This window comes from Mesorhizobium sp. ORM8.1, assembly GCF_053005525.2.
This window is the reverse complement of sequence record NZ_CM132600.1, coordinates 2580057-2637727: the sequence shown is the minus strand read 5'-3', so window position 1 is coordinate 2637727 and position 57671 is coordinate 2580057. Positions and strand designations below refer to the sequence as shown.

The following is a 57671-nucleotide window of genomic DNA, read 5'->3' as shown; positions in this document are numbered from 1 at the left end:
GCCGGAAAGAGCGCTCGAGGATGCAGCTAAGATGCTCGTGAGCGGTCTGAGAGAGCTTGCACCAGGGTGTAAGGTCTACAAACAGGAGATCACCACCGCTAAAGGCTCGGTCGCCAGTTACGCCAGGCGGGTCGGTTGAGGAACATGCCGTCCCCGTCATCGCGTGGCGGAAGCCGGATGGAATTCGATCGAAGCGGTCGCGAGACACTCGTGGCTCTCCGCCGAGGGCGGACTTGGACGTCGATGCTTTTTCGCCTGCCTTATCTGTGTGACGACCACAGCAGTTGTTGTACCCATCGACCATGGGGCGCGCTCGATCGTTGACATGACCTTCAGCTGCCGAGGCTGAGCTGGCCTGCATGCGCGGGCTGATAGGCAGGCCGGCAGCACGGAAGCCTATCAGAGATGACGATCGAGAGGCACATGCTCACCCGTCGGGGGAGCTCTCCGCCTCCTTTGAAGGCTAACTTCCCGAGCGGATCGGTACGCAGCCATATCTGCGGGTCGCGAGCTTGCCGCCGACACCGCCAGCGGCTCGGCGGCACATGCTGTGTCAATTAATTTCGCCAACCCTGGAGGACGGCGCCAGCTCGGCGTCACGCAGGTCCTGCTGGGCTACGCAAGCTCGACACACGGCCCTCTACGATTGTTGGGCCACTAAGATAGTTGGCCCGATGATCTGGGCTCGCCAGGTCACTTCACCAACTGGACGACTTCAATTGTAATTAACTGGCTGTTTCCTGAGGGCCAGCTTACCGGTATCCCGACCTGCAGCGCACACACGGAGTTCCCCCGATGTACACCCCTCCCGTCTTCCGCGATGATGATATGGATTTCCTGCGGGCGAGCGTCCGCGCATCCCCTCTGGCGAACTTCGTCACCGCGACGGCCGAAGGACTCTTCGCCTCGCCGCTGCCCCTCTTGCTTGATGAAAGCGAGGGCGAGCACGGCGTGATCTACGGCCACCTCGCCAAGGCCAATCCACAGTGCCGTGTTCCCCCGCTGGGCGACGGTCTGGCCATCTTCATGGGGCCGGAGGCTTACGTGACCCCGGCGTGGTATGCGACCAAACAGGAAACCGGGAAGGTTGTGCCTACCTGGAATTACGTCACCGTCCACGCCTACGGCCCGGTCGAGTTCTTCGAGGACACCGGGAGGCTGCTGGAGGTAGTGAATCGCCTGACCGACCACCACGAGGGTGGGCGCGTCTCGCCTTGGGCGGTGTCGGATGCCCCGTCGGATTTCGTCCAGGCCCAACTCCGCGGAATTGTGGGTCTGCGCATGTCGATCACGAGGATCGAGGGCAAGCGCAAGATGAGCCAGAATCGGAACGCGGCCGACCGTGCCGGAGTGGCTGCGGGCCTCGCAGCGAGCGAGCGGGCATCTGACCGTGAGGTCGCCTCCTTCATCCCTTAGCAACATAAACTGCGTTGGTATCGACCACCATGACAAATTTGACGCAACTCGCCCTACGCCTTGCCGCGGCTTTTGTGCCGGCCATAACGCCTGGTGCTCGGCGACTCTATGTTGTCGCACGCAGTCCTGCCGGCGGTCGCCCCGATTGCGTTCAATACGCTCGCCGACGTGTTGGCCTTGTGCCCAGCGGCATTAAAGGCCGCACAGCAGCGCGTCCTGGATCGAAACAGAGCCTGAGGGAGAGGTTGGGGAGGCGCTATGATTGCGCTGGGCGTCCACCTCGCTACGACGAAGCAGCCGGCCACGTCAGTTTGGCTCGGGAGCGATTCAGCATCCTTGCGGCCTGCTACTCAATCTGCGGAAGCGGCTGGGTAGGCTGGACCCATCTTCGGTCATTTGGCTTAGCAGATGAATGTCTCAAGACGCGCGGTAGTACTCGTTGCGTGAAAGTCGGCTCACAATGAGAGACAATCCTATGAAGAAAGAGCGGGTGACTTCGACCGGCTCGCCTCCCTATGCCGAGCATTTGGGCATTGAAAATCAACAACCGGCCAGTGAGCCGCGAATGGCGGCCGCCTTGATGAAAGAAAGCCACTCCGTGCGCCTGGCGCCGCTTCGGTTTGCACTCGACCATATGGCGACACCTGGGCTTGACGTCATGACGTTCCTCGCACTCGCCCGCGATCTCGGTCTGACCGACGTGCAAGTCCGGAATAATCCGTGCAGTAAGGCTGTTGTGCGCGGCAAGCCGTCGGCGGATATCCGGGCTGCCGCTGCCGAAGCGGGCGTCACGATTATCTCAGTCAACGCCTTGCAGCGATTCGACGAATGGACTCCCGCCCGCAAAGCCGAGGCCAGCAAGCTCGCCGATTATGCGGCCGCCTGCGGCGCCCAGGCACTCATGCTGGTGCCGGTGAACGACGGTTCGCGGTCCGCCAATGCCGAGCGCGAAGGTAATCTCCGCGTCGCCTTAAAGGCGCTAAAGCCAATACTTCAGTCGCGAGGTCTTGTTGGGCTTATCGAGCCGCTTGGGTTTCAGACCTCCTCACTTCGGTCGAAGAAAGAAGCGGCTAGCGCCATTGCCTCGGTTGATGGCCAGTCCGCCTTCCGGCTTGTGCACGATACATTCCACCACACGCTTGCCGGCGAGACGTCCTTCTTCTGCGACCTGACCGGTCTCGTACACATTTCGAGCATAAACGATCCAACCTTCTGGATTCACCCGGATCGCATCCTGGGCGGCTCGGACAATTGCAGCCAAATCCGGACGCTACTCGACGGCGGCTATTCGGGCCCCTTCTCCCTTGAGCTCGTGGAGGAGGTCCATGCGTTAAATGACTTTGCAGGCGCATTGGCCGCCAGCATCGATCTCATCCGACGCGGGCTTCTCAGGCGAGTGCCAGTCTAATTCGCGCAGGCGATTGAGCGGAGAAGTCATTTGCGATCGCTGTATCTCGCTCATGCAGGCGCTTGCCGCATCACCATTGTTAAGACTGGCCATTCGACCGCCTTGGGCGGCCGCGGCAGTTCGATGGGCGGCAAGGCGAAGATTGGATCTGATGCTGAGGGCGGCGGGCTATCGGTTTTCGGACGAAGAGCAACTGATGGCGGACAAAGGGCGAGTGGCCCAAGCCAACCGCAGCGTTATTCAAGCTCCAGCTTCCTCTTCAGTTCCGCGTTCTCCTTGCGCAGCCGTTCCGCGAGCAGGCTCTTCAGTCGCTTGTTTTCTTCCTCAAGCGCGACGAGGTCCTTCAAATCATCACCAACCGATGCAGGCGGCGCAGCTTTCTTCCATTGATAGTAGGTCTGTTCCGAGATCCCGGCCTGCTTTACGGCGCTCTTATGGGTGGCGCCGCCACCGATAGATTTCTGTATAAGGGCGAGCATCTGGGCGCGCTCCTTTTCAGAGTAGATCTTGCGTCCGGTCCGCACGGTCGCTGCTGGTGCTTCCTGCGCCTGCGACGCCGCATTGGGCGCATTCTTCCGAGCAGGCGGCCTGGGCTCAGCCTTAGCTCTCGGCGACCGTTGGGCTTTCTTCTTCTGAGGCGTCTCCACTTTGGCTGCCGGTTGCGTTGCAGTTGTTCCTGGTTCTGCTTCCAGGGAATTTACCATGAGATGCTCCGCTCGCGGTTTGTGCATGTGTTCAGCATTAAGCGATACTACACTTGAGTCAACAGGGCGACCATTTGGCGACTCCATCTCCTCGAGTTCCCTTTTTGTCTCGGCCATTGCTGCGGTGAGGTCGACATCGCTCCAGATCGAACGACTCTGTTTTTGAGAACTGCGCTTCTGTCTGATCTCCACCGTGAATGCTCGGGGCTGCCGCCTCATAGGTCGTTCCTTGTTGAAGACGAGTTATGCAGGAAGTCGCGGCAGACGACGGAATGAAGGTCTGGCCGCCTCTTCTGTAGCCGAGCTATATGCATCCGACCGCTCGAGCAAGCCCTGCTGGCGACGCACATCCCGGAACAGACCTACGAGCACCTAAAGCAAGCAGGCTATTTCATCTTGAGACCGAGGAGGTGGTGCTTCCCCGCAGCATGCAAAAGCTATCTTGCGTGTTTTCGACGGCGCAGCGACGGCTGGCATCCGGACTGAAAGGAGCTGCTCAAGAGCGCCGATCTCCAATCTGCGCTGGCAGTGCAGGACGGCTTACATCCGAAGGCCGGCTGATCAACACATGAACCGACTTGGGTCGGCGGCGAAGAGCGGACAGCTGCGCAGAATGGTGCGCGCTCGTCGCCGCAGCCACCGCTGGGGCCAATCCTTCTTGCACGAGTACCGCGGCGGCCATCTGGTCGGAACGTCCCGGTGCTGACCGAGGGAATTTTGCGGAGCCACTCAGTGGAATGGTACGCAATCGGGAAAGCCAATATAGGCTTGCCCTGGGGAGGTCGTTTTCGTGGCCCGCGGAGTGCATGAATTCCCGGAGCCTTTACCCGGCCGTTTCACCTCTTGTGAGCGAGTTTGCTACGCTCACGATATGTCCGGAGAAGTTGTTTCCCCTTTCACGAATATGTTGAAGCCGATCTTCACTTGTGTCGGCCTTTCTCCTGAAGGCCGGCCGGCCCGCTTTTCGCGTTCGATCGATGGCGCGTTCTCAAGGCCGAGGGCTTTGATGTCGACGGTCAGGTTTGAAAATGCTGAAGGACGCACGCCTGGTTGCCTTTCCGGCAACCAGGCGATCACGGGGCGCTTCACGAGCCATCAGCAAGCATCGCTGTCAAACGGCACTCAAACTGACCCCCAACCGGCCTTGGAGTCGCCTCACCCATTGGTGAGCAGTCCGACTCTGGACAACGCACCGCTCCTGTTCAGGCCAACGCATGAAGCCAAAAGAGTGATTTTGGTGGGCCTGTTATGCCTGCTCCAGCAAACGATCGGGGCCTTGACGGACGCGAGCAGCTTGTGAGGGGTGCAGCCGAATGCAGCGCTGCTCCCACAACTGACGAAGCTCCTTTGTAAGAGCTTGACGCTTAGCTTCATCTCGCGTGATTGGATTAAGGAGATCCCCCAGCACGGCTTCGCCCTCGATCTGAATGAGCAGAGCGTACACTTCACTTGAAATGCGCACACCGTCGCGAGGGGAGTGGACTGCGCGGATCTCGCAGACCGTCTCCTGGCGATCTGGCGTTGTATAAGCACGTACTTGATGCAGACTAAACTGAGGAGGCAACGAAACCGCGAGCGCAGTCCAATCCTCCAGCGCGGTAGCCCGTTTCTTGACGAGGAACGGCCCGACCACAAGTCCGTCCAATTCTGTCGTTAGGAAGGTGGCAATCGAGTCTGCAACTGAATCGACGATCGGCTCGGCGTTGTTGTTGAAAGATGTGTTCAGCAAAATTGGGATGCCCGTCCGCTTCTTGAAAGCATTAATGAGGTCCCAGTAGGCCGGATTGGCTTTGCGCGATACGGTTTGCAGCCGCGCGGTACCGTCGACGTGCGTGATGGCGCCGAGCAAGCCACGCATAGAGTCGCGCACACGAACGACGAAATTCATGAAAGGGAATTCGCATTCAGTGTCCGGCAGGTCGAAAAATTCGGCCGCATCCTCCTCCAGCACCGATGGCGCGAAGGGCCGATAACCTTCGCGCTTCTTAACCATTGCGTTGATCCGCTCCTTGTTTGCGGCAGGTCGTGGATCTGCAAGAATGCTGCGGTTGCCAAGCGCACGTGGACCGAACTCCGAACGGCCCTGCACCCAGCCGATCACCGCGCCATTGGCCATCAAGTCGGCTGCACTGCTGGCCACATCATCGGTGCGTTCGACCTCGATGTGCCCGGCCCATGCAATAAGTTCCTGCTCGACGGCCTGATCGCTTCCGAGATCAGGCCCCCAATAGACCTCCCGCAACCGCTTGCGCGGCGCAGGGTGCCCCAGCTCAGCAGATGCCATGAGTGCGGCGCCCAATGCACACCCAGCGTCATGCGCTGCGGGTTGAACAAAAATATCTTCGAAAAGCCCTGAATACAGCAGTTTGCCATTCATCGAGCAGTTGTGGGCTACGCCTCCAGCCAGGCACAGCCGCTTCATCCCGGTCGCCTCACGATGATGGCGGAGAATGTGGAACACGATCCGCTCCAGCGCTTCCTGCAATGAGGCACTCACATCACGATGTTGCTGTGTGAATGGCATTCCCTTTCGCCTGACACTGATGTTGCGGAGCAGCGTCGGGCCGATGCGGTCCAGATGGACGCGGTAGCCACCGTTGGGCAAGAGTTCATAGAACTGCTCGAAGAGCTCGCGATAGGGAACTGCATCGCCGTATGGGGAAAGCCCCATTACCTTATATTCATCGAACATGCCGTAGCCCAGATGCCGAATAGTCTCTATATAGAACAGGCCAAGAGAGTTATTCTCTGGGAAACTTTCGAGCTGCCGGATTTCTGTGCCAGACCCGACCGCCAAGAGGCCCGACAAGAAATCACCAGAGCCATCAATCGCGAAAATCAGGCTTTGTTCGAAGCCCGACATTGCAAAAGCACTTACCGCGTGCGCCTGATGATGACTTACGAATGAGATACGCGAAGCCTCCAGTTCGGTGCCGAACTCCTGCGCGAACAGTTTCTGTACCACCAATTTAGCGTCCAAAGGGATGGAGGCGTCCGGCTGGGAAATAAGCATCTTCTCCAGGGCGGCGTTACAATAGGCTTCAGTAGTGTAAAACGCTACACGATCGATGTCTTTGAGCTGAACTCCAGCGGCTGAAAGACAGTATTGAATCGCGCCACTGGCGAGCTTGTTGGAGTGCTTGATCCGGTTGAGGCGCTCCTCTTCAACGGCCGCTATTACCTCTCCGTCTCGGACGAGCACCGCAGCACCATCGTGCAAAAATGTATTCGCAAACTGGAATCGGTTTTCATGGACTTTGTCCAATCCGCCACTCACTCCTAGACACAACATTTCGATCTCCATGTTATTATGACAAAAAGGACCAACTGGCCCGGCTCAAGCCCGTTCGACTTAGAACGGGCTCCATTATCTTTCTCGCCTGCGACCCCAATCAGACATCGTCAAACTCTGGCAGGGGTGTCGTCTGTGCCAGAATCCGGCCCAACGTTTCGAAATTGCCAGCATGGCCCCACTGACCAGAAAAGGCCGCGTGGTCCCGACGCGGTATGCCCAAGGAAGGAAAGCTCCGCTAAGGCCGCCATTCCTGTTGAGAACTGCGGCAGGCGCCACCGGGTGGTTCGTAATTTCAACCTTCAATGGAAGGTATCGAGTGGCCCCGCAGCAAGCTTGCCTTCGGCGGAGCGGGCCAATCACAGACCACCCACGTCAAAGAACCGGGCGTATGGTCCGTGCGCGAAGTGGAGCTGCAACTCATCAAAATTCTGCACTGTCTGGTCCAGCGCTCGCGTTTCCTGGCGCTTAAGGACGGCGCGATCAGATAGCCCAACGGCCGGTGCGCCCAAAAAATGCCAAACCTTTCCCAAGCAAGCAGCGGGTTCGTGAAGGAGGCTCTCGTATTCGACTACAAGCAGCTGGCTCGTCGTGAAGGAGTGCTCGATGCGAGCGTGGAAATTGTCCGCGGCTTTGAAGTAAGCCTCGCAATCAGCGATTGACAATCTTACGCGCGGCGGCCGAGCGGCGTCCGAACTGAATTTCAGCCATTGGCCGCTTTGCCTTGCCTGTGCAAAGGACCGAAGCGATTCCAATATGTTTCGAGTTACGAGTATGACCTTGAGTGCTGGCCAACGAGTCAGTTCAGCAAAAAAACCTGGACGTTCGTGAAATTGGGGCTCGTTGATCTTGCAGCCAATATGCGTCACGTTCTTGTAGTCTGGCGTCGGATAACGCAAATAAGCTTGTTCGAGGAGCTCACGATCCGAGCGTAGCAGGCGATCCTTCCCGGGCCAATTGGTGTCGTACTCATTGAGCAACTCACCGTTGCTCAGCACGGTCGGATGCTCGTTTAGCAATTCCTCCAAATAATGTGTGCCAGTCCTTGGCATGGCAAGGATAACAAAGGGCTGAGGCATCGGCGTGTGGTGTTTCATTGCTATGTGGTTCCAGCTAGTAGTGGTCGCGAGGCTTAGGGCGGACCAGGGCATCAGAAGTTCGGCTGCTATGTCTTGAACGCGGACTCAATTCGGCTACAGCTTTGATGGTGGCCAATTCAAGATGCATCGCGGCCCTCCTTCTCGTGCCGTCGTAAGCAGCGTCAACGCATCAGGCGTCGGCGAAAGAGCGCAGCAGAGAGGAAGAACGGCAAAACCGTGTACATACAAAGTGCGCCGACATGCAGCCCGACGTTGTCTGCCACGTGGCCAAGCATTACCGGGCGAATCAGGTCGATAGAGTTCGCCAGCGGGGAGAAGGCCGCCACGCGCTGAAAGGCGCCTGGCAACTGGCCGACTGGAAAGACCGCGCCAGACAGGAACAGCATGGGTGTGATGACGAGCGTCTGATAGAATATAAAATAGTGATAGCTGGGTGTGAGCGCGATGACGACCATTGCCAGGCTGGCAAAGGCGAAGCCGGTGAGAGCGACCACCGGCAGCACATAGGGCAGGGACGTCCAATCGGCATAGCCCAGCGTAACAGCAACAATGGTAATTGCGGTACCGGCCAGAAAGGCCTTGGTGGCTGCCCATGCCAATTCACCAAGAACGATGTCGCCCAGGGTGAGTTGTGTATGAAGAATTGCTTCCCAGGTGCCCAGGTCGCGCATGCGACTGAAAACCGCGTATATTGTTTCGAAGGTCGATGCGGTCATCGCGCCTGTCGCGACCATCCCGGCTGCCAAGAAGGCAATGTACGAAGCGCCTTCAACCCGACCTATCATCAGTCCAAGCCCCGTACCGAGCCCGAAAAGGTAAATCATAGGATCGGCAAGAGTGCCGAGAAGCGAGACAAATGCGACCTTCTTCCACGCCAGATAGTTCCGGCGCCACACCGCAATCCAGTTCCACGCGTTCGCGGGCAGTGCCGCCGCAAGACCTTCACGCATTTTTCACTTCTCCATCTCGCGTCCGGTTAGCCGCAAGAAGACATCCTCCAGACTTGGTGGGCGCTCCAGAATCCGCAGACCCGCGCGCCCGCGAAGCTGGAGATGCACCTGCTCTGGATCGGGCGCATAGCAAAAGAGCGTCTCGCCGCTTACCTCAATGCGCTGAACGTACGGCTGGATCAGTGAAGTCAGCTCCTGCGGATTGCCGCCAAAGATCTCGATCACATTGCATCCGATATGCTCGTCTATCAGAGCATGAGGGCTGCCCTCGGCAATCTTGCGTCCCCGCTCCAGTACACACAGCCGATCGCATAGCCGCTCAGCCTCTTCCATGAAGTGGGTAGTCAAAATGATCGTCTTTCCGCTCGCCAGCAGAAAACGGAGCCGCTCCCAGATCAGGTGGCGGGCGTGCGGGTCGAGGCCAGTAGTCGGCTCGTCCATTATAAGGAGTTGGGGGTCGTTGATAAGCGCGCGTGCCAAAGTTAGACGCCGCCTCATGCCGCCTGACAGCTGGCCGACACGCGCCTCCGCCTTGCTCTCAAGGCGGGCAAACTCGAGGAGAGATGGAACGACACCTTGAATCTGCCGTGTGCTCATGCCGAAGTAGCGCCCGAACACCACCAGGTTCTCGCGGACCGTGAATTCCAGGTCCAGGTTATCGAACTGGGGAACGACGCCTATGCCCTTGCGGGCTAGGCGACTTCGAGCCGGAACCGGCAATCCGAGCACTGTGATCTTACCGGAGTCAGGCCGGGTCATGCCGAGCAGCATGCGTGCAATCGTGCTCTTACCTGCACCGTTCGGCCCCAGCAGGCCGAAGCACTCTCCCGTACCCACGGCGAATGACAACCCGTTCACTACGAGCTTGCTGCCAAATGACTTGGTTACGTCGGCAAGGTCGATTGCTACATTGGACATTCGTCTATCTCAGGCTGAAACAGGCCAATCGGCGGCCAGCAGCTTACTTTCGAGGTTCTGGTCCAGAGAGCAGCCATATCTGTGCTGGTCCTTTGGGAATGACAGCGGAAGGCGTGTCGCTCCGCCAAAGACCGCATTCGGCTGGTTCCCGTTCTGAAGTTGATGCATGCCTAAGCCCACGACTTATTGGCGACGCAAATTATTCGGTCAGTCGGAGCTGTGAAGAACGCCAGGCTTAGCCAACTGTGCGGAATCTCGCGTACGATCCGTCGTACGCTTCGAGCCGGCAATTCCCGGACTGCCTGTACCATTTGCCCGGGTGATCGAGTTTGCGGTGATGATCGGCTTCTGGCTCCCGTGGGGCTGGGTAGCGTTTTTGCGCGACAGCCAGTCACTGTTGCTTAAGGTGCACAACGCATAAGCTTTCAAGGGAAGTAGGAGAAAGATGTTGATGAACGTGTGCAGAGAAAAGCCGAAAAACCGAAATTGACGTGCACGAAAAGCTATCACGGTGCATCGAATGGTCGTCATGCCAGCAATGATAATCGCCGTTGGCCAAGGCACTGTGTCTGTCGATACGAGCCCTGCGAGCCCGGCAAGTACAGCGACGGCGAGCAACAATGGGCCGAGATTCTGTCCAATTACGTCCAAGGTGAGATAGCGATCGAGGCTCGGCAACAGGCGCAGTGCCAGCAACGTGTCGCGGAAAGTGCTTCGTGCCCAGCGTAGTTGCTGGCGCAGATAGGGCCCCAGCTTTTCCGGAACGACGGTCGCCGCGATGGCGTCCGGAACGTACTCGGTTCGAAAGCCTGCTTTCAGCATCAGGATGGTAAGATGGCGGTCCTCGCCGAAGTCGCTAGGTTTGCCTCTAAACAGCTGAGTCTCGTATTGATCTAGCAGCGACATCAGAGATGAGCGGCGGTACATTGCGCATGGGCCGCAACAGCACATGACCGCACCAAAGCGGGCCTGCGCAGCTCGCTCCTCGTTGCAAGCGAGCCAGTACTCCATGTCAATCAACCGGGTCAGCCAAGTGTCGCTCCGGTTGGATGCCGTCAGCTGGCCCATGGCGGCGCCGATCGCTGGATCCCGCATCTTTGCGGTAAGTTTCGCAATCACATGGGGCTCAAGTGTCGTGTCAGAGTCGACGCTGAGCACGAAATCTCCAGACGAGCCACGGATCGCGGCAATCTGCGCCTTGCGCTTGCCGACATTGTGGGGGAGCTGAATAAACGTGAATCTGGGGTCGTCTACGTAGGCGTGATGCACCGGTATGAGGGCGTTGCGATTTCCAGAACCGTCATCAACCACATAGACGTGCAGCTTTCCCGCGTATTCCTGGTTCGCAACAGAAGCCAGACAGGCGGAAAGTGTACCCGGTTCCTCATTGTAGCAGGGAATAATGACATCCACGCTCGGCCAAAGGTCGGAGGCGATCAAGTCATCCGAGATTGACGCAATGTGCCCCGGCTGCGCGTAAACCGCTTGCATGCCTTTATAAACGGTCGAGAGCAGCGCGTAACACGAAACGGCGACGGTGCTGGCTGTGGTAAGCGGGTCCATAAGATCTCGTTTGTTCAATGGTGTTGAGGAAGGGGTCGGACTGTGAATCCGCGGTCGAGCAGCGCCGGAATTAGGCGGGAGAGTGCGATAACCGTCTGCTCGCGTGGGTCGCTTTGAGAGCGCTCGCACCCGTCGTGCAGGAGCACAATCGCCCCCGGGCGGACACCCGCGAGAACTGCGTCGACAATCAAGTCGGCGCCGGGGCGAGACCAGTCTCGCGGATCTACTGACCAATGCAGGGGTGCCAATCCACTGCTCGCCGAGGCTATGAGAACTTCCTCGGTCCAGCTCCCATACGGCGCGCGAAAGTAACGCACCGTAGCTTCGGGGCACGCCATGCTGATGGCCCTGTTCGCCTCACCTATTTCACGTTCAACTTCGCCGGGTTCGCATCTGGACAGGTCCGGATGAGTCATCGTGTGATTGGCCACTTCATGCCCATCTGCAATCATTCGCCGGACAAGCTCCGGCCGGTCTACAGCCGCGTCACCGATCAGGAAGAACGTCGCCGGTGTCCGGTTTTGCGCCAACACGTCCAGGACCGCCGGTGTCCAAACGGGATCGGGACCGTCGTCAAACGTGAGATAGACGCTGCGCTCTTGGGTGCCGTCTGCGCAGTCACTGGCCACTTCACATATGCAGTCCAGATGTTTCATAGCTCCGGACCGTTCCGCTCGATGAAGGTGCCGCACGGCCACTCGTCGATCGACCGCCCAATCGGCGAGACAAATACGAGATCGTCCTCCAACAGTGTGGGCGGCAGGTCGGGGTGCATGTCTGCCAGGGTCGAGCGGATGCGAACGTCCGGCACAATCTTCCCAAGCCCCACCTTGCAGAGCCTCTGGATGTGATTTCGCATTTCGTGCCGAACGGTGCCGAAAGCGAATGGAACGCCCATCTGCTGCAGCGCCGGATACAGACGGCGCATCGACAAGCTGATGCCGAGGCCCTCAAGATCCCGACGCACCCCGTACAATCCGAGTTCGGCCACCAGCACGTCGATCTCGCCAACTTTGATGAAACGGCGCAGTAGACCGAGATGTGCCGCTACACCGTGCGTGTCCCTACCAATTGCGCGGAACTCTGGCCTCGCGCCGGCCCAACTGCGGCCGCCTTCGAATCGCATTGCGGGGAAGGTGCCAGTCCCTCCATAGGTTTTGTGCAAGAAGTCTGAGAGCTCGACATGCTCATGCAGTTGCAACTCGTTTTCCCAACACAACCTCCACTGCACTTCAGAGCGCATGCAAAGACCTCTGTCCGTTCCTGTTTTCCTGAGGTAAGCGCCTAATGACGGGGAGCTTGTCGCGTCGAGCCGGCGCGATATGGCTTTCGCAGGTCACCGGTGAGCTTTAGCCGCACTGGACCTGCGAGCCGGTTGACACCGGAACGCGTACGCCAGAAATGCTGTCCGGCACCCACGCAAGCATCAAGTTCCTTTAGGGCTTGCTTACATCTCTTGTGAGGTCCCTATGCGACGTTCGGCAAAACTGGTAAAATCGTTTGTTTCGATGAAAGGTATCCACTCTATGGATAGCCGCAGGCATGCGTTTCAAGGGGCTTGATCTCAACCTTCTCGTTGTGCTGGACGCATTGCTGGCCGAGCGCAATCTCTCGGCGGCGGCACGCCGCATAAATCTGAGTCAGCCGGCCATGAGTGCGGCTGTCGCCCGGCTGCGCGATTTTTTTGGTGATGAACTGTTCAGCATGAACGGTCGAGAACGCGTTCTGACGTCACGTGCGATTGCACTTGCCCCTGCAGTCCGCGACGCTCTCCTGCGTATCCAGTCCTCGATTATTTCTTCGGATCCGTTTGACCCGGCTCGATCCGATCGACGCTTCAGGATCATTATTTCCGATTTCGCCACGCTCGTTTTTTTTGAGAAAGTCGTGGAGCGTGTTGCCCGGGAAGCCCCCTCCGTCACGTTCGAATTGCTGCCGTTCGATGACGACCCAGATGAGCTCCTCCGGCGCGGCGACATCGACTTCGCAATTCTTCCGGATATGTTCATGTCGGGCGCGTATCCAAGCGTAGCGCTTTTCGATGAGAAGCTGGTATGCGTGGGCTGTGCCGCCAATAAGCAGCTGCCACGGCAGCTTACATTTGAGAGATACCTGTCGATGAGGCACGTCTGCGTCAGGTTCGGACGTTGGCGCAAGCCCTCCATGGAGGAACTGTTCTTGCTCGAGCACGGCCTAAAAAGACGTGTCGAAGTCGAGGTGCAGGGCTTCAGCATGGTGCCGCCAATGGTGTCCGGCACAGCTCGTATTTCGTCCGTGCCCCTCCGGCTGGTTAAGCACTTCGAAAAAACATTCCCTCTTAAGGTCGTCGAACTTCCATTGCCCCTTCCCGTTTTCACCGAAGCCGTCCAATGGCTGGCCAACCACAACAGCGATCCGGCCAGCATCTGGATGCGGGAGATAATGGTGCAGGAAGCATCCCGGCTTGCGACTCCTGCGAATCCACGAGAGGCCCCCAGCGCTCCTGGCCTTGTGCCGGCCGTTATCGCCCACTCTCATGTTGCCTGAGGCGACAGATTGTCAGCTGATTGGCAGGTGATGCGCTTGCAGACTGTGAGACTCCCATGGCGAGAAGCGGAGCTAAAAGTGCATGTCTCTGGGTCGGATACCGCGTCCGGATTCGCAGCTTGGCTGGCCTTGGTCTGGGCTTGCTGAGGCCCATGGTTTGTTTATGCCGCGGTTGCGGTCGATGGGCGCTTCGAGCTCTGGTTGAGTTTATCAGCTCGCATGCGCTTGGGTGCAGAAGAAGTTCTAGATGAGATGACGCTTCCAGATCGCGGCGGCAAGGCCCCGCCTCGGATCGTGCTGGATCACGATCCTAACGCCGCACTCGTTCAGATCGGCAAGGATGGAGTTGCTGTTGAACCCCGTGTCGGCGATCGGATGGCGCAAGGCTACGCCCGACGGGCGGGCGAAATCCACCGTATCGAAGCGAGGCCTGCGGCTGGCTTAGAGTTCCCCTTTGCGCTGCGGCGGCACTTCACGACAAGCGCCGCGGAGGTTTGATCCGCATTGCAGCAGCAGTTGCCCTCGCAAGCCGTGGCGGTGAGACCTGTCGCCGGCGACGAGGTTAGGCTCGGATCACCCGTGCTCAGATCATCGCCGTGCCGCCATTGACGTGGATGGTCTGGCCCGTGACGTAGGCGGCTTCATTGGAGGCGAGATAGGCGACCGCGGATGCGACTTCAACGCTGGTGCCCATGCGGCGTGTCGGGATCGCCGCCATGATCGCCTCTTTCTGCTTGTCGTTGAGCTTGTCGGTCATCGCCGATTCGATGAAACCGGGGGCGACGCAGTTGACGGTGATGTTGCGGGTGGCGATCTCCTGCGCCAGCGACTTGGAGAAACCGATCATGCCGGCCTTGGAGGCGCAGTAGTTGGTCTGGCCGGGATTGCCGGTCACTCCGACCACCGAGGTGATGTTGATGATGCGGCCATGGCGCCGACGCATCATCAGATGGTTCGCGGGTGAGCCGGAAAACGGCGGTCAGATTGACCTCGAGCACGCTGTCCCAATCGGCGTCCGACATGCGCACGAACAGGCCGTCCTTGGTGATGCCGGCATTGTTGACCAGGATGTCGACACCTTCGAGATCGGCCTCGGCTTTCTGGCCGAGCGCCTTGACCTCGTCACGGTTGGACAAATTGGCCGGGAACAGCTTGACCCGGTCGCCAAGCTCGCTAGCCAGCGCCTCCAGTTTCTCGACGCGGGTGCCATGCAGGCCAACGATCGCGCCCTGCGCATGCAGCACCCTGGCGATCGCCTCGCCGATGCCTCCCGATGCCCCGGTGACGAGCGCCTTGCGGCCGGTCAATTCGAACATGTCTTGTCCTCTTCTCTTCAGGCCGGTGAATTCGGTTCCGCTGAACCGGAAGTCTCGGCTTGATGGATGGCGTCCTCGCAGCTCCCGATCCGCTGCCACGTAATATTCTCTGCAGCCAAACGGCGTTGGGTGAGTTCGCGCACCAATTGGGGGCCGGCATCGGCCGCACGACCAGGCGGGGCTCGACCGATCTGACCACCTGGAGCTGACTGGTGGACACTGGCAGAGCGTTCAGACTGCCTAGCAAAGCGCCCGGAAGGACTTTGCGAAGACATGTCGCACGCTTGTTATACGTGCTTGAATGCTACAATAGCGTTCATGCCGCCCATAGCAAACGCGTTACTTATGGCGACACGCACCTTACGCTCGCGCGGCACGTTGGGGGTGACGTCGAGATCGCAATCGGGGTCTGGCTCGCGATAATTGGCGGTCGGCGGCACGACATCCTCCTGAATTGCCATCACACAGGCAATCATTTCAATCGCACTCGCTGCACCCAGGCAGTGCCCGTGGGAGGATTTGGTGGAAGAGACGGACATCGAATAAGCATGCTCACCGAAGACACGCTTGATCGCCGCCGTTTCAATCTGATCGCCGGCCTTGGTGCCGGTACCATGCGCGTTCAGGTAGTCCACGTCCTCGGGATTCAGTTTCGCATCGGCAAGGCAGGCCCGCATCGCGGTCTCTGGCCCGTGAACTGCCGGCGCGGCGATATGGGAAGCATCGGCAGACAGGCCAATGCCGGCGATCTCGGCAAGAATCGTTGCACCCCGGGCGGTAGCATGCTCATAGCTTTCCAGTACGGCCATGCCCGCACCCTCGCCCAGGACTAAGCCCTTCCGGTCGGCGGAAAAGGGCCGGCAAGTGTCCGGAGCGAGTACGCGCATCGTTTCCCATCCCTTCACCACTGCAAACACGAACGGCGCTTCGCTGCCGCCGGCAAGCATCACGTCGGCCCGGCCGCATCTGATCTGGTCTACGGCCGAGGCGATCGCATGATTGCCCGATGCACAGGCTGAGGTGACGCCGAAGACCGGCCCGCGAAGGCCGAGGCTCATGCTGACGTGGCACGCAGCCGAGCTCGGCATCGCCTTTACTACAGTGAATAGATCAAGGCGGGACGTTCCGCCTAAAAGGCATGCGCGGTAGCCTTTTTCGGTCGCGTCGTAGCCGCCAATGGCGACGCCCACTGACGCGCCGACGCGATGGGCATTGGCTTCATCGCAGGAAAGTCCGGCCTGTCGCATGGCCTCGCGGGCAGCAAGCACGGCAAGCAGGCTGAAACGGTCCATGGAGAGGAGGTGCCTGCGGTCGATGTCGTGCTTAGGCAATATCTTGATCTCGGCGCCAATTCTGCCCTCCAGCCCGTGAAGCTGGGGATTGGCGATCGGGCCGATGGCCGATCGGCCCTCGCGCATGCCTGTCCAGATGGAGGCGGCATCTATGCCCAATCCGCACAGCCCGCCCAGTCCGGTGATGACGACCCGGCGATCCATTCAAGCGGCCTTGTTGAGCAAGCCGCGGATGGCTTCCACCATGTCGCCGACAGTTTGGAGATCAGACCACGCCTCGGCCGAGTTCATCTCGATCTTGATTCCGTACGCCTGCTCAAGATCCCAGAGCACGTCCGCCAACCCCAGTGAATCGACGCCGAGCGCCGTCACTTCCGTTGCAGTGGTTATTTCGCCGACGGATGCTGCAGTCGTGACCTCGTCGTTCTCCAATTCGATGCGCTTCCTGATGATCTCTATGACTTCAGTTGAAAGTTGATCAGACATTTTGTTTCTCTCCATTTCAGCTTGTTTTTGCGTGGCGCGACATAACTTCTTGAGTCGCGCGTCGGGGAAACTAGCCATTGAACTTGTGCAGCTGACAAAGCTTAAATGCTCAGACCAGCCGGGTGAGTTCGGCTGTCCGCGGCGCAGGCTGCGATGGCGAAGAACGTCGCTGGGAGCCGATTTTTGCTAGGTACTCGGGACAGATATGTAGCCCCGAAGTTTCATAGCTCCGGACCGTTGCGGTCGATCAGCGTGCCGGAAGGCCACTCGTCCATCGAGCGTCCAATCGGCGAAACCAAGACGAGCACGTCCTCCAGGCGCGTGGACGGCAGGTCGTGATGCACATTTGCGCGGCTCGAACGGACGCGGACGCCTGGCACAATGGTGGCTATGCCCTCTCTGCAGTACCTCTCAATATGGTTACGCATGGCGTGCCGAACCGTGCCGAAAGCGAATGGAACCCCCATCTGCTGCAGGACTGGATACACCGTGCGCATTGCAAAGCTGATTCCGAGCTTCTCAAGATCCTGACGAACGCCATACAGACCCAACTCAGCCACTAGGACATCGACCTCGTCAACCTTGATGAAGCGGCGCAGTATACCAATGTGTGCCGCTACCCCCTGAGGGTCGCTGGCAATAAAGCGGAGTTCCGGTCTTGCGCCGGCCCAACTGCGGCCACCTTCGAATGGCTTTGCGCCGAAGGCCCCGTTTCGTCCGTAGATATTTCGGAAGAAATCAGAGAGCTCGACATGGTCGGCCACTTGCAAGCTATTTTCCCAGCATAACCTCCACTGCACGGCAGAGCGCATGGAAGAATTTCTCCTTTCGGGTTGTCCTTAAGACGCTCATCACGGCATAGAGGCAGCGGGTGATCGGTGCGTCAGGTGTTTGTCCATGCGAGATTTCAGCACAACAATAAAATCATTTGTTTCGATGGAAGCTATCCACTCCATGGATGACCGCAGAAATGCGTTTCAAGGGGCTTGATCTCAACCTTCTCGTCGTGCTGGACGCATTGCTGGCCGAGCGCAATCTCTCAGCGGCGGCACGCCGGATAAATCTCAATCACCCGGCGATGAGTGCGGCCGTCGCCCGGCTGCGCGATTTTTTCGGCGATGAACTGTTCAGCATGAACGGCCGCGAACGTATTCTGACGTCACGAGCGGCAGCACTTGGGCCCGCAGGTCGCGACGCTCTCCTGCACATCCAACGTACGATTATTTCTTCCGACCCGTTTGACCCGGCTCGATCCGATCGTCGCTTCAGAATCATCATTTCCGATTTCGCCACGCTCGTTTTTTTTGAGAAAGTCGTGGAACGTGTTGCCCGGGAAGCCCCTGCCGTCAGCTTCGAATTGCTGCCTGTCAACGATAGCCCCGATGAACTCCTCAGGCGCGGCGACCTAGATTTCGTTATTCTTCCGGATTTGTTCACGTCGAGCGCGCATTCGAGCTTGGCGTTGTTCGGCGAGAGGCTCGTCTGCGTCGGCTGTCCCACGAACAGGCATCTGAGACGGCAGCTTACATTCGAGCGAAACCTGTCGATGAGGCACGTCTCCGTCAGGTTCGGACGTTCGCTGATGCCATCCGTCGAGGAATGGTTCTTGCTTGAGCATGGTCTGAAAAGACGGGTCGGGGTGGCCGTGCAGGGCTTCAGCATGATCCCGCCTATGGTTTCCGGCACAGCTCGTATTGCGGCTATGCCCTTCCGGCTGGTTAAGCACTTCGAAAAAACCTTCCCCCTTCAGATTGTGGAACTTCCGCTGCCGCTTCCCGCTTTCATCGAAGCGGCCCAATGGCCAGCACTCCACAATACCGATCCGGCAAGCGTCTGGATGCGCGAGATAATGATGCAGGAGGCAGCTCGCATGGCTGTTTCGCTGTGACAACACCCAAGGCTTTACGCGTCCATTCCGCTTTCTACCTCCGCGACCAACTGCTTTCGCGTCGACAGCACGCGCTTGATGAAATCAATACTGGCGGCAAGCGCGCCCGCGAGGTCGTCCATCGTGCACACTTTCTCGACCAGTTCGAACGAGAAGGGACCCGCATAGCCATGGTCAAGCAGCGCCTGGATCTGACTGGCATTGTCAGACCCTCCAAGAAAGCGGTCCGGGACGTCTCGCCGGCGAGCGTGTGGTGAAATGTATCGTGCATCAGGCGAAACACCGTCTGGCCATCAACCGCGGCAATGGCTTCGGCCGCTTCCTTCTTTGATCGAAGCGAGCAGGTTCGAAAGCCCAACGGCTCAATCAGGCCGACAAGGCCGCGCGACTGGAGGATCGGCTTGAGCGCGTTTAGAGCGAACTTGAGCGCGTTTAGAGCGAGGCGGAGACCCTGCTGGCGCACGCCAGTGCTGGCGCGCGAGCCGTGGTTGACTGGCACCAGCACGACCGTCTTGGCCCCGCACGCGGCAGCGTAGTCGGCCAGCTTGCTCGCCTCCGCCTGACGGCAGGGGCCCCAGTCGTCGAAGCGCTGCAAGGCGTTGATCGAGATTATGGTGACGCCGGCTTGGCTGGCGGCAGAGCGGACCTCGGCAGCCGGAATGGAGCGTATAACAGGGTTGCTGAAATGATGGTCACGAATTTGAACATCGGTCAGCCCCTGATCACGCGCAATTGCGAAAATTGCGCTGACGTCGACCGACGGGGCCGCGATGTCTTCCAGCGCAAAGCGGGGAGATACCTGGCGCATGGGCGGAGCTTTCCTTCCAGAAATGCGGCGCCAGTCTTGTCAGGTCTCCCGCTCGCCCACCGCAGGCCGATGCACAAACCTGATTGGAGCAGGCTAGTCAATCGAGCGATTCTTGCATTTATGAAAGGAACGTCCGCCAACGGCGATAGATCACATCATTTCAGATGTTTTCCGGCAGATAGATGTCAAACGGGAGAAATGTCTGCCCCGGCGTCTCCGCTGTGCCGGTCTTGATGGCGCGATCCATCAGCACCATCAGCTCTCCGCACAGTCGGCGCAGTGGCGTCGCCACCGCCATGGTGATGATGTCGTCCGCGAGGGCCTCCCGCGACTCCGGCGTGATTTCATTCACGATCGCGACGAGATCCTGGCCTTTGCCTTCTTCCCGGAGCGCGGAAATAGCTCCCTCCATGCCGCCGCCGGCCATGTAGAAGCCGACGAGCTCAGGTTCCCGCTGCATAAGATCCAGCAGCGCCTCGTAAGTGATCTGTCGCTTCTCGAGATTGACGAGCGTATCCAGCACCTCGAACGCTGGCTCATGCTCACGGAAATAAGAACGAAACCCGCTTTCCCGCAGTTCATGACCCTGGAAACGGTGGCTGCCGACAAACACGGCCACCTTGCCAGTCCGTTTCGCGACCTTTGAGAACATCCAAGCTGCCGTGCGGCCAACGCTGCGGTTGTTGAGACCTATGTAACCCTCACGAACGCCCGCGGCGAAGTCGGAAAGCAGCGAAAAGACCGGGATGCCTTTCGCTTTGAGCTCCTCAACTGCTGCGGTGATCTTCGGGTGATCTGGCGCCACCATGGCGATGGCGTGGCATCGGCTGCCAAGATCCTTAAGCAGTGCCGTCAGATCCCCGGGCAAGTGTGACGGCGCGAATTCGATGAGCGGAATGCCGTGGAAGGATTCAGCCGAACCCACCGACGCCTCGACCTCGCGCGCGAATTCCTGGTAGAAATGCTGGGCCGGTTTTCTCAAGATGAAGCCCAGGCGGTAGCGCGGCAGATCCCGTCGCACACGCTGTTTGATAAGTCCCGCATTGTGATAGCCGATCGCGTGGGCCGCGTGGTGGACGCGCCGGGCGGTTTCCTCCCGCACCGGAAGCCGAGCGTTCAGTACTCGATCGACCGTTGCCACGCTCACCCCGGCTTCGCGGGCGAGATCGGCGATTGTAGGACGCTTTGCCGTCGCTCCAATTTTAATCCGCGGGCTCTCCGTCATCTGGTGCATGCCGGCGACGCGTTGGGGCGGCAAAATGATTTCGGCATCCTGCCCGATTGCCGGCCTATACAATGAGCAGCTTTGCAGGCGTACCCAGGCGCCTCTCGGTCTGCGGTGCGTATCCATCGGGCGTCCATGTTCTTGTCCTCACCGCATTTCGTGCTTCTGATCTGTAGCCCGCGACCGCTGTTTAGACCCAGCGAGCCGACTGTATGGTGGCTGATGAGCCCGGTAGTTCGCTGCTCACGCTGCAGCAATCTTGCAGGGGCAAGGGGGCGCGCTTAATCTTTCGGGCAGCTTCCGTGGAAGGCGGTTTTCATGCGGGTTTCGTCCAGTTCGCCTTCCCAGCGCGCGACAACCAGTGAGGCCACTGCATTGCCGATTACGTTCGTCAGCGCTCGGCATTCGGACATGAAGCGGTCCACGCCAAGGATCAGAGCCATACCAGCTACGGGAACGCTAGGAATTACGGACAACGTAGCGGCCAAGGTGATGAAGCCGGCGCCTGTTATACCCGCGGCGCCCTTCGAGGAAAGCATCGCGACCAGCAAGAGGAGGACCTGATCGGTAATTGACAAATGCGTGTTCGTCGCCTGGGCGAGGAAGAGGGCGGCCAGCGTCATGTAAATGTTGGTGCCGTCCAGATTGAATGAATATCCAGTCGGGATGACGAGACCCACGACCGATCGCTTGGCGCCGGCCTTCTCCATCTTTGCCATGAGCGAGGGCAGCGCGGCCTCCGAGGAGGACGTTGCCAGGACCAGCAGCAGCTCTTCCTTTATGTAGCGCAGGAGAGAAAAGATCGAGAAGCCGTTGTATCGGCAGACTGCGCCAAGAATCCCGAAGACGAAGAGGAAAGCAGTGAAATAGAACGTGGCGACCAGCATGGCGAGGTTGGCCACCGAACCGATGCCAAACTTGCCGATAGTGAAGGCCATGGCTCCGAAAGCGCCGACAGGCGCAGCCCGCATCAGGATGCCTACCAGCTTGAACACCGGCGCGAGGAGCGCCTGAAGCAAAGAAAGCACAGGCTTGCCCGTGTCGCCGACCATCGCGAGAGCGATGCCGAACAGAACCGAGAAGAACAGGACCTGCAGGATGTCGCCGTCCGCGAAGGCACTGACGATCGTTGAGGGAATGATGTTCATCAGAAAGCCGGTCACCGACTGCTCGTGGACCTTGGCGGCATAGCCCTTCACGGTCTGGACATCGAGCGACGCCGGATCGATGTTCATGCCGGCACCTGGCTGAACGACATTTGCGACAATGAGACCGACAATCAATGCGAGGCTCGAGAAGGTGAGGAAATAGATCATTGCCTTGCCGGCGACCCGGCCGACCTTCTTGAGGTCATTCATACCGGCAATGCCGGTCGTCACGGTTAGAAAGATCACCGGCGCGATGATCATCTTGACGAGCTTGATGAAGGCATCCCCGAGCGGCTTAAGGCTCTCGCCGACGTCGGGGTAGAAATAGCCAACTGCCACACCGAGCGCGATGGCGGTAAGCACCTGAATGTAGAGCTGGGCGTAGAAGGCCTTGCGGGGCGCAGAACCCGCGCTTCGGATCGGAGCCAACAGATTTCTCTCCCTGACCGGGTTGCGGTGGGTCTCCTCCCTCCGCGCTTCTCCCATCGCGGCGCTCCGGTCACGCGCTGCTGGCATGTCGACAGCAAGTGACGTGCCAAGTGCGAGACCCGTGCCCAACACGCGTAGTCCTGCGCTCGGTGCGGCAGCCTCAACAGGGCGGGCTGTGCGGGTTTCCGCACTGTTGCCGTCATCTCTGGCGAAATCCCGCACTAATGCCCCCAGCTTTGCGTCATTGCTTTGCCTGGTGCCACCGGTCGGCAATTCTGGAATCTGCCGTTCCCGCTCGCCTGTTTGTCGCATTTGCGACCCGGCCGGTCACGGGAGTGGAAGATTCGCTACACGACCGGGCGGGCTCCGCTGTAGCCGCGGCATGTCCACGGTGGTGGATAAGACCGGCTGGTTCACCGGACTTGGCGCATCGGTGACTCAGAAGAGGGGTCGCGAATTTGTAGCCGCTCGACGACACCTGTCGGCCATACTGTCCGCGGTAGCAGGCTATGCCGAAGCCCCCGAGGCGTCGGCCTCGGTAGGCTCACCCGCCTGGGCATCCGTGAACACCGGGGTAATTCTGCCGTTCAGATCGATCTGTCGGAAATTCCAGCTGATGGAATTCTATCATGTCCTCTGCCTTTCCTCTCAGAAATGCGAGGAAAGCTCGGTTGACTAGCCTGCCTCATTCCCGCTCTGTAGCGCAATGTGTGGTTGCGCTCCGGAAGCCTGAACCGCGCCTCAGTTCAGTAAGGATAGCAACGCATGCATCAAGCCTTGCCTCCGGCGTCGTCCGTGCTTGCCCCTGGTCTGGGCCCGGCCCAAAACCGTGACCCACACTTGATCTTGTTGAAAGCAGTATGTCGCCTGCGGAACTCTGGCGTCCTGCCGCCGACACCCCAGGACGGCCCGCATCAACCTCTTCAGCCTTCCGGTAAGCGGCTGCCACCCGCGAGCAAGTGCGCCAATCATGCTGCGGCTCGCGGGGCGAAAAATTCTTCTTAGTGCCGCCCATCGGTGGCTCGGGCGCTGATGACGTCTGACGATGCGTCTCCGCCGGCGGACATCGCAGATCCAGATGGCGCGGTGTTGCTGTCGCGCCCCCAGATCGAGGATGACATGTCAGATCAACACAATGGTCGCCAATCTGAAGGCGGTGCTGAGCAGGCTTCGTCAAGCACATCACTCGACGATGAATCGGCATCCGCCATTCTGCCGTCGCGCGCGAGCGCGCTGGCTGGCATCTACGAAATTTCGAGAGCACTCACCGCCCCGTCCGCGCTCGAGGCCAGGTTGGCCAACGTCGTAGACCTGCTGCGATCGTTCCTGCAGATGCGGCACGGCATCATCTCTTTCCGGCCATAATAGCGAACTGGAAATTATCGCAGGCGCGGGCGGGACCAAGAGTTGCGGTGAGCGTTGCCGCACGTACCTGCCGCGGAATGCAATCGACCAGGTTTTGGCGACGGACAAGCCCCTGGCGACAGAGAACATCGCGGTTCATCCGGCTTTCACCGCCGCCGACGTGGACGTGCTCGGGGCTTCCGACGACATACCAGTGTCCTTTATCGGCGTTCCCATTCGCGTCGATTCAAATGTCGTGGGCACGCTGAGCATCGATCACGTGCTGCCCCATGGCTCAAGAGTCTGGCTCGACTACAGCCTCTGTCTGCTCCCGCTAATCGCCAACCTGGTAGGCCAGGCAGTAAAGTCGCATCGCTCGTTCGAGCTCGACCGCGAGCAACCGATCGCAAAGCAGGACTGCCCGCCAAAGCGGAAGCCCCTGGCCCTGCAACGTAACACTCACGTGGAGGGGATGATTGGCGACAGCTTGGCGCTGCGCGGCTTGCTTGAGAAGGTCGCGCTCGTAGCCAAGGCCAAGATTGCGGTTCTGTTGCGAGGCGAATCCGGTACCGGGAAGGAGCTGGTCGCCAAGGCTATCCACGAATTATCCCCACGCGCCAAGCGGCCCTTCATCAAGCTCAATTGCGCGGCTCTGCCCGAGACGGTGCTGGAATCCGAATTGTTCGGCCATGAGAAGGGTGCATTCACCAGCGCGTTCAACTCGCGCAAGGGGCGCTTTGAGCTCGCCGACAAGGGGACATTGTTCTTGGACGAGATCGGCGAGATTTCGGCCTCGTTCCAGGCAAAGCTCTTGCGCGTGCTGCAGGAGCAGGAGTTTGAGCGCGTCGGCGGCAACCAGACCATCAAAGTCGACGTCCGCATCATTGCCGCGACGAACAAGAACCTGGAAGAGGCGGTCGCCAGAAACGAGTTCCGTGCCGACCTCTACTATCGCATCAGTGTTGTTCCTTTGCTGGTGCCGGCGCTTCGCGAAAGGCGCAGCGATATTCCGCTCCTTGCAGCAGAGTTTCTGAAGAATTTCAACGATGAAAACGGCCTGATGTTGACCTTCGATCCGAGCGCAATCGAAGTGCTGATAAACTGCGACTTTCCCGGCAATATTCGCGAATTGGAAAACTGCGTGTATCGGACCGCGGTTCTGGCGGCCGGGCCATCAATCGGGAAAGACGACTTTGCATGCTGCCAGGGCAAATGCTTCGCCGAGGCCCTGCATAATTGCCGGCTCGGCAAAGTCGCGCAGCAACCTTCGCCGGTCGGGCCGCCGCCACTGGGTCGGGCCATACCGCCAACTGCTGCCGGCAGTCCTGCCGCCGTCGCGCCCCTATCAGAGGCTTTAGGGCAGCCGCCGCTGGACTCAACCGGGGTCATCCACTCCGCGGGAATGGCCGATGCCGAACGTGTCATCCACGCCATGGAGAGATCTGGCTGGGTCCAGGCAAAGGCGGCGCGCCTGCTTGGATTGACGCCGCGCCAGATTGGCTACGTGTTGAGGAAATACGGCATTGAGATCAAACGCCTTTGAACACATCACAGAGCCGAGTAGCTGAGACGTCAAGCATTCATGCCTTGGCGCCTTGAGACGCGGGCCCTCCTGCAGTTCCGATCCGATCCGATCCGATCCCGCAGGCCGCGCTGGCCCGCGGTGGTCGCTCGGGCGAGCGGCTGACGGCTGTCAGCCAATGTCGATCGCCAGCTCGTGCCGACACTGAAACAGAAACGGAGAAAAATTGATGTCTGATGCAAAACTGCAAACTGTGCTTTCTTCTCTGTCGCAAGTAGCGAGGCAGCTGGATGTTCTGCTGTCCGACAAGCCGGCGCCGGATCCTTGTTGCGTCAAGCTGAACACGAACGAGAACCCGTTTCCGTTGCCGAAAGTCATAATGCAAAGTGCAATGGCCGCTCTCGGACAGCAATATCTTTATCCAGAAGACGACAACGCCAGCTTGAGGCAAGCAGCATCGGAAGCCTACGGCGTCTCGATGGATCAGGTGATCGCCGGAAACGGATCGTCCGAACTGCTCGGGCTTATCTACCGGGCCTTCCTGGTTCCAGGAGACAAAATGGCGATGTTGTCGCCGGGGTTTTCCTTCAACCGCAAACTTGCCCGTTTGCAGGGTGCCGAATTTCTCGAAATTGGATGGGGCGCAGATCATTCCTTGCCGGTCGACGACTTGCTCCTGGGACCGGCAAAAGATGCCAAATTCATTCTGCTGGCCAACCCAAACAATCCGACCGGAACGTTTGTGCCGGTGGCCGATGTCGAACGCCTGGTATCAGAATCAGACCGCCTGATTGTCTTGGATGAGGCCTATGTCGATTTTGCACCGGATAATGGTCTGCATCTCGTCGATCGTTATCCAAACCTCCTGGTCTTGAGAACATTCTCGAAAAGCTACGCCACCGCCGGCATTCGCGTCGGTTTCGGACTTGGCCACCCTGAGGTTATCGGCAGGCTGCGGGATCTCCAGAACGTCTTCAACATGAACGTAATCGGCCAGGCGGTTGGCATCAGTGTGCTTGGGCACCGCAGCGCCTATGCCGAGAACCACAAGCACATCAAGCATGAAAGACAGCGAGTGACGGTGGCACTGTCGAAACTTGGATTTTCCGTAATTCCGTCTCACGCAAATTTCCTGCTAGCGCGTGTGCCAGCGGGGCAGGAAGGCAAATGGTGGCAAGCGGCTCTGGAAAGGCAAAAGATACTCGTCGCCTTCTTTGAGGATGCAGGGCTGGAAAACCACATCCGCGTCAGCATCGGTACAAAAGCTGAGATGGATGAATTTCTTGAGGTCGCCAGAGAGATAGCTGCAACGGCTAAGGAAACGATCCCGCTGTGCCAGCCGTCAGCGGCCGCTGCACCTGCCTTAACCAGTCGGTAGTTCCCCCGCATTCACCGCCGATAATTTGAATTTGCTTGCATCATTGCGGGCCACGAACTGTTGCAAAGAGTTGGAGAAGATTTGTGAAGAATGCCTTTCCCCGGGGCCTGACCTTCGGCATATTCGACCATCTGGATGAGGACGGCTGCGAGATTGCCCGTCAATACGCCGATCGCCTGAGTTTAGCAGAGGCGTGCGATCACCTTGGCTTCTATGCATATCACTTGGCAGAGCACCACTGCACTCCGCACGGCATGGGCCCATCGCCGAATTTGTTCTTGGCTAGCGTCGTCCAGCGCACCCGGCGCCTTCGCGTCGGCCCGATGGTGATGCTGCTTGCCCTTTATCATCCGCTGCGTGCATTCGAGGAGATCTGCATGCTGGACCAGTTGAGTGGGGGCAGGGTCGAACTGGGCATAGGGCGCGGCTCTCTTCCAGTCGAACTGGGTTACTTCGGGATTGCTGCGGAGGCAGCGCCAGGTCACTATGCGGAAGCCAGCGAAATCCTTATCGAGGCGATGAAGGGCGGCGACACGCTATCCTATCGCGGCCGCCATTTTGAGCTGAATGACGTTCCTTTGACGCTGAGATCTCATCAGCGCCCCCATCCACCGACATGGATCGCCACCAATAGACCCGAGTCGGCCAGCTGGGCCGCTGCAAGTGGCGCAAATATCGCATGCCTTGGGCCTGCCTCTTCTGTTCGCAGAGTTACGGATGCATTCCGAGCCTGCCGGGAGCGCAGTGCCGACGCGGACGAGCGGGAGCCATTTCTTGGAATGCTCCGCATGGTCGTGATCGCGCGAACGGAAGCAGATGCATATGCGCTCGCGGCACCCGCTTACGAAAGATGGCTCAAGAGCTTCAGGTTTCTCTACGACCTCAATGCGCTCCAGACGCCCCCAAATCTGCCGCTGAGCTTGGATGCAGCAATCGAGAGCGAATTGTGCGTGGTGGGAACGGCATCTTCCGCGCGACAAGCTCTTCTTGATCAGCTCGAAGAGGCCGGTGCTAATTATCTACTTTGCCAACTTGCATTTGGGAGTCTGTCCTTAGACGCTTCGCTATACACCGCAAGGTCGATCCAATCTGAAATCATGGCTCGGGTTACCTGATGTGACATGCGCGTTCAGCGTTCGGAGTTGAATTTCTCCGGCGCACCATCACCTTCCCGGTCACGCGCATGATGCCGATATAGTGCTTGGTGTATGGGTGAGGGCGCACACGCTTGTGGAGGCCCTACATAGTGGAGCGACCGGCCTGCCGACTAAGAACTCGCCCCGATTTCCCTTTCGCAAGAGAGGGCGAACTTGTGCGCACCAAGTCAGAGCCCCGGTTTCTGAGGCATAGAGAAGCTTGCTATAGCTCATCATTTAAGGCAATATGAGTTATAGAAAGGTGTGCTATAACTCATGGTATGGAATTGGGAGCAGGCTGACTGGCCGCATTTTACCTACGATAAGGAAGAATTGGAACCGCTGGAAAGGGAGTTCCTGCTGCGATCGGGTGAGTTCCTGGGTGTCTTTCGGCACGTCGGTTCTGACGATCGCGACCAGATACGCATCGATCTTATCAGTGAAGAGGCCTTGAAGACATCCGCGATTGAAGGGGAATACCTCAACCGCGAGAGTCTGCAATCATCCCTGCGCCAGCAACTTGGGCTGGGCAGCGAGAACAGGCGCATTCCGCTTGCCGAGCGCGGCATCGCGGAAATGATGGCCGACGTGTATTTACATTTTGGCCATGTCCTCTCGCATCGCACTCTGAACGCTTGGCACAAGATGCTGATGTCGGGGGAACGGCGTATTGAGACGATTGGCAATTACCGCCAGCATGCCGACGTCATGCAGATCGTTTCCAATCGGCTGGATAAGCCCAAAGTGCATTTCGAGGCACCTCCTTCAGCGCGGGTAAAAGCCGAAATGGATGCTTTCATCCCTTGGTTCAACGATACCGCGCCTAAAGGTAAGGCCCCGCTCCCGGCGTTGACGCGAGCCGGTATCGCGCACCTTTATTTTGAGAGCATCCACCCATTTGAGGACGGCAACGGCCGCATAGGCCGTGCCCTCTGCGAAAAGGCGCTGGCGCAAAACCTGGGCGAGCCGAGTCTCATCGCGTTGGCTTATACGATCGAACGCCACCGCAAGGCCTACTATGACAACCTGGAGGCCAGCAACAAGAGCAACGCGGTTACCGATTGGCTGCTCTACTTCGCCAACACGATCCTTGAAGCGCAGCGCGTAACGCTCTCCCGTGTCGAATTCTCTGTCGCCAAGGCAAAATTTTACGAACGCCACCGCGATCAATTCAACGAGCGGCAGGAAAAGGTCATCGCCCGAATGTTCCGCGAAGGCATCGACGGGTTCAAAGGAGGGCTCAGCGCCGAGAACTATATCGCCATCACTCAAGCATCGCGCGCGACGGCGACAAGAGATCTGCAAGACCTCGTTTCCAAGGGCGCGATGATAAGAACTGGTGAACGGCGACACACACGTTACGCCCTGAACGTTCTGGATGACCACAGGTAAACCGTAGCACAGTTTTATTGCCACGTTACTCGCGCAGCGACACGTGCGAAGTTTTGAGCAAAAAGTCTACGAATTCGGGATCGCGCCGGGCAAAGCCTGAGCGCACCAAGTCCGACTAACGGGTCCGTCTGCATTCGCTGAGAGTTTCAGGGCACGGTTGCGGTCCCAGCGCGTTTTTGTGTCAATTTCGGCAATGTTCATGGCGCTTCGGGCGACCGAAGCGATAACTCCAAACGCATCGGCGGTGCCGTCGGCTTCGCCTTTCTCAAATCACATTCGATCTGGCCCATCTGGTTTGTTATATGGGCAAGCAAATCACGTCCTTTGTGACGCGCCGATGCAAAGGAATAGAGGGCCCGCTGCTACCGATTCGGGATAATTGCGGAAGTGCAAGCCACACTTCAGTTCGGTGGCTTAGCCGTGGTCAAAACCATCACCTCGCCGTGCAGTCGCGCCTCATGACATGGATAGTGGCGGAACGGCGGCTCACGAATGATTAGATCGTTCGAGATCGGGTCCAGTCAGTGCCGGGCGTGTTCGCATTGGCTGTGGTCGGCCAGCACCTCAATCACCCGGCATTCGCCGACCTTCCCGTGCCGGCAGCCTTCGACCATGAGTTCCAGTTCGGCCTTCAATGCCGTGAGGCTGCGTATGCGCTGAACGACGTCGGCCAGCCGCGCCTGGGCTATGGTGTCGGCCGTGGCGCAGGGCTGGCCGGGATTATCCTGCAACGTCACCAGGGTGCGGATGGCTTCGATGCCGAACCCCAACTCGCGTGAATGGCGAATAAACGCCAGCCGGCGCAAATCGCTGGTTTCATAGTGCCGTCGATTGCCTTCGCTGCGGTTCGGCGCGGGCAGCAGGCCGATCTGCTCATAGTAGCGGATGGTCGGCACTTTCACGCCGCTCTGTCGTGCCGCTTCGCCAATCGGGACACCGCGCATCATTTTTCGCTTGCTCCTCTACTCGCTAGAGAATGTAGCGTGCCTCTGGAATGGTTCAAGGAGTGAGACGATGGCTGCAACCGCCCCACAAACCCGTTATCGCGTTGAAGGCATGGATTGTGCCGGTTGCGCGACGAAAATCGATAGCGCCGTGCGTCGCATGCATGGCGTCCAGGATGTGAACGTCTCGGTCACGGCGGGCACCATGACCGTCAGGCACTCTGCCCAAACCGACCTCGCCGCGATCGAAAGGAAGGTGACCGGCCTCGGCTATTCTGTGGCTCAGCTTGCGAACGAAGCGGCAAAGAATGCCAAGCCGGCCGGGCACGGCACCAAAGGCGGCCATGACCACGCTGGCCACGACCATGCCGGCCACCACCATGCCGGCACAGACAAAGATGACCACCACGACGTGGAGGGCCTGAATGGCCACGACCACACGCTCGCCGCGGGGCGGTGGTGGAACAGCGCCAAAGGCCAGCTGAGCATCGCCAGCGGCGGCGCATTGGCCGCAGCTTTTGCGGTTCACTATTTCTGGCCGGCCACCGGCCTCTGGCCTTCATTGCCGCCATGCTGATCGGACTGGTGCCGATTGCAAGGCGAGCTGTGATGGCCGCACTTGCCGGCATTCCCTTCACCATCGAAATGCTGATGATCATTGCGGCGATCGGTGCCGTCATCATCGGTGCCGGCGAGGAAGCCGCCACCGTGGTCTTCCTGTTCCTCGTCGGCGAGTTGCTGGAAGGCGTGGCCGCCGGCAAGGCGCGCTCCAGCATCCAGGCGCTGACCACGCTGGTGCCCAAGACGGCATTCCTGGAGGAGAATGGCGCCACGCGCGAAGTTCCGGCCGAAGCCCTTGGAGTTGGTGCCGTCATTCTGGTGCGGCCGGGCGATCGCATTCCTGCCGACGGCAAGATCATCGAGGGCGAAAGCGTCATCGATGAATCGCCGGTGTCGGGGGAAAGCGTGCCGGTGCGCAAGGGCGTCGACGCGGACGTGTTCGCCGGCACCATCAATGGCGACGGCGTGTTGCGCATCACCGTCACGGCTGCGGCGTCCGACAACACCATCGCCCGCATCGTCAAGCTGGTCGAGGAGGCCCAGGAAAGCAAGGCGCCGATGGAACGCTTCATCGACCGTTTTTCACGCTGGTATACGCCCGCCGTCGTCGCCGTGGGGACTCTAGTCGCCGTCGTCCCGCCGCTGGCCTTCGGCGGCGCCTGGAACGAATGGATCTACAAAGGCCTGGCGCTGCTGCTCATCGGCTGCCCCTGCGCGCTCGTCATATCGGTGCCGGCGGCAATCGCCGCCTCGCTCTCGGCCGGCGCCAGGCGTGGTCTTTTGATGAAAGGCGGCGCGGTGCTGGAAGGTTTGGGCAAGATCACCGCCGTGTCTTGGGACAAGACCGGGACGCTGACTGAAGGCCAGCCGGTGGTGACGGATGTCGTGGCCATCGGAATCAGCGAAAAAGAGGTGCTGTCGCTGGCCGCTGCACTCGAAACCGGATCGAGCCATCCGCTGGCCTTGGCTATCCTGCGAAAGGCCAAGGCCGATCGCGTGCCGGTGCCGCCGGCGGCGGAGGCCAAGGCGCTCGGCGGCAAGGGCGTCGTCGGTCGCATTGGCGATAAGAACGTCTTCCTGGGCTCGCCTATCGCTGGAGGCGAGAAGGTCGCGCTGCCGGTCGAGCAGGCGGCCCGCATCGCCGAACTCAACGACCAGGGCAAGTCGGTGTCAGTGCTGTTGATCAACGACGTGCTCGCCGGTCTCGTCGCCATGCGTGATGAGCCTCGGCCGGACGCGCAGGCCGGCCTCAAGGCGCTGACTGATGTTGGCATCAGGACTGTCATGCTGACTGGCGACAACGAGCGCACGGCGGCGGCAATCGGCAAGCAACTCGGTATCGAGGTGCGTTCGGAACTGCTGCCGGAAGACAAACAGCGCATTGTAGGGGAGTTGAAACGGCAAGGGCTGACGGTCGCTAAGGTCGGCGACGGCATCAACGATGCGCCGGCGCTCGCCGCGGCCGACATCGGCGTCGCCATGGGCGGCGGCACCGATGTCGCCCTGGAGACGGCGGATGCGGCGGTGCTGCATGGCCGCGTGGGCGATGTCGCGGCGATGATAAAACTCTCCCAGGCGACCATGGCCAATATCAAGCAGAACATCACAATGGCGTTGGCGCTGAAGGCGGTGTTCCTGGTGACCACGGTATTCGGCATTACCGGCCTGTGGCCCGCCATTCTCGCCGACACAGGCGCGACAGTGCTGGTGACAGCCAATGCCATGCGGCTTTTGCGCTGGAAAGGTGGGGTGTAGATTGCCGACTTCTATGTTGTTTGGGACGGCTCGATGAGCAATAACCATTCGCATCGAACCGGCGCTTCTTATTCGTTCGCGCTGTTTATCGGGGCATTTCTGGCGATTGCCCTTTTAGGTGAGCCGCTGACTGCCCCGCTTGGCAACTGGGTTTATCTGCTGCCTGAGGGACTTCGCGATCAATGCCGTGACCATGGCCGCCTCCTCTTCAAGGGTGGCGATTAGGCGGTTGATCTGAGAAGCCGTTGCACCGAGTTTGGTAGCGAGTGACGAGATACTCCCGGTTCTGGCTGAGGGACCGAAATATGTAACACTCCGGTAACGAGGTGGTTGCGGCGCCATTAAGACCGCGAGGAAGGCTCCAGAAAGGTGTAAGCCCTCCCGGTATCTACACAAGTCATTGGATTCCTACGCCTCGCGGTTGAACAAGTTTACCTCTTCGCTTATTGTCGATTCGCTCTTGGCATGAGCATGGCACTCGCCGTTCCGAAGCTGCTGGCAGCATTGCCCATATCCTCTGCAAACCTTCAACACTCATTCGGGCTTGAAGGGCGGTTGGCGAGTGACGCTTACGGATCAAGCCAGGAGAATGATCATGTTGACTGGTGACGTGCGTCCTACGACGCTCGAAGGTGTAAAAAGTCTCGCTGCGCAACTGCGCAAGGAGCGCGGCATTAAGCACGCGATAGCGCTTGATCTTGCGGCTCAGGCAGCAAGTTGCTCAAATTTCCGGAACGCCCAACGCTTACTTGTCCAAGGAGGGCAGGAGGCTACACGTCCGTATGTTCTGCTAAGCATTTATTGGTGCGATGAGGAGCAGAAATATGCCAGCGGGCGCGAGACCCTAAAGATCGAGCTTTCGCGAACAATTCTGGAAACCTGTGGGAGATATGCCCTTAAGAAGGTCCGAGGGTTCGGCAACCTTCGGATGGTCGCGGATGACCATTTTATCTGCGATGCCCTGGCTCCGTCGCAAGCGTATGCCCGTGAGCGTCTATGCACGGCAGAGCGTTCGATCCGCTTCATGGAATACACTGGGTTGCGTCCTCCCCGAAGTTCTCGCCAAGCTCACCCTAAAACCCTAGCCCAGGACCAGCTGCCAAATAGGGATCATGCCACCGCTTGGATTGACCCTAACAGCGGCCAATTCATTCTAGTCGACGAACCCTACGGGAAAGCCCCTGACGAGATTAAGCGGGCCGCTTGGGCCGCTCGCACGGGCTGGAAGATCGTGAAGACTGATTGGCCAGGGATGTACAGCCCTTACGATTGCGATCTCTACGTCGCGACGGACGCCAAATCTGGCTATGATGTGGAAGCCATTGTTGCAAAAATTGAGGCCATGCCGGCCCCTTTGGTCGCCGAGAATTGGGCCGGGGAATCGTCTCCGTCGTGGGATACGTTCGTGAGCCCGTTAGCCAAGACGACCCAAGATCTGCGCCGAGCTCGGTGTCGCGGTATGGTCTATCCGAGTGCCAGCGCCACTTCCGTACCCTACTCTTACCAACTCGGCTCGACCCGGCGTCGGCCGGTCGGTGAACTTGGGGTTGCCGGACACATCGAGGCAGGAAGCATCATCAAAGCGGTGCTGATCTCGCGTCATCGGTCTGGCGGGGTCTGGAATCGCTTAAGTCCCTTGCGCTCGACTTTGGAGGACTGGATGGAGCTTGAAAGGCGTCGAGGAGAACTGGACGGTCACGAGTTTTTCCAAGTTTATTATGGCGACACGATCGCCAACAAAGACCACCTTGAAAAGGGGAAATCGCGGGAAGGTGTCGGCTGGATGCTTGGCGAGTTAAAGGCGCAACTCCAGAGGGCATATTCGGACTGCGCCCCGCTTCGCCGGCAGCTCCATCGCATCGAGATGTCGGTATCTCTGATTAGAAATGAAGTCGACAGGTAATTGAAGCTCAGCTTGAAAGGTTGCCAACCTTCGCGTTGATACCATCTATGGGCACGCCCCTGTTTGCCAGGTGGTAATATTCGGTCCAGTGGTTCAGCTAAGAAGAAGTTGGGCGGCATCAGCTGGGTAGCTGGAAATCGGCACGTCATGTTCAGGTTCTGGCTCAGCAGTCAGAAAATGTTTTTCAACAGTCAGGATGACACTCGCGTCCTTGGTCAGCTTGCACTGCGCGTGAATCTCCGGACCGAGCTTCAGGTCAATCGAGTAGCGCTTGGGATTGATCGTCGCCTTCGCCTGCTCAAAGAGGGCGAGAGATTCTGCCGTCAGCTTGCCGGTACCCCAGAATTCGAACCGCAGGGGCAGGTTCTGCCAGTCGGGATGTTTCCGGGCAGCCGCGTAGCATGTGGGCACGTTGTGCTGGAGCCACCGCTTGAACAGATCGTCCGGAATATAAGCGTAAGGGTTGTAACCTTTGCACTCGATCATCAGGACTTCGGCGCCGTCGCGGATGACGATGACATCGGCTTCGGCCTCGCGTTTTTCGGTCTTGAATTTCTGGTTGATTCGTATCCCCGAATGGGGCAGGGATTTACGTGCAATATCAGCAGCCAAAAACTCGAATAGCACGCCGCGTAACTGGATAGAGGCGCCCTCGATCCTGCCGAATTTTTTGAAGAGGGTGTCGAAATCATCCGGGTCGATGACTGACATCGCACTCTTCATAAGCACCTGTGTCAGTTGCGCGAGGCCCTCGGCAACCTCATGCCCAAAAAGAGTTGTCGGCGTCGCCGGGATGATACCCGCGCGCTTCGCCTCGAGGAAAGCCTCTCTGGTGTAGCGGTTCGCAACGAACATCTGCAGACAGGATCCAACCTTCCGCAACCGGCGTAGTGTTTGGCATTTGTGTATGAAGGGCCTGATGCCCTCCTCATCGACCGTTTCCCCCAACAGCACGTCGCATGCAATGAAGCCGTTCTTTCCCACACCGTCCTTCGAGTACTTGAGCATCGGCGCTAGATATGAGGGGGCGGTCAAGTCCCAGGCGAAGGTGCCGACGGTGGGCAGCTTCGGTCCGTCCCTAGTCTGGATACGGTCGTAGCTCGCGAGCCCGAGTTTCTTAAGCCAGTCTGTGATAGCGGTCAGCAGCAGCGATTCGGTTATAAGCCTCGCTCGTACCCAAGTCGCCTTCGTTTCATAGTGTTCCTGCTCCTGCACGAGTGCGACGCACTCGCCCAAGCCGCCGACCGAAATCTTTTCGATAAGGTTAGCCGCCTGGAGGCGGTCGAACACCGTTTCAGGCGATAGGTGTTTGAGCTGCTTGAGCGGGGATCCGCACGCGATGCGGAAATGTTGGGCGGGAATAAGCCCACCTCGCTCAATTAATGCGGCAAGCCCCAGTCCCAATGCAGATTTGTTGTCGATCAGGGCCTTTTCAAGCGCCAACCAGTAGCGGGGTGATCCAAAATCCTTCTGGAGGTACAAGAAACGGGCTTTGCGCGGAAACGTGATTCCCGACAGTCTCTTCGCGACCGGTTTCGGCCCTTCCGTAGCGCGAGATACCCGCTTTCTGGCTGCCGCCGGCGCGACCTTCAATGTCGTGACAAGATGATCCGCGACAGCACTGCTAAGGTTCGGCCCAAACCGGTCCAGAAACAGCTCAATAGCGTCGGCCATACTCACCTCATGTCACACAGCGCAATTAATAACATGACTACATGTCGCTCTCCAGCTTTTTCACGTGCGCCGTTTCGTCTTTGATTTTGCTCGATAATTTTGGTGCATTTATGTGGCACTCGGCAGGTTTGTCACAGTGGCGTTGTCCGATAGGGTCGGATCATGGTGTCCAGGCGGTCATTCCAGCAAGGGTCGGAACCTTTTCAAGGACGAAGGCGACGCTGTAGCGAGCACGAGTCATTGCTACGTAAGTTTTGGCCCGGCTCCCCTCAATATGCGCGTCGTTGCCACTTATCAGCCACGCGGCCATTTTCTTGGTTGGGAAGATCAGCACGCGCTCGAACGTCAAGCCTTTAGAGATGCCGAAATTCATTGCGTCGTGGCCATCGCACGGGCTTCGCTTGTCATAGCGCAGGACTTGCGGCTGGTATTTCAGGACGTAGTCCGCCACCGCACTGGCGGGGATATGGAAGACACCGTCGTGGCCTGTGCGCATCCTGTTTTGGGATGTGGTTGTCGGCTCCGCGGGATAGAGCGCGTCCGCGAAGTCGGTGATTTCCTGGTTGCAGCGGTAGCTGACACGGCGATAGTCTAGCGAGCACAGCTTGCTTTTCTCCCATTCGCGGAACTTTTTGATGATGGCATAACCTGCATAGCCGCTGTTCTTGCCGGAATAGTTGGTACGGAAGGTAGGCTGGCGGTGGTCGCCGACGAGGGTCAAGTTGACGCCAGTCTTCATCATAGCCTCGAGTAGCTCAAGGTCATATCCGGCCATGTCCTGGATTTCATCAATATAGATGCGGTCGAAGCGCTGTTTGAGACGCTCCAATATCTTTCCGCCAGAAGCCTTATCGCAGGCACATACGAATTCGGCGAGCCGGTCGGATAGGATGTCGTCGCTCGATGCGAAGTAATATGCGCGTATCTGTGAGGCCTTCGCCCAACTCTTGGTTTTCCCGGCGACCCAATGGATGCCGCTGATGCGCGTCTCGTACAAGGAGCGTTGGTACGGACGCGCCAATTCTCTAAGTAGGAACGTGAACCATGAGATGACCTCGATGTGCTCGGCCGGCACCGCATTGTGCTCGACAATGCCCTGACGGATGCCGGTGATATTGTTCTCGGTGTAGGTGAGGATTGCCGTCCTTTGGCCCGGATTGGCCAAGGCATCCTTCACAATTTCCATGGTCTTGCCGCCACCTGCGGCGCAGATGACCACGTTACTCGACGGCATTGGCAATATACCCCGGCACCGTCCAGGTCTCCGCTGTGTCGAAGAAACGCAGAGCGCACTCGGTCTTATTGCCTGCCATATAGGCTTTCAGCAGATCATCGGTCGCATGGGAGGTGCCTAGCACTGTGTTGACCTTGTCACGGCCATTTGCCTTCAGCAGCTGCGGCTCGAGGGTCGGAAAGCCGGTGTCGGTGTCGTAGCAAATCCGGATGTGGGTAATGCCGTCGAACTTCTCGTATTTCTTCTTCAGCGCGGCAACGTCTCCGTCGTTGTCGGTTACCACCGCGACATCCAATTTCAGTATCTGGGCAATTTCCAAGAATCGCGCAAAGGCGAGCGAATTAACGGTGATCACGTCAACCCCGTCGGCCAGCGGCATCTTCTTGTGCTGCTTATAATAGGCCTTTTGCACCACGAGTTCGTCGGACGGACCTTCTACCAGGATGGCTTTCTTCGACAGGATCAGCCGCAAGGTGTCGTGCCCGGGCAGTTTCATGAAATACCGGTGGGTCGCTTTCTCCAGGTCAGACAGTTTGCCGTTAAAGCCTCGTTTGAACAGGATCGCGTTCTCCACACCAAGTTTGTTAAGGACAAAGCTGCTGTGCGTCGACATGATGATTTGGCGTGCTCTATAGGCTTCTGAAATCGTGTCGATGAGCACGTTGAGATTGCTGAAGGACAGATGATTCTCTGGCTCCTCGAGCAGGAACAGGTGCGAGTCGGCGCTGGAATTCATGGCCAGGCGGATCTTCACGCTGTTCTGCTCACCCTTGCCGATTAGTGTGATCGGAATGTCATTGAGGTGAGGCATGATACCGGCGTCCCAATTACCCTTCGACGAGTTGTCGAGGGATACGGTGATGTCCTTGCCAGAGATATGCCCTTTAAGCTTGGCAAGCTCGGTGTTGATCCTGCTGACGCTGGGCTCATCGAGGAACGTGTTCTTCATCTTCCGGTAGGCAAGCGACAGCTCGGCCTGCTGCTTTGCGTTCATCACATCCCGGACGATGTCGACGACATATTTGTTGGCCGATGCCGTATTCCTCACGATGCTGGCGTCAATGAAGGTGCATTTCGTGGGAATCGAACGGGCTGTCACCGGGTTGCCGCTGAAGCCGTTCCATTCGACCCGATAGTATTCGACCGGCAACGTCCGGACATCGGCCATATGAGTGACGTAGGCCGCGAACTCGGGCTTGAAAGCTTCGTTAAACAGGATGGTAAGCCGAAGGCCAGGCACGTCCTCATTCAAAGAATTGTTGGTGCCCTTAAGATGTGTGAGGGCTGCGTCGTCCTTGAAATAGAGCTCGATCGTAATCTGAGGTGGCAAAAGTGGCTTACTTGACGTGAGGGAGGCGATATAGGCGGCAACCGCCTCAACGTTAAAAAGGTACGGATGCAGTTCGGCAATGATCGACCGGCCGTTCAACAAGCCAGTAAGACACAGGTTGATGGCTTCAAGCAGGGTGCTCTTACCGCACTCGTTGTCGCCCACTATGATGTTGAGATGTTCATTGACGGGCACCGTCGCCCTCTGCAGTGTCCGATAGTTTTCGACGATAACCTTCGTGATATTCATGCGACGTTTCCCGAATCACTTCTCTAGCACAGTGTTCCGCCAGGCCCGCTTTGCTGACAAGATCAATCGGCGCCATTGCCAGATTTTTCAGCTTTCTGTGAGGTTTGAAGTGCAATTAGCGATCCAAGTATCTGACGATTGATGCTCGTCCAGGTCAGAAACAGGAGGGTTGCCATAGAGTGGGCTAGATAGACGGCGAGGACGGCAGCGACGCTAGTCCGTCAAATCAATGATCGACATAATCTGATCTGCCACAACACGGGGAGTCGCCGTCGCATCGATGATGTGGCATCGCTGAGGTGCACGTCGTGCAACTTCTAAGTATCCATTACGAATGCGGCCAAAATTGCGCGTTGCTTCGGCAGGATCGTCGCTCGGCTTTCCCGCCCTAGCATTGCGACGCCGGACCGCGGTGTCGGCGTCGATGTCCAAAATGAAGGTGAAGTTGGGCATCGTATTGCCGACGACCTCAGCAGTGATCTCCTCGAATGCCCGTTCTGAAACTCCTGTCTGAAAGACCTGGAAGGCGAAGGTCGAGTCGACGAACCGATCGGTCACGACCCAGTTCCCTGCGACCAGGGCAGGGCGGATCACCTCGTGGACGTGGTTGAAACGCGCGGCCGAAATGAGCAGCATTTCCTCTTGGGGTGACAGAGGGGAGGGCCGCTCGGCAGTAAGTATCGAGCGGACGTCAGGGCCTATCCAGCCCCCGTCCGGCTCTTTGGTCTTCAAAACATTTAAGTTGCGCGCCCTCAGCGAGGCTGCCAAAAGCTCAGCTTGAAGAGTTTTTCCACTGCCATCGATTCCTTCGATACTTACAAACGGCAACTATTCCCCCTATACCCGCCTGCCCACTTCTTCGATGCGGAATTTCCATGTATCGTTCAGACGTCGTAGCGTTCGTCTCCGCCGGCATGCTTGCTCCCAAGAAGAGGGATCACCCGCTCGCTCGTCGCCAGCTCTATCTCAATATGGCGCCCTGTCCCTGGCTACTACACTCCAACTTGCCGGACATAAAGTGGTGCTGGTTCATGGAGAGCACCGGACGCCAGATGAAGTATTTGCTGAGATGCAGGCATCCGGCAGGTTTCCATTGCGGTACCCCCTAATGCTGTCAATTCCAAGCTTCTACGCCTTGCCATGGGCTCAGGCATTTTGCCGGTTAGTGAAAGCGGCGGATCCGGATTGCAGGATCGTGGTAGGTGGACGATGGGTTGTGGGGCCAGACATGGAATGGTTCCGGACCATGCTCCCGGAAGCGGACGAGTTGGCGCCTGGATTAGGCGAACCATACATCGAAAATTTGCTAACTGAACATCCGGTGCTTGACCGTATTGCGGTTCCCACTCCGGGCTTCACGCTCAACCATCTGCTGGTCGATGGTTATTTGAGATATCAACCGAGTGTCGAGGCTTCGCGCGGCTGCGGGATGGGCTGCAAGTTCTGCGAGGAGCGCGACATTCCGGTCGAGAAACTTGGTCATCCTGCAATCATCGCGAAGTCCCTGGCCGGGGTGCAGGAGCAGTACGGTGGTGGTGAAATTCACCCGTATCTCCAGTCGTCCATGTTCATGCCGACTGCGAGATGGGCAGCGGCGCTGGCCGACGAGACTAGGCGACTCGGACTCAAGATCGGGTGGAGAACAGAGACACGAGTTGACGTGATGAAACCCTCCACACTGGCGGGGCTGGCCGAGGCCGGACTGCAGATCATCGATCTGGGATTGGAAACGGCGTCCCCCTCTCAGATATTGGCCATGGACAAATCCGACAAGCCGGATCGCTACCTACGCAGCGCCGAAGACCTACTGGCTGCGTGCCGCGCTCACGGCGTTATGGCTAAGGTCAACGTCTTGCTATACGCAGGCGAGTCCGCCGCTACCTTAGGCGAAACAAGGGCTTGGCTGGACCAGAACGCTTCCGCCATCACGGGTATATCGGTCGGGCCGGTAATCGCATACGGTCCTCCCAAAACAGCCAGCATCCTCATCGACAACTGGGCTGCTCTTGGGGCACGCCCGGTCGATCGGGATAGTGCCGCGAAGACCGGCATTTCCGTAATGCATCTGAGCAAGGATTGCGACGCCGACGCCGCGGAAGCGGTCAGCCTTGAGCTCTCGCGCCGATACATGGATGCAGACGCGTATTTCGCTCTGAAAAGCTTCTCATATTATCCGCGAGGATACAGTCGTGCCAACTTCGACTTCGATGTCGAGGCATCGGAGCCGGCGTGTCTCCCCTTCGCAGTTTCCGAATATGCGTGGGGGTACCCGGAGTTTTAGAAGGCAAACACATATTGCGAATAAGGGGGTCACACAAACATGCCAGCGAAGATGATCAAAGACCCGATCCACGGGTTTGTCGAATTCCAGGGCGACGCCGAGAATGCCCTTAAGGATCTGCTATCCGATCCGTTCTTTCAGCGGCTGCGTCGAGTCAAGCAGCTAGGTTTCTCTGATTATGTCTTCCCTTCCGCTACCCACTCCCGATTTGCGCATTCCCTCGGTGTGTATTCCGTCGCAAAAAGAATGCTGTCGGTAGTCGAGCCAGAGGCACGGCAAGGCAATTGGTCGCTAGAAGGTCAGGCATGTCTGACAGCCGCCCTTCTCCATGATGTCGGCCATGGCATGTTCAGCCACGCCTTTGAGAAGGCGATGGAATTCTATTTTACAAGGAATCCGGAGCAGGCCGAACAGCGTGTCGGCCTTAAGGATGCCGTCGATCACGAAAAGGTCAGTCCCAAGATAATCTTAGAGTCGTCTGTGGGGACAGCGTTAACGAAGCTTGGCGGGGAGGAGTTCCCTCAGCTTGTAGCGGACATGATCACGAAATCGAGGAAGGGATGCATTTACACCTCAATCGTATCCAGCCAGCTTGACGCAGACCGCCTGGACTATGCCAAGCGCGATCCTTACTTCGCCGGCGTATCATCGGGTGGCATCGATCTTGACTGGCTGATCCGGAACTTCAAGACGGGCGAGAGCCAAAACGGCCGCTTCCTATACGTCAACAGCAAGGCTTACATTTCGCTTGAGCAGTTCACGGTCACGCTGTTCCAGCTGTATCCAACCCTCTATCTGCACAAAAAGACCCGGGGGCTTGAGTATATGTTCGCGCTATTAATGAGCAGGGTGTTTGAACTGGTTGCCGTTGGTGACGAAGCCGCCGCAGGCATTTCGGCCGACCATCCTTTCGTTCAATTTTTTCACAGACCGCATGATCTGGAGAATGCGTTGCTGTTGGACGACACTCTCTTTTGGGGATCGCTTTACCTTCTGCAAGGAGCCAGCGACCAATCTATTGCGGCGATCGCACGGCGCATCGCCTCAAGGAAGATCTACCCGATGCATGACGTCTGGAAGATGGCGGATGAGGCCGCCGCCGAGGATACCCGTATTCAGAAGCTTACAGCCGTGGAGCGTGTGGCCAAGCTGCACGGCGTCTGCCAGGAGGTTTGCGAGGAGATCGGCGAGAACGAGAAGCTGTGGAGCGATGGCTGCTACTACGACACATACGATCGTCCGATTTACAAACCGAAGAATATGATCGGAGGAGACCCTCAGCAGATTAACGTCGAGGTCGGCGGTAAGATCGTGGATATAGCATCCATCTCGCCGGTGGTGGCCAGTGCAGCGTCTTTCAATATTCATAGGATTTATTATGACGATCGCATCGCAGGGCAAGGCCGAAAGCTTGAAACGGAACTCAGGACCTTGATAGCCAAAAAGCTTTCAGCTGAGGAAGAGTAATGGGAGGGGATGCAGGTGTCCTTCAAATTTGCCAGCTGCCGCGGTTTGACAGTCCTTGAGCCGTTCCCAATCCACCCGATCGAAGGCCAGATTGGTGATCTGCCGATTGGGCATCGATGCGCATTTCGCAAAAACCGCACAGAGGTTCCGCAAAATTCCCGGACAGTGTTTCGCCAATCTCGGGCAGTTTGGTGGCGACGGTCCTGGATGCCTTTTGCGTTAACGGATGGTTGCTTTCGCCGTTTTAGGGCGATTTATGGGCGCGGCCTTTTTGCTCTCCGCATTCTGTCGCCCCCGGAGCACCATGGGGCGTGCGGTGTGCGGTGTGCGTTATGCACGATCCTTTGAGAATGTCGTCGGCGACGGTGGGTGTGTGATGAGGTAATGCCATTTGGCCACAGGGACATAGGCGGCGCGGCGATATCGTTCCCTGACGATTCTCGGTAAGGTAGTGGGTTCCGAAACGATCGAGGACGACCAGTTGCGCGCGGCGAGTTTGTCGATGAGGAGCGGTTAGCGTCCATCGAGATGGGCGAGTGCAATCCTCGAACAGGGCCACGCAGAAACGATCGAGCCGTACTGCTTGCCAGCCGCAGGCGCCGGCCAGCCACGGCTTGCCGGTTCCGGTCTGGCCGGTAGTGATCAGCTTCCCATGGCCGTCCGGGATTTAGCGCTATCACTGTCCGCATCTTTCGCCGGTGCCCCTGAACAAGTGGACGGTCAGATACGGCTCGCAAGGAGCATCAGGTACGAGAGGCGGCTTGTCCAGTCGGATCGGTTTCCTCTTCGGGAATGTCGTCGAATGACGAGTAGTTCAGATTGTAGAGTTTGGAATAGAGCCCGCCCATAGCGATCAGTTTGTCGTGGTTGCCGGTCTCAATAACCTGGCCGTTCTGAAGCACGATGATGCGATCGGCATCTCGGATTGTGGCGAGACGGTGAGCGATGACAAGCGCAGTCCGCCCTTCAAGGAGCTTTCTGAGAGCCTTCTGGATCAGCATTTCCGTGTAGCTGTCGATGCTTGCGGTGGCCTCGTCAAGAACAAGGATTTTGGCGTCGGCGACGAGAGCGCGGGCGAAACTGACAAGCTGGCGCTGGCCGAGAGAAAGATTGCCGCCGCGTTCGCCGAGTTGAGTTTCATACCCTTTGGAAAGGCTCATGATGAAGTCGTGCGCTCCGACCACCTTGGCGGCCTCGATCACCTTCTCGCGCGTGACTTCTGTCTTGCGGTAGCGGATGTTCTCGAAAACCGTCCCGGTGAACAGAAACGGCTCCTGCAGCACCATGGCGATCTGGTTGCCGAGCGATTCCTGTGTGAGATCGCGTACATCATGTCCGCCGACCAGCACTTTGCCTTGCTGAACATCATAGAAGCGGTGGACGAGGGCCATCGCGCTCGATTTGCCAGAGCCGGTTGGGCCGACTAAGGCGACCGTCTCGCCTGGATTGACCTCGAAGGAGACATTTTTCAGCACCGGCTCTTTGGGGTCGTAGCCGAATGTAACGTCCCTGAACTCGACTGAGCAGGCAATTTCCGGCGAAAGGACAATCGCATCCCGTTTGTCCTGGATTTCGACCTTGACGTCGAGCACATCGGTCAGGCGCTTGCCGGAGGCCATGGCGCGCTGCATGACCGAATACTGCAGGGTAAGTGAGCGAATTGGATCAAAGAAGCGTTGAATATAGAATATGTAGGCCACCAATACGCCTACACCGACGCGGCCATTCATGATCATGGAGCCGCCGACCACAATGACGACGGCCATGGCGAGACCGGTGAGGCCATCGACGATCGGGACCATGACCTGTGCATACCTGGCAGCGGTCAGGTGAGTCCTGAGGTCGGCATGTGCCTTATCGTCATACAATACGAAGTTTATGCACTGGCGGTCCATGGACTGGACGGTGCGCACGCCTTGAATCGCTTCGGCCAATGCGCCGTTGACGACTGAATTGGTCTCTTGCGCAGCCATGAAGGCCTCGCGAGCACGCGGCAGCCACACGATGCGAATAATCAACAGGGCCGGCAAGACCGAGAGCGTCAGAAGGCCGAGGCTAAAGTTGACCGACAGCATTACGAAGATGATCCCGAAGAGAAGTGCGATGTCGCCGACGGAGTAGATTGAATTTTCGAGGAATTCGTGGATAGCGTTGACGTCGCCTTGGAGGCGAGACATCAGGCGTCCGACCTCGGTCTTGTCCATGAAGGAGAGCGATACCTTCTGCAGATGGGCAAACATGGCGCGGCGGATGTCGAATAGGACGTTCTCAGCCATTTTCCCTACCACGGTTTCCTGCGCGTAGGCCGCGCCGAAATTAACCAGAATGGCGAGCGCAAAGACGCCGGCGGCCTCAAGCAGCGCGAAGCCATCAACGCCATCCGGAGTTATAGCCTGGTCAATGGCGTAGCGGATGATCAGCGGGACGAGAAGCTGCGTGCCGGTGAAGGTCAGCAATGCTGCAACCGAAAGGAAGGCCATAGCCCGGTAAGGACGAACGAAGGCCCAGATACGGCGAACGATATTCTTGTCGAATGCCCTGCCGAACATCTCCTCCTCGATGCGATGGGAGCCGACGACCGCGTGCGGGGGGCGTCTGCCGCTATCATCCGGTTCGATTTCGAGTTGGCTGGCGTGCCGCTTGGTCATCTGGACGCCCCCCTACTCATGGCGCAACTGAAGATCGTAAAGTGCTTTGTAGCGTCCTCGCTTGGCCAAAAGCTCTTGATGGGTGCCACGTTCGGCGATCTCGCCATTGTCGACGAACAGAATCCGGTCGGCGTGCTTGAGCGAACTCAGCCGGTGAGCGATGATGATCGTCACCCTGTCCTTGGCGAAACGCCGTATCGCCGCCCGGATGCGCTGCTCGGTGCCTGCGTCGATCGCGGCCGTCGAGTCGTCGAAAATCACGATTGATGGGCGCAAGATCATGGTGCGAGCTATGGTCAGACGCTGACGCTGGCCGCCAGAGAGAGATCCACCACGTTCGCCGACGACCGTCTTGTAGCCTGCGGGCAGGCCGAGGATGTAATTGTGCAACTGGGCGGATTCGCTAGCCCGCTCAATCCGCTGTTCCTTCGCCCAAGGGTCGCCATAAGCGATGTTGTTCTCGATCGTGGTGGTGAACAGGAATGGATCCTGCTGTACGATGGCGACCGCCTTGCGAAGCGTAGCCAGGGTGACCCCGCGGATGTCCTGCCCGTCAAGCATGATGGTGCCCCCGGTGACGTCGTAAAAGCGGGGGATCAGGTGAATCATTGTCGATTTGCCCGAACCCGGCGGACCGACGATCGCGATCGTCTCGCCTCTGTGGGCGCTAAACGTGATGTTCTTCAGAATGACGCGGTTTGCGGTGCCGGGATATGCAAACGAGACATTGTCGAAGCGCAGGGTGCCTTCGCCGATCTCGAGCGGTCTTGCACCGGAAGCATCCCTGATCGTGATGTCCTGGTCGAGCAGACCAAAGACGCGCGAACCGCAAGTGTAAGCGCGGGCGAAGCCGTTCACCATCAATCCGATCTGGCGGACGGGCATTTGCAGGATCGTCATGAACGTCAGGAACGTCGTGAGTGTTCCAACGCTGATCTGGCCGGCAATGAGCTTATTGCAGCCGATCCAGAGGACCAGCCCCATGGCAACAAAGAAAGCCAGGGTCATTGCCGAGGTATTGGGGACGTAGACGTCAACCTGCTCGTGAGCGAGTTCGAGCGCGTTGGTCGAGGCGATGTCGAACTTCGCTATTTCATAAGCCTGTCCCGAAAACGCGCGGACAACGCGGATGCCCGCGAGATTTTCCTCCATCACGCGGCCCAAAACAGAAAGCCGCTCCTGCAGCTCGAGCCAGATCGCGCGGAGCTTGAGCTGTGTGACCGACGACCGCCAGGCGACGAAAGGCATGAAGCTCAGTGCGACGAGGCCGAGCACCGGGTCGGTAGAGATCATCATGCAGGCGCCGATTCCGATCAGCATGATGAGCATAATCAGCCGAACCAGAGCGGTGGAAAAATACATCCGCACGCCGTCGAGATCGAGGATGCCGAGAGTGATCAAGTCGCCTGAATGCACCCGGTCGTGAAACGAAAAGCTCAGGCGCTGGACTTTCTCATAACAAGCCAGTCGCAGTTCGTACGCGGCGTGGTGCCCGACGGCTTCGGCAAAATAGTTTTGCGCCATCGTGAAGAGGCCGCGCAGCAAACTCGCTGCCAGTAGCAGGAGAGCCAGGGTCCAAAGCATTTGTTCTGCAGCCGCCCCCGTCACACCGGCCCCGATGACGACCTGGGTTTGGTCGACAGCCCGGCCGAGAAGCTGCGGAACGAGCAACTGCAGGATTACCGCTATCATCGTCGAACCGATGGCTAGCGCGACCTGCCACGGGTGCCTCAAATTGATGCGCGTTATGCGCAGTAGTGTGCTCAAGCCCCGACCCCACCCGGCCGCTTTCACATGCGCGGACGAATTGAGAGGAGTCGTGCCAACAGCATCACTGCCCACAGAATGTCCCTGACTGAATTTTGCGCCTTCGGAAGCGAGCCGGTCGACTCACATCAAAGACGTCCTCCAAGTTGATCCTAGCCACCATCGGCTCAAGACGCTGATCCGGCGAGTTGTGCCACGGCTTCGCTCGCTGGCATGTCGATCACCGTGATGCCGCTTGCCGCAAGGAAACGCGCTTCGTTTCTTGTCAGCGTTTGCCCATCCATGATCGCGTAACGGGGCCCTTCCGAGCGCTTCATGATCTGCCTGGCGTAAGTGCGCAGCATCTGATCATTGAAGCGGCAGCCGACGAAGAAGAACCCCCGGTGGACGCGTCGTTCCTTGACCACGTCAGGAATGGGCGTCTGGATATCGATTTCAGTCAGGGCTTCGACATAATCGGAATCGGCGATGAGGAAATTTGCGGCCGGCCTGATACTGCCATGAGGCGCATAGAGAACCGTCCTTACCGCTGCTCCGGGCTCAAGCTCCGTTCCGAACAAGTCGTAGGTTCTGGTCCAAATGTCGCGAATTTCGTTCGCCCGCGTGACGCCTTGTATCTCGGCGACGTCGGTCCGGCCGGCCTCAGCCAGCGCCGCCCTCATCGCGCCTTCGTACCAGCTGTCGATGATGAGGGAGAGCGGGAGCTTTGCGAGCCAGTTGTGGAGGAGCGTCGGCGCCGTCGGCCCCGCGAATATATCTGTCATCCAGGCTTGAAGTGTGCGGCGATGCCGACGCTGCTCGATGAATTGCGCGACCGACCACATGTTGGTGCGGATCTTCGAGGGAGCTGGCGCCCGCGTGTTGAGTGCGGCGGCGACGGCCTCTGGGGTGCTCGGTACAGGCGGCTCCGCTGAGCTTAGCCGCAGCAGACCCGGACCGAGATATGGGATCACGTGATCGGAAACGAGCGCTTGTCTGGCCAGCTCAAGCAGCGTTCGGGCGAAACTGTCCCGCACGACGACGAGGTGGCCCGAGGTCGGGATCTTGTTCATGCTCTTTTCCTCTTGACGCCTCTCATTGAGGGGCAGCATCAGCCCTCGTCGGGAAGCTTCCTTGCCTCGACGGTGATTGGCAGACGCGTATGCGGCGGAAGATCGGGTAGGAGCAGCCGCCACCCGTTCCTGAGCGTTACGACGCCGCCCCAGAGGTCTTGTTTCTCCAACTTGATGATCGGTTCTTCGAGATCCTTTTTGGGGACATATGCCGACAACCCGGAATCGGTCCTGCGGATCATTACTTTCATCCGGCCGTTCCTTGGTTTGCTTTTTCTTCGGCGTCGAGGGGAGGGTCGGGTCTGTCGAGGCTCATCAATTCACGCGCCCGCATGCCGACGATCGTCCCACGGTCGATCCATTCGACCGCGTAGATGAAGAACTGCTGGAGAAACGTGCCAATATCGCGCACATAACCCTCTTCGCCCTTGCGCACGAGATTTTCGCCGATCTCCCTGCCAGGGTAGGTGCCGTCATTCTTGACGTGACGAGTGGCACGGACCCGCTCTCCCGGCCGAAATTGGGGAGGTCTGCGGATTTCCACCTCCTGTTCGCGTGCGAGCCACATTGGCGGTTCCTTGGTTCTCTGAGGCTACTGTGATTGATGAGGCGCGCAGGCGTCCGGGCAGCCACTTGTCGGCTACCCAGTGGACTCAGGCAGGAACGCAGGTATTCGGCACAGGACACACCGAAGCACATTGTTGCGTGTCGAAAGCCCCTTCGCATTCGGTGCATTTCTGCAGCTCGACCACGTAGCTTTCGCCTTTGAACTTGATCGCACCCGACGGGCATTCGAATTCGCAGGCGCCGCATTGTGTGCATTGGGATGCGATGATCTTGAAAGCCATTTCGATTCCTGAGTTGAGTAAATGAATTGGGTTCAGGCTGTCGCCGCGAGTGCTTGGATGCCGAAGTCAGCGGCGTAAATCGCTGCGATTGCCGTTTCGATGTAGTCATGGCCGTAAGCCTCCGTTGCTTGGATACCGGCGGCCGCGAGCTGCTCCCTGGGGCGATCTCCAATTTTGATGCAAAGCACGACGTCTACGCCTTCAAGCGCTGCGATGATCCCGTCGAGAGTGGCCTTCTCGCCCCACCCCCGAGACAATACTGCTCAACGTTGCGGTGCCCGACAAAGTTGATCCCACTAGTCGAGGCTTCATACATTTGGAATTCCTTGGCATGGCCGAAGTGTTCGTTGACGCGGCCGCCGCCCTTAGTCGCCACCGCGATGAGAAGGACTTCCCGGAACTCGCTGTCTTCACCGCTCCGGCCGCTTGGCTCCTGGCCGCCAGGTGATCACGGCGCTCGTCCGCCACCAGCTCCCGATAGGCTTCGCGCTTGCTGGCATCGTAGGTGAGCTCACCGGGGATGTGGGCAAGCGTGAATTCCTGGCCACGATCCACGCCCAGCAGGCCGACGGCATCGGCCCGGCACTGCCTGCAGTGGCGCATCAACTTGGCGCCGCCTTCAAGACGATCCTGAAGAGCCTTCATCTCCATTGGGTTTGGACCACGCTGCCCGGTCAACCCGAAGTGCGTGCCGTGCGCCGGGTCCGAGATGAGAGGCATGACGTTATGAAGGAACGCGCCGCGCTGCTTGACCGACTTGTTCACCTCAATCAGGTGCTGGTCATTCACTCCAGGGATCATCACCGAATTGACTTTGGTGAGGATGCCGCGTGCGCTGAGCATCTCCAGTCCCAGCATCTGCCGCTCGTGCAGAATTCTGGCTGCTTCGATGCCGTAATAGCGGCGGTGACCGTAAAAGATCCAGGGATAGATTTTTGCACCTATCTCCGGATCGACCATGTTGATCGTGATCGTCACGTGATCGACATTCATGTCGGCAAGCTCGTCGACATGGTCCGGCAGCGCGAGCCCGTTCGTGGAGACGCAAAGCCTAAGGTCGGGGATTTCCCTGATGACGCGGTCGAGTGTCGCCTTTGTCTTCTTCCAGTCGTAGCAGGCATCACCCGGTCCGGCGATGCCAAGCACGGAAAGCTGCGGCACTTCATTGGCAACGGCGATCACCTTGCGTACCGCCTCATCGGGCGTCAGCTTTTCCGAGACAACCCCGGGCCGGCTTTCGTTGGCGCAGTCATATTTGCGATTGCAGTAGTTGCACTGAACATTGCAGGCCGGCGCGACGGCGACGTGCATGCGCGCAAAATAGTGGTGCGCCTCTTCCGAAAAGCACGGGTGATCCTTGATCTTGTCCCAGGTGGCCAGATCCACATTGTCCGGCCTTGTCGACGACCCGCAGGAGGAAGATGCGCAGCCACCCGACTTCGCGCTCACCAGCAACCGTTCGGAGACCCTCGCGCCCGTCAGGCTCTCAGCTGAAATCACCGGTGCGGCCATTGAACGGCTCCGTTACGGGTTAACGTCGCGGTTCGAAGCGCAAGAGCAATGCCAACTGAATAGCTGGCGCTAGCTCACGAATTGGCTTTGCGCGTCGGACATCACGGAGTTGCTCCGACACAGCTTTGTCGGACTCCTAACAGGGCATGCTCAGAAGGTTAGGAAGACGACCCCGGCCGAAGATCAGGTCGAGATGAATTACCGCGTCGACAGCTCAGCCGTGATCGCCCTCGGCACAACCGTCCCGACCTGTCTCCGAGAAGGATGTCGCTCTGAGCGACGGCGACTTGGTTGTGATGTTGCCACTGCTCGTCTGGATCTGCATTGGTCCGGGTAAGGAGAGTCGGTGACTCCCGTTTACGATCGGCAAGACGCCGGAAAGGGTGGGTTGGGGCGCGACAGCATCACACGCCCGCGCAGCTTGGGCCCGGGCTCCGACACATTTTGGCGTAGCTGGCGCAGTGTTCCCGTTCTCCAGATCAATGAGACTCTAGAACTTCTTCACCTCGATGCCGTGTCGGCGCAAAGCGTATCCGACCTGTCGCGGCGTGACGCCGAGGACACGGGCGGCCTTGGCCTGAACCCAGCCGACCTTCTCCATCGCGCCGATCAGCCGGTCGCGTTCCGTCAGGCGCGGGCCTATTGCACGGAGAGCGAGATCGTTTGCAGGGTCGGCAGTATGGGGTCGGAGGTTGTCCTGCGGCGCGCCGAAGCGCCCGGCCGGCGTGGGCAATCCGGCAGGCATCATATTGTTTCGAATGCTTTGGTTGCCGGTATTGCCGCTGTGCGAATGATCAGCTCTTTTCCAGAGGAGCCATGACAGACATTGGTTATTGTTGCAGGCAAAATCCGATGGAGCGATGGTCCTTGAACGCGCCAGCGTGGCCGTCCTTTCCACGCAGTTCTCCAATTCGCGGACGTTACCAGGGAAGTAGCATTGCGAGATAAACTCGAGCGCCGATGGCGCGAAGGCGAGTTCGAGATGGTTCTCCTTGTTGAATCGTTCGAGGAAGGCGTTCGCAAGCCGAGGAATATCCCCCGGTCGCTCTCTGAGCGGAGGCAGGATGATTGGCACCACATTGATGCGATAATAAAGGTCGGCCCTGAAATCCCCGTTTACGACAGCCGACTCAAGATCCCTGTTGGTGGCGCATATGAGTCGCACGTCCACCTGCAGCGTCTTGGTGCCGCCAACACGCTCCAGTTCGCCTTCCTGCAAGACGCGTAACAGCTTGGCTTGGAAGGCAGGCGATATCTCGCCGATTTCGTCGAGTAGCAGCGTTCCTCCATTTGCCAATTCAAAACGGCCGGCGCGCTGGGAAATTGCGCCTGTAAAGGCACCTTTTTCATGTCCGAACAGCTCCGACTCCAGAACGCTTTCCGACAGTGCGGCGCAGTTCAACTTGACGAAAGATTTCGTCCGCCGGAGCGAGTGCCTGTGTATGGCCTGCGCGAAAAACTCCTTGCCGGTGCCGCTCTCGCCTCTCAGAAGCACGGTGGAATTCGTCCTGGCTACAATGGAGACGGTTTCGAGCACCTGCTTGAGTGCGGGGCTCTCCCCGATGATCCCATCGATCTTGACGCGCGCATGTGGGACGAGGTCGGTCCGGTCCCCATTGGACGAATTCTCCACTCTCCAGTCCTTATTGACGCGCCGCTCACGATCCATAGTCAAGCCGCGATGGAGGCGAATGGTGCGGCCGACGAGGTTTGCCACCATCGTCAGGAAGCAGATATCCTCATCATGGCGGGATCCGTTTTCTCTTAGGATCGATAACGTCCCAAGGACCCTGTCCTCAGCCTTAACCGGGACGCCGATAAAGGCCATCGGGAGGGACTCGACTTTGGGAAGTGTTTGAAGATCGGTCTGAAACAACTCGGACGTGCTTAGGTCCGCGATGACGAGCCGCGTGCCCGTTGCGACGATTTGATTGATTGCGGCCTCCGGTATGATGGGGTGAGTGCCTGACGGGGCGCTGCCGGCACTCGCCGCGATCTCCGGCTCACCTTCAGAGCCGAGAACAAGGATTGATCCATGACGCATTTGCACAAATGACGCGAGAGTGTTCACGACATTGGCCAACGTAACCTCCAGCCGGGCGGGAGCCGTCAGCGCCTTCGATATCTCGTAAATCCCCGTCAGCCAGTCATCTGCTTCGAACATCCGATCAGTGGTGGGTTTGCGGAAAGTGTCTGGACATCCTGCTTCGTTGACCCGATCCGGGGATATGTGAGCCATGGAAAGACCTCGGCGGTTGTGGTCAGGGTGCTCCTCCCAAGCGCCTACTTATCGTTCAGGATGTTCACCCGCTCCACGCTTTGGCGAGATGGCGCCGGCAAAAATGCGCTTTGTCGCGACTTCCGGAGTGCACAGCCGCACCACCCACTGAGACGGTGCCGAAGCCGATCATCCGAACTTGAACAGGACGCCGAAGCCACCGCGCGGATAGTTCCATTCGATCTCGCCGCTGGCCTCGCACAAAACGCGGCAGGTGCCGCACTCCATGCAGCCATCGGGGGTTATTTCAACTTGTCCTTCGTCGTTCAGCTCATAGCATTTCGCGGGACAGATGTGGGTCAGCGCGAGCAGACTTGCACTCGGTTGCTCGTGGGGTCGCACCTTTATGTGCGGACGGCCGGGGTCCACCAAATAGCGGTTCTGGTAAAGCTTGTCTTCGACACGTAATTTTGTCACCGGGTTGGTCATGTCGTCAGTGCCTCACCGCCACGCCAACGCCAAGCGAACCGCGTCGCTGATCAGCCCCCACCGCGAACGCGCCTTGATGAAGGCTGCCGCGGTCGCCTTTTCCTTCTCGATCTTTGGCGTGCCATCGACACGCATGAAATTTTGCGCGGCTTGCGACATCAACCACGGGTACGTCGTGAAGAAAGTGGAGGCGTTGGTGTGGAGCAAAGCCGGCATGTCTTTGTATTTTCGCAGGTCTTTGACCACGAACGATTTGTCCAGCATTGCCTTGTAAAGGGCGAGGTTGCGTTTGGTCATAGGGTTGTTGCGTCTCTTGACCTGGATGATAGCCTCTGCCGCGATGCGACCCGATGTCATGGCGAGGTTGGAACCCTCGCGGTGAACGGCGTTGTTCAATTGCGCGGCATCGCCGACAACGACCCAACCGTCGCCAAAGAGCTGCGGAATAGCCTTGTAGCCACCTTCGGGAATGAGGTGCGCAGCATATTCTTTCACCTCCGAACCTGCAATCAGCGGCCGGACCGAAGGATGGTTTTTGAATGCGTCGAGGAGGGCGTACGGGCTCTCCATCTTCGCGGCGAAATCCGAGACGAGGCAGCCGATGCCCAGTGAGATCGATTCCTTGTTGGTGTAGACGAACCCGAGCCCAGCCATGCCGTGGGATATCGTGCCAACTGCCTCAATGACACAGCCTTCACCCCCTTTAACGCCGAACCGCTGCTCAATGACCTCTTCGGGCAGGAAATGCATTTCCTTGACCGCCAAGGCAACGGACTGGGGCTTCAGCATCTTGCGCAGGCCGCCCCGTGTGCCAAGCAGCCCGCAGACACCCTCTGCAAGAACAACTACGTCCGCGTAGATCACTCCGCCTGCCCGGTCCGTGCGGACGCGATCACCTTGCCCTTGGTATCACGCACGAGGTCCGTCACCGTGGTCTCGCACAAAACCGTCGCGCCGGCCTCCCGCACCCTGCGCGAAAACCATTTATCGAACTGGGCGCGGATGATCGTATAGCGATTGGGCTTTATCTCGTTGAAGTCATCCGATCGATAGTGAATCCCGGTGTGGGAGGTGTCATCCATAACCCACAGTCGCTGTTCAACCAGATGCCGTTCGAGAGGTGCATCATCGCGGAAGTCCGGAATGATCTTCTCCAGCATGCTCGCATACATGATGGCGCCCTGGACATTCTTAGAGCCCGGATATTCACCTCGCTCCAACTGGAGCACCTTCAGGCCGTCGCTAGCCAAAGTATAGGCAGCTGCGTTCCCGGACATTCCGGCGCCGATGACAATGGCGTCGAACTCTTCCTTGATCATCTGCATCATGCCTTAGCTCGCAAGCTTGTCGCGACTGTGCGGTGAAAGCCGCCGGGTGAAGGCTTCGGTCAAAGCCGGCAGGAAGCGCACCGCATCGGTGACGATCCCGAGGTGAGCGAAATCGAAAATTGGCGCGTTCGGATCGGTGTTGATGGCCACGATGAGATCGGCTCCCTCAACTCCAACGCGGTGCTGAATGGCGCCGGAAATACCGGCCGCTATGTAGAGCTTCGGCCGGATTGTCTTGCCTGTTTGGCCGATCTGCCGATCGGCCGACATCCAGCCCTTTTGGACCAGCGGCCGCGAACAGCCGAATTCGGCGCCTATCACTCGCGCGAGGCTCTTCACAAGCTGCAGGTTCTCCGCCCCGCCGAGACCGAGCCCTCCTGCAACAACTACATCCGCATAGGCGAGATTGACGACGCCCGACTGGCTATCCGGAAGGAACCCTAGCACCTTGGTGACGATTTCATCCTCGGCTAGCGACAGCTTGTGCGGGATGACACGCCCGATTGGTCTGTCCGCCCGCTGCGGCATGGCCATGACCCTCGGTCGCACCGTCGCCATCTGCGGCCGGTAATTGAGCGTGTAGATCGTGCATAGCAACGAACCGCCAAAAGTGGGGCGGGTCGCGGCGAGTGAACCGTCAGCGTCCACATCAAGTTCGGTGCAGTCGGCCGTTAGCCCAGTCAGCAAGGTGGTTGCGACGGACCCGGCGAGGTCCCTGCCGAGCGTGGTTGCGCCCAGAAGCAGGATCTCGGGTTTGTGAGCGGTAACCAGATCGGTCATCGCCTTGGTGAATGGCTCATTACGATAGTCGGCGAGCAGCGGCGCTTCGACCAAGTAGACGAGGTCGGCGCCATAGGCGAAGGCCTCGGCGACTGCGTTATGGGTGGCTTCTCCCGGCGGTCCGAGCACAGCACCAGCGAGTTGGACGCCAAGTTTGTCGGCCAGCTTGCGGCCCTCGCCAAGCAGTTCGAATGATACGGGATGGACCTCGCCGCGTTCGAGCTCGACTAAAACCCAGACGTGCCGATAATCCCTGAAACGCTCGGGAAGTTCCTTCTTCATCCCGGCACGGCCGGGGGGCTGGGGAGGTGTGTCTGTGTTCTTGCTCGACATATGGTCTGATCCTTGCCGTCACGCGCTCTCGAAGGCGAGTTCTGGTTCCAGCGCCGGCTGACGGGTGAAGATCGCACCGATCAGCTCGTCGGCGACTTCGCGCTGCGTCTTCTCGGCGATCTCAATTTGCGCCGCCTTTTCCGAACGGGTGATAGGGGCAAAAACGCGCTTGACGACCGTCGGCGAGCCACGCAAGCCACATTTGGTGAGATCTTCGATGCCGGCCTCGGCCGCACTCCATCTCACTATCTGGCTGCGCGCGGCGGAAAGCGCGTTTTCGATCGAGCCCCGGCGCATCTCGTTTGTGCCTTCCAGCATGGTGATGAGGCAAGGCAGCCTGCTCTTCAGCTTCTGGGTGCCGCCCTCGCACCTGCGCTCGACCGTGATCTCGCCTGCAGCAAGATCAATGGAGGCGATTTTGGCGACGTAGGTGAGTTGAAGCAGATCGAGACGCTTGGCGATGCCGGGTCCTACCTGGGCGGTGTCGCCGTCGATCGTCTGTTTGCCCGTGAAGACCACGTCTGGCGTGCCGAAGGTCTCGCCGATCTTCGCGATTGCCTGGGAAAGAGCAAAGGAGGTGGCCAGCGTGTCGGAACCGGCAAAATAGCGGTCGGTCAAAAGCACCGCGCGATCGGCGCCGTAGCCGAGCGCCTTGCGCAGGGAGTCCTCGGCCATGGGTGGGCCCATGGTGAGCACGGTGACCTCCCCGCCATAGGCGTCGCGCAGCCTGAGTGCTTCTTCCAGGGCGAACAGGTCGTAAGGGTTGATGATGGTCGGCACACCCTGGCGCATGATGGTGTTCGTCACGGGATGGACCCGTATCTGTGCCGAGTCCGGCACCTGCTTTATGCTGACGACGATGTGCATTGGCGTTCTGTGTCCCGATGTGAGCTGGCAGTCCGATTTCTTGTCAGCATCATTCGTGCCAAGTGTTTTGTGGGCGCCTATTCCTTGTAAGTTCCATTGGTCATTTCCGAGGGCCCCGGCTTCGATGTCCGAATTGTCGGCTTGTCGACATTGCCGCGTCGCAACTATGTCGTTATTCGCCGAAACGCTTCAGGATGGAGTCGAACGGAACGAATGTGCGGCCTGGCTTGTGAGCTTTGCTCGGATCGTGGTCTTTGAGCACCTTGAAAACCCGTTGCGTGAGCGGCGAGGAAGCCGCGAACTCCTCGTAGGCGCGTACCAGCATGGCGCGCACGCGCGCGGCAATCACCTGGTCGGGCAGCCCGGAGAAGTCTTCCTCGGCAAGGTATTGGCCCACACGCTTGAGGATATGCAGCCGTGAGACATTGAGCACCTTCGGATCATACGAAACGCCAAGAGCGGCGAAAAACTCCTCCGCGGACGACAGGCGTTTCAGGCGCGTGAGGATGTTGGTGACGTCGATGGGTCTGCTGTCAGCGGAACAATTCATTACAATCTCCTTTGTCGGAACCGGGTTTTGGCGCGTTCGTCGCACATTGGACATGCAGCCCCGAAGGCCGCGGTTGATGAACGATGCAGATCAGCCAGCGCGACAATCGCCTCGTGGATACAGCTGGCGTTCGGCGCCTGGCGCTCGGCCCGACCGAGGTCGCGCGAGCACTCGTGCGAAAAGGAGCTGGTGGCGCTGCTCTGGTTGCCCTGGTGGCCGCGCTTCCGAGCGTATGCTCGATGAGCTGTAGCGCTCCCTCGGTCGAGCCCGAGCCTGGCGGCAAGCTGAAATCGATGGACGACGATTGAGGCGCAGACGCCGCACTCGACCGATCCATCGCGATCCTGTGAGCTCATCCGGCTACCATGCCGTGAGCCGCACCGGGACACCCCAGCGACCACGGAGCAAATTGCTCGATCTCGTCAGTTCCCATGCCCGGAGCGCCAACCTCGTGTCAGGCACACCGGCCGCCATCAACGCACCGTCGGTCACCGTGTAGGCGAGTCCACCGCAGTGTCGTCCCTGACCGCCGGGGGCCTGCTCGCCGTCGCGCCGGGTGGTATCCTTGAGAAAGAATTGACTGCTCACGAATGGACGCCGGTTCTTCCGCCGCCGAGACCTGGAACGCCTTGAAGATCTT

At 58.7% G+C, this 57671-nt stretch carries 45 protein-coding genes and 6 pseudogenes (2 of these 51 cut by a window edge); 15 read left to right on the top strand and 36 right to left on the bottom strand.

Annotated elements, in window-relative coordinates:
• From ACVDG8_RS13465 to ACVDG8_RS13455, 3 genes are all read left to right on the top strand, one after another.
• On the top strand, positions 1-139 hold the 3' portion of the coding sequence (locus ACVDG8_RS13465; RefSeq protein WP_447257336.1) for a B3/B4 domain-containing protein. Its footprint begins 584 nt before the window's first position; 139 of the gene's 723 nt are visible here — the last part of the coding sequence; its start codon lies off the left edge, out of view; its stop codon occupies positions 137-139.
• A gap of 656 nt (positions 140-795) precedes the next feature.
• The gene (locus tag ACVDG8_RS13460) at positions 796-1416 is read left to right on the top strand and encodes an FMN-binding negative transcriptional regulator (RefSeq protein WP_447255085.1); all 621 of its coding nucleotides are present in this window, start codon (positions 796-798) and stop codon (positions 1414-1416) included.
• Between the two features lie 565 nt (positions 1417-1981).
• Positions 1982-2824, top strand: coding sequence for a TIM barrel protein (locus ACVDG8_RS13455; protein ID WP_447257335.1), 843 nt, complete (start codon positions 1982-1984; stop codon positions 2822-2824).
• A 236-nt stretch (positions 2825-3060) separates the two neighbouring features.
• On the opposite strand, the gene ACVDG8_RS13450 is transcribed toward ACVDG8_RS13455, so the two are convergent.
• From ACVDG8_RS13450 to ACVDG8_RS13410, 9 genes are all read right to left on the bottom strand, one after another.
• Positions 3061-3720, bottom strand: coding sequence for a transposase (locus tag ACVDG8_RS13450; protein ID WP_447255084.1), 660 nt, complete (start codon positions 3718-3720; stop codon positions 3061-3063).
• 672 nt (positions 3721-4392) lie between these two features.
• Positions 4393-4605, bottom strand: coding sequence for a hypothetical protein (locus ACVDG8_RS13445; RefSeq protein WP_447255083.1), 213 nt, complete (start codon positions 4603-4605; stop codon positions 4393-4395).
• Positions 4606-4774: 169 nt separating this feature from the next.
• Positions 4775-6820 (bottom strand): carbamoyltransferase family protein, encoded by a 2046-nt coding sequence (locus ACVDG8_RS13440; RefSeq protein ID WP_447257334.1) that lies wholly within the window; start codon positions 6818-6820, stop codon positions 4775-4777.
• 359 nt (positions 6821-7179) lie between these two features.
• Complete coding sequence (locus tag ACVDG8_RS13435) at positions 7180-7917, bottom strand: sulfotransferase (RefSeq protein WP_447255082.1); 738 nt, start codon at positions 7915-7917, stop codon at positions 7180-7182.
• Between the two features lie 164 nt (positions 7918-8081).
• Positions 8082-8870 (bottom strand): ABC transporter permease, encoded by a 789-nt coding sequence (locus ACVDG8_RS13430; protein WP_447255081.1) that lies wholly within the window; start codon positions 8868-8870, stop codon positions 8082-8084.
• A 3-nt stretch (positions 8871-8873) separates the two neighbouring features.
• Entirely contained in the window at positions 8874-9788 is a 915-nt protein-coding gene (gene nodI, locus ACVDG8_RS13425; RefSeq protein WP_447255080.1) for a nodulation factor ABC transporter ATP-binding protein NodI, read from the bottom strand.
• Between the two features lie 207 nt (positions 9789-9995).
• Positions 9996-11351 (bottom strand): chitooligosaccharide synthase NodC, encoded by a 1356-nt coding sequence (nodC, locus tag ACVDG8_RS13420; RefSeq protein WP_447255079.1) that lies wholly within the window; start codon positions 11349-11351, stop codon positions 9996-9998.
• 14 nt (positions 11352-11365) lie between these two features.
• A complete protein-coding gene (gene nodB / locus ACVDG8_RS13415; RefSeq protein ID WP_447255078.1) occupies positions 11366-12007 on the bottom strand; it encodes a chitooligosaccharide deacetylase NodB in 642 nt (213 codons plus the stop codon).
• Entirely contained in the window at positions 12004-12594 is a 591-nt protein-coding gene (locus tag ACVDG8_RS13410) for a NodA family N-acyltransferase (protein WP_447255077.1), read from the bottom strand. The genes nodB and ACVDG8_RS13410 overlap by 4 nt, the downstream gene beginning before the upstream one ends.
• A gap of 299 nt (positions 12595-12893) precedes the next feature.
• On the opposite strand from ACVDG8_RS13410, the gene ACVDG8_RS13405 reads away from it, so the two are divergent.
• A complete protein-coding gene (locus ACVDG8_RS13405; RefSeq protein ID WP_455707748.1) occupies positions 12894-13877 on the top strand; it encodes a LysR family transcriptional regulator in 984 nt (327 codons plus the stop codon).
• 243 nt (positions 13878-14120) lie between these two features.
• On the opposite strand, the gene ACVDG8_RS13400 is transcribed toward ACVDG8_RS13405, so the two are convergent.
• The 5 genes and pseudogenes from ACVDG8_RS13400 to ACVDG8_RS13380 all read right to left on the bottom strand — a co-directional run bounded on the left by ACVDG8_RS13400 (position 14121) and on the right by ACVDG8_RS13380 (position 17783).
• Positions 14121-14291 carry a hypothetical protein gene (locus ACVDG8_RS13400; RefSeq protein ID WP_447255076.1) on the bottom strand — a complete coding sequence of 57 codons (171 nt, stop codon included), beginning with the start codon at positions 14289-14291 and terminating at the stop codon, positions 14121-14123.
• Between the two features lie 169 nt (positions 14292-14460).
• Positions 14461-15193 (bottom strand): annotated as a pseudogene (gene fabG, locus ACVDG8_RS13395) (3-oxoacyl-[acyl-carrier-protein] reductase).
• Positions 15194-15480: 287 nt separating this feature from the next.
• On the bottom strand, positions 15481-16689 hold the full coding sequence (locus ACVDG8_RS13390) for a beta-ketoacyl-[acyl-carrier-protein] synthase family protein (RefSeq protein ID WP_447255075.1): 1209 nt from the start codon (positions 16687-16689) through the stop codon (positions 15481-15483).
• Positions 16690-16971: an acyl carrier protein gene (locus ACVDG8_RS13385; protein WP_447255074.1), complete on the bottom strand. Its 282-nt coding sequence runs from the start codon at positions 16969-16971 to the stop codon at positions 16690-16692.
• Positions 16972-17192: 221 nt separating this feature from the next.
• On the bottom strand, positions 17193-17783 hold the full coding sequence (locus tag ACVDG8_RS13380; protein WP_447255073.1) for a NodA family N-acyltransferase: 591 nt from the start codon (positions 17781-17783) through the stop codon (positions 17193-17195).
• Positions 17784-17941: 158 nt separating this feature from the next.
• Here ACVDG8_RS13380 and ACVDG8_RS13375 point away from each other — a divergent pair, with 158 nt between their 5' ends.
• Positions 17942-18859, top strand: a complete 918-nt coding sequence (locus tag ACVDG8_RS13375; protein ID WP_455707747.1) for a LysR family transcriptional regulator — start codon at positions 17942-17944, stop codon at positions 18857-18859.
• 14 nt (positions 18860-18873) lie between these two features.
• Here ACVDG8_RS13375 and ACVDG8_RS13370 read toward each other — a convergent pair.
• From ACVDG8_RS13370 to ACVDG8_RS13360, 3 genes and pseudogenes are all read right to left on the bottom strand, one after another.
• Positions 18874-19667: pseudogene (locus tag ACVDG8_RS13370) on the bottom strand (TIM barrel protein).
• 160 nt (positions 19668-19827) lie between these two features.
• A complete protein-coding gene (locus ACVDG8_RS13365; protein ID WP_447257333.1) occupies positions 19828-20892 on the bottom strand; it encodes a LacI family DNA-binding transcriptional regulator in 1065 nt (354 codons plus the stop codon).
• Positions 20893-21173: 281 nt separating this feature from the next.
• Positions 21174-22526 (bottom strand): dicarboxylate/amino acid:cation symporter, encoded by a 1353-nt coding sequence (locus tag ACVDG8_RS13360; RefSeq protein ID WP_447257332.1) that lies wholly within the window; start codon positions 22524-22526, stop codon positions 21174-21176.
• A 1062-nt stretch (positions 22527-23588) separates the two neighbouring features.
• Between ACVDG8_RS13360 and nifA (ACVDG8_RS13355) the strand changes: the two are divergent.
• From nifA (ACVDG8_RS13355) to ACVDG8_RS13340, 4 genes and pseudogenes are all read left to right on the top strand, one after another.
• A pseudogene (gene nifA, locus ACVDG8_RS13355) lies at positions 23589-25356 on the top strand (nif-specific transcriptional activator NifA).
• Between the two features lie 208 nt (positions 25357-25564).
• Positions 25565-26713 carry a histidinol-phosphate transaminase gene (gene hisC / locus ACVDG8_RS13350; RefSeq protein WP_447255072.1) on the top strand — a complete coding sequence of 383 codons (1149 nt, stop codon included), beginning with the start codon at positions 25565-25567 and terminating at the stop codon, positions 26711-26713.
• Positions 26714-26796: 83 nt separating this feature from the next.
• Entirely contained in the window at positions 26797-27828 is a 1032-nt protein-coding gene (locus tag ACVDG8_RS13345) for an LLM class flavin-dependent oxidoreductase (protein WP_447255071.1), read from the top strand.
• Positions 27829-28125: 297 nt separating this feature from the next.
• The gene (locus tag ACVDG8_RS13340; RefSeq protein ID WP_447255070.1) at positions 28126-29241 is read left to right on the top strand and encodes a Fic family protein; all 1116 of its coding nucleotides are present in this window, start codon (positions 28126-28128) and stop codon (positions 29239-29241) included.
• Between the two features lie 521 nt (positions 29242-29762).
• Here the strand turns inward: ACVDG8_RS13340 and ACVDG8_RS13335 are convergent.
• A complete protein-coding gene (locus ACVDG8_RS13335; RefSeq protein ID WP_447257330.1) occupies positions 29763-30185 on the bottom strand; it encodes a MerR family transcriptional regulator in 423 nt (140 codons plus the stop codon).
• A 70-nt stretch (positions 30186-30255) separates the two neighbouring features.
• Between ACVDG8_RS13335 and ACVDG8_RS13330 the strand changes: the two are divergent.
• From ACVDG8_RS13330 to ACVDG8_RS13320, 3 genes and pseudogenes are all read left to right on the top strand, one after another.
• Positions 30256-32501: pseudogene (locus ACVDG8_RS13330) on the top strand (heavy metal translocating P-type ATPase).
• 33 nt (positions 32502-32534) lie between these two features.
• Entirely contained in the window at positions 32535-32726 is a 192-nt protein-coding gene (locus ACVDG8_RS13325; protein ID WP_447255068.1) for a hypothetical protein, read from the top strand.
• Positions 32727-33096: 370 nt separating this feature from the next.
• Positions 33097-34404, top strand: coding sequence for a DUF5623 domain-containing protein (locus ACVDG8_RS13320; protein ID WP_447255067.1), 1308 nt, complete (start codon positions 33097-33099; stop codon positions 34402-34404).
• Positions 34405-34497: 93 nt separating this feature from the next.
• On the opposite strand, the gene ACVDG8_RS13315 is transcribed toward ACVDG8_RS13320, so the two are convergent.
• The 4 genes from ACVDG8_RS13315 to tmk all read right to left on the bottom strand — a co-directional run bounded on the left by ACVDG8_RS13315 (position 34498) and on the right by tmk (position 39719).
• Positions 34498-36078 (bottom strand): hypothetical protein, encoded by a 1581-nt coding sequence (locus ACVDG8_RS13315; RefSeq protein ID WP_447255066.1) that lies wholly within the window; start codon positions 36076-36078, stop codon positions 34498-34500.
• 160 nt (positions 36079-36238) lie between these two features.
• Positions 36239-37312: a UvrD-helicase domain-containing protein gene (locus tag ACVDG8_RS13310; RefSeq protein ID WP_447255065.1), complete on the bottom strand. Its 1074-nt coding sequence runs from the start codon at positions 37310-37312 to the stop codon at positions 36239-36241.
• On the bottom strand, positions 37299-38891 hold the full coding sequence (locus ACVDG8_RS13305) for an ATP-dependent nuclease (RefSeq protein WP_447255064.1): 1593 nt from the start codon (positions 38889-38891) through the stop codon (positions 37299-37301). Before ACVDG8_RS13305 ends, ACVDG8_RS13310 begins: the two co-directional genes overlap by 14 nt.
• 213 nt (positions 38892-39104) lie before the next feature.
• Positions 39105-39719 carry a dTMP kinase gene (tmk, locus tag ACVDG8_RS13300; protein WP_447255063.1) on the bottom strand — a complete coding sequence of 205 codons (615 nt, stop codon included), beginning with the start codon at positions 39717-39719 and terminating at the stop codon, positions 39105-39107.
• A 190-nt stretch (positions 39720-39909) separates the two neighbouring features.
• Here tmk and ACVDG8_RS13295 point away from each other — a divergent pair, with 190 nt between their 5' ends.
• Together ACVDG8_RS13295 and ACVDG8_RS13290 are read left to right on the top strand one after the other, a co-directional pair.
• Positions 39910-41172, top strand: coding sequence for a B12-binding domain-containing radical SAM protein (locus ACVDG8_RS13295; protein WP_455707746.1), 1263 nt, complete (start codon positions 39910-39912; stop codon positions 41170-41172).
• 39 nt (positions 41173-41211) lie between these two features.
• Positions 41212-42639, top strand: coding sequence for an HD domain-containing protein (locus tag ACVDG8_RS13290; protein ID WP_447255061.1), 1428 nt, complete (start codon positions 41212-41214; stop codon positions 42637-42639).
• 743 nt (positions 42640-43382) lie between these two features.
• Here ACVDG8_RS13290 and ACVDG8_RS13285 read toward each other — a convergent pair.
• The 13 genes and pseudogenes from ACVDG8_RS13285 to nifW all read right to left on the bottom strand — a co-directional run bounded on the left by ACVDG8_RS13285 (position 43383) and on the right by nifW (position 57031).
• Positions 43383-45287, bottom strand: a complete 1905-nt coding sequence (locus ACVDG8_RS13285) for an ABC transporter ATP-binding protein (RefSeq protein WP_447255060.1) — start codon at positions 45285-45287, stop codon at positions 43383-43385.
• A gap of 12 nt (positions 45288-45299) precedes the next feature.
• On the bottom strand, positions 45300-47129 hold the full coding sequence (locus ACVDG8_RS13280) for an ABC transporter ATP-binding protein (RefSeq protein ID WP_447255059.1): 1830 nt from the start codon (positions 47127-47129) through the stop codon (positions 45300-45302).
• A gap of 92 nt (positions 47130-47221) precedes the next feature.
• On the bottom strand, positions 47222-48106 hold the full coding sequence (locus tag ACVDG8_RS13275) for an SIR2 family NAD-dependent protein deacylase (RefSeq protein WP_447255058.1): 885 nt from the start codon (positions 48104-48106) through the stop codon (positions 47222-47224).
• Positions 48107-48144: 38 nt separating this feature from the next.
• The gene (gene nifT, locus ACVDG8_RS13270; protein ID WP_447255057.1) at positions 48145-48357 is read right to left on the bottom strand and encodes a putative nitrogen fixation protein NifT; all 213 of its coding nucleotides are present in this window, start codon (positions 48355-48357) and stop codon (positions 48145-48147) included.
• The gene (locus tag ACVDG8_RS13265; RefSeq protein ID WP_447255056.1) at positions 48354-48674 is read right to left on the bottom strand and encodes a nitrogen fixation protein NifZ; all 321 of its coding nucleotides are present in this window, start codon (positions 48672-48674) and stop codon (positions 48354-48356) included. Before ACVDG8_RS13265 ends, nifT begins: the two co-directional genes overlap by 4 nt.
• Positions 48675-48759: 85 nt before the next feature.
• Positions 48760-48954, bottom strand: a complete 195-nt coding sequence (locus ACVDG8_RS13260) for a 4Fe-4S dicluster domain-containing protein (protein ID WP_447255055.1) — start codon at positions 48952-48954, stop codon at positions 48760-48762.
• A 32-nt stretch (positions 48955-48986) separates the two neighbouring features.
• A pseudogene (gene nifB, locus ACVDG8_RS13255) lies at positions 48987-50466 on the bottom strand (nitrogenase cofactor biosynthesis protein NifB).
• 490 nt (positions 50467-50956) lie between these two features.
• Positions 50957-52705 carry a nif-specific transcriptional activator NifA gene (gene nifA / locus ACVDG8_RS13250; protein ID WP_455707745.1) on the bottom strand — a complete coding sequence of 583 codons (1749 nt, stop codon included), beginning with the start codon at positions 52703-52705 and terminating at the stop codon, positions 50957-50959.
• Positions 52706-52873: 168 nt separating this feature from the next.
• On the bottom strand, positions 52874-53173 hold the full coding sequence (locus tag ACVDG8_RS13245; protein WP_447255052.1) for a ferredoxin family protein: 300 nt from the start codon (positions 53171-53173) through the stop codon (positions 52874-52876).
• Positions 53174-53185: 12 nt separating this feature from the next.
• Positions 53186-54492 (bottom strand): annotated as a pseudogene (locus ACVDG8_RS13240) (FAD-dependent oxidoreductase).
• Between the two features lie 12 nt (positions 54493-54504).
• Complete coding sequence (locus ACVDG8_RS13235; RefSeq protein WP_447255051.1) at positions 54505-55614, bottom strand: electron transfer flavoprotein subunit alpha/FixB family protein; 1110 nt, start codon at positions 55612-55614, stop codon at positions 54505-54507.
• Between the two features lie 18 nt (positions 55615-55632).
• Positions 55633-56481 (bottom strand): electron transfer flavoprotein subunit beta/FixA family protein, encoded by an 849-nt coding sequence (locus ACVDG8_RS13230; RefSeq protein WP_447255050.1) that lies wholly within the window; start codon positions 56479-56481, stop codon positions 55633-55635.
• A 172-nt stretch (positions 56482-56653) separates the two neighbouring features.
• Positions 56654-57031, bottom strand: coding sequence for a nitrogenase stabilizing/protective protein NifW (gene nifW, locus ACVDG8_RS13225; protein ID WP_447255049.1), 378 nt, complete (start codon positions 57029-57031; stop codon positions 56654-56656).
• Positions 57032-57114: 83 nt separating this feature from the next.
• Between nifW and ACVDG8_RS13220 the strand changes: the two genes are divergently transcribed.
• Positions 57115-57339 (top strand): hypothetical protein, encoded by a 225-nt coding sequence (locus ACVDG8_RS13220; RefSeq protein ID WP_455707744.1) that lies wholly within the window; start codon positions 57115-57117, stop codon positions 57337-57339.
• A 276-nt stretch (positions 57340-57615) separates the two neighbouring features.
• Here the strand turns inward: ACVDG8_RS13220 and nifS are convergent, their stop codons facing one another.
• On the bottom strand, positions 57616-57671 hold the final stretch of the coding sequence (gene nifS, locus ACVDG8_RS13215) for a cysteine desulfurase NifS (RefSeq protein WP_447257328.1). 1162 nt of this gene lie beyond the right edge of the window; the window shows 56 of its 1218 coding nt (coding positions 1163-1218); the start codon falls outside the window, past its right edge; it ends in the stop codon at positions 57616-57618.

Bases quoted from the DNA above. Each gene is read 5' to 3' on its own strand.
- ACVDG8_RS13460 (WP_447255085.1), top strand. From the start codon at position 796: ATGTACACCCCTCCCGTCTTCCGCGATGATGATATGGATTTCCTGCGG.
- ACVDG8_RS13455 (WP_447257335.1), top strand. From the start codon at position 1,982: ATGGCGGCCGCCTTGATGAAAGAAAGCCACTCCGTGCGCCTGGCGCCG.
- ACVDG8_RS13440 (WP_447257334.1), bottom strand. From the start codon at position 6,820: ATGTTGTGTCTAGGAGTGAGTGGCGGATTGGACAAAGTCCATGAAAAC.
- ACVDG8_RS13435 (WP_447255082.1), bottom strand. From the start codon at position 7,917: ATGAAACACCACACGCCGATGCCTCAGCCCTTTGTTATCCTTGCCATG.
- ACVDG8_RS13430 (WP_447255081.1), bottom strand. From the start codon at position 8,870: ATGCGTGAAGGTCTTGCGGCGGCACTGCCCGCGAACGCGTGGAACTGG.
- nodI (WP_447255080.1), bottom strand. From the start codon at position 9,788: ATGTCCAATGTAGCAATCGACCTTGCCGACGTAACCAAGTCATTTGGC.
- nodC (WP_447255079.1), bottom strand. From the start codon at position 11,351: ATGGACCCGCTTACCACAGCCAGCACCGTCGCCGTTTCGTGTTACGCG.
- nodB (WP_447255078.1), bottom strand. From the start codon at position 12,007: ATGAAACATCTGGACTGCATATGTGAAGTGGCCAGTGACTGCGCAGAC.
- ACVDG8_RS13410 (WP_447255077.1), bottom strand. From the start codon at position 12,594: ATGCGCTCTGAAGTGCAGTGGAGGTTGTGTTGGGAAAACGAGTTGCAA.
- ACVDG8_RS13405 (WP_455707748.1), top strand. From the start codon at position 12,894: ATGCGTTTCAAGGGGCTTGATCTCAACCTTCTCGTTGTGCTGGACGCA.
- ACVDG8_RS13390 (WP_447255075.1), bottom strand. From the start codon at position 16,689: ATGGATCGCCGGGTCGTCATCACCGGACTGGGCGGGCTGTGCGGATTG.
- ACVDG8_RS13385 (WP_447255074.1), bottom strand. From the start codon at position 16,971: ATGTCTGATCAACTTTCAACTGAAGTCATAGAGATCATCAGGAAGCGC.
- ACVDG8_RS13380 (WP_447255073.1), bottom strand. From the start codon at position 17,783: ATGCGCTCTGCCGTGCAGTGGAGGTTATGCTGGGAAAATAGCTTGCAA.
- ACVDG8_RS13375 (WP_455707747.1), top strand. From the start codon at position 17,942: ATGCGTTTCAAGGGGCTTGATCTCAACCTTCTCGTCGTGCTGGACGCA.
- ACVDG8_RS13365 (WP_447257333.1), bottom strand. From the start codon at position 20,892: ATGACGGAGAGCCCGCGGATTAAAATTGGAGCGACGGCAAAGCGTCCT.
- ACVDG8_RS13360 (WP_447257332.1), bottom strand. From the start codon at position 22,526: ATGGGAGAAGCGCGGAGGGAGGAGACCCACCGCAACCCGGTCAGGGAG.
- hisC (WP_447255072.1), top strand. From the start codon at position 25,565: ATGTCTGATGCAAAACTGCAAACTGTGCTTTCTTCTCTGTCGCAAGTA.
- ACVDG8_RS13340 (WP_447255070.1), top strand. From the start codon at position 28,126: ATGGTATGGAATTGGGAGCAGGCTGACTGGCCGCATTTTACCTACGAT.
- ACVDG8_RS13335 (WP_447257330.1), bottom strand. From the start codon at position 30,185: ATGCGCGGTGTCCCGATTGGCGAAGCGGCACGACAGAGCGGCGTGAAA.
- ACVDG8_RS13325 (WP_447255068.1), top strand. From the start codon at position 32,535: ATGAGCAATAACCATTCGCATCGAACCGGCGCTTCTTATTCGTTCGCG.
- ACVDG8_RS13320 (WP_447255067.1), top strand. From the start codon at position 33,097: ATGTTGACTGGTGACGTGCGTCCTACGACGCTCGAAGGTGTAAAAAGT.
- ACVDG8_RS13315 (WP_447255066.1), bottom strand. From the start codon at position 36,078: ATGGCCGACGCTATTGAGCTGTTTCTGGACCGGTTTGGGCCGAACCTT.
- ACVDG8_RS13310 (WP_447255065.1), bottom strand. From the start codon at position 37,312: ATGCCGTCGAGTAACGTGGTCATCTGCGCCGCAGGTGGCGGCAAGACC.
- ACVDG8_RS13305 (WP_447255064.1), bottom strand. From the start codon at position 38,891: ATGAATATCACGAAGGTTATCGTCGAAAACTATCGGACACTGCAGAGG.
- ACVDG8_RS13290 (WP_447255061.1), top strand. From the start codon at position 41,212: ATGCCAGCGAAGATGATCAAAGACCCGATCCACGGGTTTGTCGAATTC.
- ACVDG8_RS13285 (WP_447255060.1), bottom strand. From the start codon at position 45,287: ATGACCAAGCGGCACGCCAGCCAACTCGAAATCGAACCGGATGATAGC.
- ACVDG8_RS13275 (WP_447255058.1), bottom strand. From the start codon at position 48,106: ATGAACAAGATCCCGACCTCGGGCCACCTCGTCGTCGTGCGGGACAGT.
- nifT (WP_447255057.1), bottom strand. From the start codon at position 48,357: ATGAAAGTAATGATCCGCAGGACCGATTCCGGGTTGTCGGCATATGTC.
- ACVDG8_RS13265 (WP_447255056.1), bottom strand. From the start codon at position 48,674: ATGTGGCTCGCACGCGAACAGGAGGTGGAAATCCGCAGACCTCCCCAA.
- ACVDG8_RS13260 (WP_447255055.1), bottom strand. From the start codon at position 48,954: ATGGCTTTCAAGATCATCGCATCCCAATGCACACAATGCGGCGCCTGC.
- nifA (WP_455707745.1), bottom strand. From the start codon at position 52,705: ATGGCTCACATATCCCCGGATCGGGTCAACGAAGCAGGATGTCCAGAC.
- ACVDG8_RS13245 (WP_447255052.1), bottom strand. From the start codon at position 53,173: ATGACCAACCCGGTGACAAAATTACGTGTCGAAGACAAGCTTTACCAG.
- ACVDG8_RS13235 (WP_447255051.1), bottom strand. From the start codon at position 55,614: ATGTCGAGCAAGAACACAGACACACCTCCCCAGCCCCCCGGCCGTGCC.
- ACVDG8_RS13230 (WP_447255050.1), bottom strand. From the start codon at position 56,481: ATGCACATCGTCGTCAGCATAAAGCAGGTGCCGGACTCGGCACAGATA.
- nifW (WP_447255049.1), bottom strand. From the start codon at position 57,031: ATGAATTGTTCCGCTGACAGCAGACCCATCGACGTCACCAACATCCTC.
- ACVDG8_RS13220 (WP_455707744.1), top strand. From the start codon at position 57,115: ATGCAGATCAGCCAGCGCGACAATCGCCTCGTGGATACAGCTGGCGTT.